This window comes from Mesorhizobium sp. WSM4842, from assembly GCF_055901575.1.
The window spans coordinates 1,302,048-1,359,497 of record NZ_CM148372.1 but is presented as its reverse complement, the minus strand read 5'-3'; the positions used below and the strand labels follow the sequence as shown (position 1 = coordinate 1,359,497).

Annotated in this window: 48 protein-coding genes and 1 pseudogene (2 of these 49 running past the window's edge); 22 read left to right on the top strand and 27 right to left on the bottom strand. The window is 63.6% G+C overall.

Translation table 11 applies throughout. The features are described 5' to 3' along the window. The 5 genes from atpA to AC0NIE_RS06350 form a co-directional block, all read right to left on the bottom strand. Nucleotides 1-781, bottom strand: the 5' portion of a protein-coding gene (atpA, locus tag AC0NIE_RS06370) for a F0F1 ATP synthase subunit alpha (protein ID WP_292548611.1). It extends 749 nt beyond the left edge of the window; only the first 781 of its 1,530 coding nucleotides appear in the window; the start codon lies at nt 779-781; the stop codon falls past the left edge of the window. Beyond that, entirely contained in the window at nt 781-1,341 is a 561-nt protein-coding gene (locus AC0NIE_RS06365; RefSeq protein WP_473486251.1) for a F0F1 ATP synthase subunit delta, read from the bottom strand. Before AC0NIE_RS06365 ends, atpA begins: the two co-directional genes overlap by 1 nt. Nucleotides 1,342-1,587: 246 nt before the next feature. Beyond that, on the bottom strand, nt 1,588-1,983 hold the full coding sequence (locus AC0NIE_RS06360) for an AGROH133_08824 family phage infection protein (protein WP_473486250.1): 396 nt from the start codon (nt 1,981-1,983) through the stop codon (nt 1,588-1,590). 93 nt (nt 1,984-2,076) lie between these two features. Further along, nucleotides 2,077-2,772 carry an aspartate/glutamate racemase family protein gene (locus AC0NIE_RS06355; RefSeq protein WP_473486249.1) on the bottom strand — a complete coding sequence of 232 codons (696 nt, stop codon included), beginning with the start codon at nt 2,770-2,772 and terminating at the stop codon, nt 2,077-2,079. A 36-nt stretch (nt 2,773-2,808) separates the two neighbouring features. Next, nucleotides 2,809-4,992: a primosomal protein N' gene (locus AC0NIE_RS06350; protein WP_473486248.1), complete on the bottom strand. Its 2,184-nt coding sequence runs from the start codon at nt 4,990-4,992 to the stop codon at nt 2,809-2,811. A gap of 187 nt (nt 4,993-5,179) precedes the next feature. On the opposite strand from AC0NIE_RS06350, the gene fsa reads away from it, so the two are divergent. Beyond that, nucleotides 5,180-5,833 (top strand): fructose-6-phosphate aldolase, encoded by a 654-nt coding sequence (fsa, locus tag AC0NIE_RS06345; RefSeq protein ID WP_473486247.1) that lies wholly within the window; start codon nt 5,180-5,182, stop codon nt 5,831-5,833. Nucleotides 5,834-5,926: 93 nt separating this feature from the next. On the opposite strand, the gene lptE is transcribed toward fsa, so the two are convergent. Further along, nucleotides 5,927-6,514: an LPS assembly lipoprotein LptE gene (gene lptE / locus AC0NIE_RS06340; RefSeq protein WP_473486246.1), complete on the bottom strand. Its 588-nt coding sequence runs from the start codon at nt 6,512-6,514 to the stop codon at nt 5,927-5,929. Next, a complete protein-coding gene (leuS, locus tag AC0NIE_RS06335; RefSeq protein WP_473486245.1) occupies nt 6,501-9,125 on the bottom strand; it encodes a leucine--tRNA ligase in 2,625 nt (874 codons plus the stop codon). The genes lptE and leuS overlap by 14 nt, the downstream gene beginning before the upstream one ends. A gap of 146 nt (nt 9,126-9,271) precedes the next feature. Here leuS and AC0NIE_RS06330 point away from each other — a divergent pair, with 146 nt between their 5' ends. The 4 genes from AC0NIE_RS06330 (at nt 9,272) to AC0NIE_RS06315 (ending at nt 11,807) form a co-directional block, all read left to right on the top strand. Then, nucleotides 9,272-9,934 (top strand): YggS family pyridoxal phosphate-dependent enzyme, encoded by a 663-nt coding sequence (locus AC0NIE_RS06330; RefSeq protein ID WP_473486244.1) that lies wholly within the window; start codon nt 9,272-9,274, stop codon nt 9,932-9,934. A gap of 91 nt (nt 9,935-10,025) precedes the next feature. Beyond that, nucleotides 10,026-10,280: a type II toxin-antitoxin system Phd/YefM family antitoxin gene (locus AC0NIE_RS06325; RefSeq protein ID WP_123151235.1), complete on the top strand. Its 255-nt coding sequence runs from the start codon at nt 10,026-10,028 to the stop codon at nt 10,278-10,280. Then, nucleotides 10,280-10,681, top strand: a complete 402-nt coding sequence (locus tag AC0NIE_RS06320; RefSeq protein ID WP_473486243.1) for a PIN domain-containing protein — start codon at nt 10,280-10,282, stop codon at nt 10,679-10,681. The genes AC0NIE_RS06325 and AC0NIE_RS06320 overlap by 1 nt, the downstream gene beginning before the upstream one ends. A gap of 73 nt (nt 10,682-10,754) precedes the next feature. After that, entirely contained in the window at nt 10,755-11,807 is a 1,053-nt protein-coding gene (locus AC0NIE_RS06315) for an aldo/keto reductase (RefSeq protein WP_473486242.1), read from the top strand. A gap of 74 nt (nt 11,808-11,881) precedes the next feature. On the opposite strand, the gene AC0NIE_RS06310 is transcribed toward AC0NIE_RS06315, so the two are convergent. Further along, the gene (locus tag AC0NIE_RS06310) at nt 11,882-12,790 is read right to left on the bottom strand and encodes a LysR family transcriptional regulator (RefSeq protein ID WP_473486241.1); all 909 of its coding nucleotides are present in this window, start codon (nt 12,788-12,790) and stop codon (nt 11,882-11,884) included. 138 nt (nt 12,791-12,928) lie between these two features. Here AC0NIE_RS06310 and AC0NIE_RS06305 point away from each other — a divergent pair, with 138 nt between their 5' ends. After that, complete coding sequence (locus AC0NIE_RS06305; RefSeq protein ID WP_473486240.1) at nt 12,929-14,110, top strand: MFS transporter; 1,182 nt, start codon at nt 12,929-12,931, stop codon at nt 14,108-14,110. Nucleotides 14,111-14,156: 46 nt separating this feature from the next. Continuing rightward, nucleotides 14,157-15,191, top strand: a complete 1,035-nt coding sequence (locus AC0NIE_RS06300; protein WP_473486239.1) for an aldo/keto reductase — start codon at nt 14,157-14,159, stop codon at nt 15,189-15,191. A 272-nt stretch (nt 15,192-15,463) separates the two neighbouring features. Here the strand turns inward: AC0NIE_RS06300 and AC0NIE_RS06295 are convergent, their stop codons facing one another. Beyond that, nucleotides 15,464-15,736, bottom strand: a complete 273-nt coding sequence (locus AC0NIE_RS06295) for an usg protein (RefSeq protein ID WP_065011174.1) — start codon at nt 15,734-15,736, stop codon at nt 15,464-15,466. A 306-nt stretch (nt 15,737-16,042) separates the two neighbouring features. Between AC0NIE_RS06295 and acs the strand changes: the two genes are divergently transcribed. Both acs and AC0NIE_RS06285 read left to right on the top strand, forming a co-directional pair. Next, nucleotides 16,043-17,998 (top strand): acetate--CoA ligase, encoded by a 1,956-nt coding sequence (acs, locus tag AC0NIE_RS06290; protein WP_473486238.1) that lies wholly within the window; start codon nt 16,043-16,045, stop codon nt 17,996-17,998. A 4-nt stretch (nt 17,999-18,002) separates the two neighbouring features. Then, nucleotides 18,003-18,734: an MOSC domain-containing protein gene (locus tag AC0NIE_RS06285; RefSeq protein WP_473486237.1), complete on the top strand. Its 732-nt coding sequence runs from the start codon at nt 18,003-18,005 to the stop codon at nt 18,732-18,734. A gap of 459 nt (nt 18,735-19,193) precedes the next feature. Here AC0NIE_RS06285 and AC0NIE_RS06280 read toward each other — a convergent pair whose 3' ends face one another. The 4 genes from AC0NIE_RS06280 to AC0NIE_RS06265 form a co-directional block, all read right to left on the bottom strand. Further along, entirely contained in the window at nt 19,194-20,585 is a 1,392-nt protein-coding gene (locus AC0NIE_RS06280) for an FAD-binding oxidoreductase (protein WP_473486236.1), read from the bottom strand. A 518-nt stretch (nt 20,586-21,103) separates the two neighbouring features. Continuing rightward, the gene (locus AC0NIE_RS06275; protein ID WP_473486235.1) at nt 21,104-22,372 is read right to left on the bottom strand and encodes a class I SAM-dependent methyltransferase; all 1,269 of its coding nucleotides are present in this window, start codon (nt 22,370-22,372) and stop codon (nt 21,104-21,106) included. Between the two features lie 433 nt (nt 22,373-22,805). Then, the gene (locus tag AC0NIE_RS06270; RefSeq protein WP_473486234.1) at nt 22,806-24,167 is read right to left on the bottom strand and encodes a TadE/TadG family type IV pilus assembly protein; all 1,362 of its coding nucleotides are present in this window, start codon (nt 24,165-24,167) and stop codon (nt 22,806-22,808) included. A 335-nt stretch (nt 24,168-24,502) separates the two neighbouring features. After that, on the bottom strand, nt 24,503-25,372 hold the full coding sequence (locus AC0NIE_RS06265; RefSeq protein ID WP_473486233.1) for a transglutaminase-like domain-containing protein: 870 nt from the start codon (nt 25,370-25,372) through the stop codon (nt 24,503-24,505). 176 nt (nt 25,373-25,548) lie between these two features. Between AC0NIE_RS06265 and AC0NIE_RS06260 the strand changes: the two genes are divergently transcribed. After that, on the top strand, nt 25,549-26,214 hold the full coding sequence (locus tag AC0NIE_RS06260) for an HAD-IA family hydrolase (RefSeq protein WP_473486232.1): 666 nt from the start codon (nt 25,549-25,551) through the stop codon (nt 26,212-26,214). Nucleotides 26,215-26,221: 7 nt separating this feature from the next. On the opposite strand, the gene AC0NIE_RS06255 is transcribed toward AC0NIE_RS06260, so the two are convergent. After that, nucleotides 26,222-26,461 (bottom strand): DUF1674 domain-containing protein, encoded by a 240-nt coding sequence (locus AC0NIE_RS06255; protein ID WP_473486231.1) that lies wholly within the window; start codon nt 26,459-26,461, stop codon nt 26,222-26,224. Between the two features lie 108 nt (nt 26,462-26,569). Between AC0NIE_RS06255 and htpX the strand changes: the two genes are divergently transcribed. The 4 genes from htpX to purH all read left to right on the top strand — a co-directional run bounded on the left by htpX (nt 26,570) and on the right by purH (nt 32,542). Further along, entirely contained in the window at nt 26,570-27,586 is a 1,017-nt protein-coding gene (gene htpX, locus AC0NIE_RS06250; protein ID WP_123151225.1) for a zinc metalloprotease HtpX, read from the top strand. A 50-nt stretch (nt 27,587-27,636) separates the two neighbouring features. Continuing rightward, on the top strand, nt 27,637-28,971 hold the full coding sequence (locus tag AC0NIE_RS06245) for an RsmB/NOP family class I SAM-dependent RNA methyltransferase (protein WP_473486230.1): 1,335 nt from the start codon (nt 27,637-27,639) through the stop codon (nt 28,969-28,971). Between the two features lie 138 nt (nt 28,972-29,109). Continuing rightward, nucleotides 29,110-30,834: a heparinase II/III family protein gene (locus tag AC0NIE_RS06240; RefSeq protein ID WP_473486229.1), complete on the top strand. Its 1,725-nt coding sequence runs from the start codon at nt 29,110-29,112 to the stop codon at nt 30,832-30,834. Between the two features lie 91 nt (nt 30,835-30,925). Further along, entirely contained in the window at nt 30,926-32,542 is a 1,617-nt protein-coding gene (purH, locus tag AC0NIE_RS06235) for a bifunctional phosphoribosylaminoimidazolecarboxamide formyltransferase/IMP cyclohydrolase (protein ID WP_473486228.1), read from the top strand. A gap of 208 nt (nt 32,543-32,750) precedes the next feature. Here the strand turns inward: purH and AC0NIE_RS06230 are convergent, their stop codons facing one another. Continuing rightward, nucleotides 32,751-34,127 carry an MFS transporter gene (locus tag AC0NIE_RS06230; RefSeq protein ID WP_473486227.1) on the bottom strand — a complete coding sequence of 459 codons (1,377 nt, stop codon included), beginning with the start codon at nt 34,125-34,127 and terminating at the stop codon, nt 32,751-32,753. Nucleotides 34,128-34,220: 93 nt separating this feature from the next. Next, nucleotides 34,221-39,005, bottom strand: a complete 4,785-nt coding sequence (locus tag AC0NIE_RS06225) for an NAD-glutamate dehydrogenase (protein WP_473486226.1) — start codon at nt 39,003-39,005, stop codon at nt 34,221-34,223. A gap of 135 nt (nt 39,006-39,140) precedes the next feature. Here AC0NIE_RS06225 and AC0NIE_RS06220 point away from each other — a divergent pair, with 135 nt between their 5' ends. Together AC0NIE_RS06220 and AC0NIE_RS06215 are read left to right on the top strand one after the other, a co-directional pair. Further along, nucleotides 39,141-39,704 (top strand): peroxidase-related enzyme, encoded by a 564-nt coding sequence (locus AC0NIE_RS06220; RefSeq protein ID WP_473486225.1) that lies wholly within the window; start codon nt 39,141-39,143, stop codon nt 39,702-39,704. Between the two features lie 128 nt (nt 39,705-39,832). Beyond that, complete coding sequence (locus tag AC0NIE_RS06215; RefSeq protein ID WP_473486224.1) at nt 39,833-40,156, top strand: YciI family protein; 324 nt, start codon at nt 39,833-39,835, stop codon at nt 40,154-40,156. 3 nt (nt 40,157-40,159) lie between these two features. Here the strand turns inward: AC0NIE_RS06215 and AC0NIE_RS06210 are convergent, their stop codons facing one another. Beyond that, entirely contained in the window at nt 40,160-40,774 is a 615-nt protein-coding gene (locus tag AC0NIE_RS06210) for a LysE family translocator (RefSeq protein WP_123148915.1), read from the bottom strand. A 393-nt stretch (nt 40,775-41,167) separates the two neighbouring features. Between AC0NIE_RS06210 and AC0NIE_RS06205 the strand changes: the two genes are divergently transcribed. Next, on the top strand, nt 41,168-41,794 hold the full coding sequence (locus AC0NIE_RS06205) for a DUF1062 domain-containing protein (protein ID WP_473486223.1): 627 nt from the start codon (nt 41,168-41,170) through the stop codon (nt 41,792-41,794). Nucleotides 41,795-41,853: 59 nt separating this feature from the next. On the opposite strand, the gene typA is transcribed toward AC0NIE_RS06205, so the two are convergent. The 3 genes from typA to AC0NIE_RS06190 all read right to left on the bottom strand — a co-directional run bounded on the left by typA (nt 41,854) and on the right by AC0NIE_RS06190 (nt 47,612). Beyond that, nucleotides 41,854-43,683 carry a translational GTPase TypA gene (gene typA / locus AC0NIE_RS06200; protein ID WP_473486222.1) on the bottom strand — a complete coding sequence of 610 codons (1,830 nt, stop codon included), beginning with the start codon at nt 43,681-43,683 and terminating at the stop codon, nt 41,854-41,856. A 707-nt stretch (nt 43,684-44,390) separates the two neighbouring features. After that, the gene (locus tag AC0NIE_RS06195; protein ID WP_473486221.1) at nt 44,391-45,965 is read right to left on the bottom strand and encodes an alkaline phosphatase D family protein; all 1,575 of its coding nucleotides are present in this window, start codon (nt 45,963-45,965) and stop codon (nt 44,391-44,393) included. A 363-nt stretch (nt 45,966-46,328) separates the two neighbouring features. Continuing rightward, the gene (locus AC0NIE_RS06190) at nt 46,329-47,612 is read right to left on the bottom strand and encodes an MFS transporter (RefSeq protein ID WP_473486220.1); all 1,284 of its coding nucleotides are present in this window, start codon (nt 47,610-47,612) and stop codon (nt 46,329-46,331) included. Between the two features lie 82 nt (nt 47,613-47,694). Here AC0NIE_RS06190 and AC0NIE_RS06185 point away from each other — a divergent pair, with 82 nt between their 5' ends. Together AC0NIE_RS06185 and AC0NIE_RS06180 are read left to right on the top strand one after the other, a co-directional pair. After that, complete coding sequence (locus tag AC0NIE_RS06185) at nt 47,695-48,300, top strand: TetR/AcrR family transcriptional regulator (RefSeq protein ID WP_473486378.1); 606 nt, start codon at nt 47,695-47,697, stop codon at nt 48,298-48,300. Nucleotides 48,301-48,345: 45 nt separating this feature from the next. Further along, nucleotides 48,346-48,939: a hypothetical protein gene (locus AC0NIE_RS06180; protein WP_473486219.1), complete on the top strand. Its 594-nt coding sequence runs from the start codon at nt 48,346-48,348 to the stop codon at nt 48,937-48,939. Between the two features lie 197 nt (nt 48,940-49,136). Here AC0NIE_RS06180 and ltrA read toward each other — a convergent pair. From ltrA to AC0NIE_RS06145, 7 genes and pseudogenes are all read right to left on the bottom strand, one after another. Further along, nucleotides 49,137-50,365 (bottom strand): annotated as a pseudogene (gene ltrA, locus AC0NIE_RS06175) (group II intron reverse transcriptase/maturase). A 760-nt stretch (nt 50,366-51,125) separates the two neighbouring features. Next, on the bottom strand, nt 51,126-51,659 hold the full coding sequence (ppa, locus tag AC0NIE_RS06170; RefSeq protein ID WP_473486218.1) for an inorganic diphosphatase: 534 nt from the start codon (nt 51,657-51,659) through the stop codon (nt 51,126-51,128). Nucleotides 51,660-51,972: 313 nt separating this feature from the next. Further along, the gene (locus AC0NIE_RS06165) at nt 51,973-52,479 is read right to left on the bottom strand and encodes a GNAT family N-acetyltransferase (protein WP_192360455.1); all 507 of its coding nucleotides are present in this window, start codon (nt 52,477-52,479) and stop codon (nt 51,973-51,975) included. Between the two features lie 188 nt (nt 52,480-52,667). Beyond that, entirely contained in the window at nt 52,668-53,306 is a 639-nt protein-coding gene (locus AC0NIE_RS06160; protein WP_473486217.1) for a TPM domain-containing protein, read from the bottom strand. 8 nt (nt 53,307-53,314) lie between these two features. After that, the gene (locus AC0NIE_RS06155; protein WP_473486216.1) at nt 53,315-54,199 is read right to left on the bottom strand and encodes a TPM domain-containing protein; all 885 of its coding nucleotides are present in this window, start codon (nt 54,197-54,199) and stop codon (nt 53,315-53,317) included. A gap of 4 nt (nt 54,200-54,203) precedes the next feature. Next, the gene (locus AC0NIE_RS06150) at nt 54,204-55,010 is read right to left on the bottom strand and encodes a TPM domain-containing protein (protein ID WP_473486215.1); all 807 of its coding nucleotides are present in this window, start codon (nt 55,008-55,010) and stop codon (nt 54,204-54,206) included. 200 nt (nt 55,011-55,210) lie between these two features. Then, on the bottom strand, nt 55,211-55,843 hold the full coding sequence (locus AC0NIE_RS06145) for a LemA family protein (RefSeq protein ID WP_473486214.1): 633 nt from the start codon (nt 55,841-55,843) through the stop codon (nt 55,211-55,213). A 160-nt stretch (nt 55,844-56,003) separates the two neighbouring features. Here AC0NIE_RS06145 and AC0NIE_RS06140 point away from each other — a divergent pair, with 160 nt between their 5' ends. The 3 genes in view from AC0NIE_RS06140 to AC0NIE_RS06130 are tightly spaced (at most 7 nt apart) and all read left to right on the top strand, a layout consistent with a single transcriptional unit that may run on beyond the window. Continuing rightward, complete coding sequence (locus AC0NIE_RS06140) at nt 56,004-56,246, top strand: hypothetical protein (RefSeq protein WP_473486213.1); 243 nt, start codon at nt 56,004-56,006, stop codon at nt 56,244-56,246. 7 nt (nt 56,247-56,253) lie between these two features. Then, a complete protein-coding gene (gene pdxY, locus AC0NIE_RS06135; protein ID WP_473486212.1) occupies nt 56,254-57,138 on the top strand; it encodes a pyridoxal kinase PdxY in 885 nt (294 codons plus the stop codon). After that, nucleotides 57,135-57,450: the start of a DUF429 domain-containing protein gene (locus AC0NIE_RS06130; RefSeq protein ID WP_473486211.1), read on the top strand. It continues 440 nt past the right edge of the window; only the first 316 of its 756 coding nucleotides appear in the window; its start codon is at nt 57,135-57,137; the stop codon falls past the right edge of the window. The genes pdxY and AC0NIE_RS06130 overlap by 4 nt, the downstream gene beginning before the upstream one ends.

Sequence of the window (57,450 nt, the reverse complement as noted above, 5' to 3'; positions counted from 1 at the left end):
CGTTGTCGCGGAAATATTCGCCCATGGTGCAGGCGGTGAACGGCGCCAGGAACTGCATCGGCGCCGGATCGGAAGCGGTGGCGGCGATGATGATCGAATAGTCGAGCGCGCCACGCTCTTCGAGAACTTTCGCGAACTGCGCGACGGTCGAGCGCTTCTGGCCGACGGCGACGTAGACGCAGTAGAGCTTTTCCTTCTCCGGCCCGTGCTCGTGCACCGATTTCTGGTTGAGCATCGTGTCGAGGATGATCGCGGTCTTGCCGGTCTGGCGGTCACCGATGACCAGCTCGCGCTGTCCGCGGCCGACCGGGATCAGCGCGTCGATGGCCTTGAGGCCGGTCGACATCGGCTCGTTCACCGATTTGCGCGGAATGATGCCGGGCGCCTTGACGTCGACGCGCTTGCGCTCGGTCGCCTGGATCGGGCCCTTGCCGTCGATCGGGTTGCCGAGCGCGTCGACGACGCGGCCGAGCAGGCCCATGCCGACAGGCGTGTCGACGATGGCGCCGGTGCGCTTGACGATGTCGCCTTCCTTGATGTCGCGGTCGGCGCCGAAGATGACGACGCCGACATTGTCGGCTTCGAGGTTGAGCGCCATGCCGCGGATGCCGCCGGGGAACTCAACCATCTCGCCGGCCTGGACGTTGTCGAGGCCATAGACGCGGGCGATGCCGTCACCGACGGACAGAACCTGGCCGACTTCGGAGACCTCGGCCTCCTTGCCGAAATTCTTGATCTGGTCTTTCAGAATTGCGGAAATTTCCGCGGCGCGGATGTCCATCAGCCGACCTCTTTCAGTGCAAGCTTGAGCGAATTGAGTTTGGTTTTGAGCGACGTATCGATCTGGCGCGAGCCTATCTTGACCACCAGCCCGCCGAGCAGCGACGGATCGACGGTCACGGTGATCGCGACATCCTTGCCGGCAACGCTTTTCAGCGCCGCCTTCAGCTCGGTTTGCTGGGCGTCGGTCAGCGCATGCGCCGAGGTAACTTCAGCGCCGGTCTCGCCACGATGCTCGGCGGCGATCTGGCGGAATGCCTTGATCATGCCAGGAATGGCGAACAGCCGGCGGTTCTGGGCGACGACGCGCAGGAAATTGCCGGTGAGGCCGGCGATCCCTGCCTTGTCGGCGATCGCCGCAATGGCCTTGGCCTGGTCCTCGCTGGAGAAGACCGGGCTATTGATCAGACGGGTAAGATCCGCGCTGCCTTCGAGCATCGCCGCGAAACTGTTGAGGTCGGCCTCGACCTTTGCGACCGAATTCGCCTGGAGCGCGAGCTCGAACAGCGAACCCGCATAGCGCTCTGCGACACCTGAGATTGGTGATGACGATTGGGCCACGGACCGTCTTTTCTCTTGTCTGACAGGCCGCAGATTATTGGCTCGAGCGAAAACTCTGGCTAAATCTTTGACCTTACTGCATTTTTCCAAGCACGGAGACGCGGCTTCCGCTATCCCCGGCCGAAAGTCGATTGCCGTCTAGCACAGGCATTTTAAGACCGCAATGCGTCGTCCCGCATGGTTTTCAGGCACTATTGTCGCATCCGGCGGTGCGGTTCGACCGCCGGTTCCGAATTCGCCTTTGATTCAAGGCACAAAGCCGAAGGCGAAGGCAAGCGGCAGCGCCGCCAGCACCAGTTCCACCACGATGGACGCCCAGTTGAAAGGTGTGTTGGCGCCGTCCGACATCATCGACAGCAGGCGGCCGAAGGCGGTGAGCAGCCAGGAAAAGCCAAGCGCCATGTAGAGCAGCGGTTGCGCAAGCAGAATGCAGCACAGGCTGACGCCGAGATAGAAGCCCGACATCCTGCCGCGCCCTTCGGCGATCGCCGCCGCCTTCTCAGGCTTGACCTGCAGCCGCAGAATCCGGAAGCCCAGCCCCGGCGCCAGGAACAGCAGCAGCCCGAACAGCAAGGTCACGACGGCGCTCGACCATGCGAGCCACTCGCCCTGGCTCATAGGCCATGGAAACGCAAATTCCATACTGTCCCCTCGTAAATGGCTGTTCGAAATTTCGGGCATTCTAGCGAAGGAAGAGACATGCGCCAGATGGCGCCGGCACTTTAGGAAAGCGCATCAGCCCAGCACGAATTCGACCGCCGCCTCGGCATGGATGCGCGTCGTGTCGAACACAGGAATGTCGAAATCCTGCTGGCCGATCAGCATGGTGATCTCGGTGCACCCCATGATGACGCTGTCGATGTTTTCGTCGCGCCGCATACGGGCGATTTCATCAATGTAGGCCGCCTTCGATTCCGCGGTGACAATACCCTGACAGAGTTCGTCGTAGATCACGCGATGAACCATGTCCCGCCCGGCTTCATCTGGCACCACGGGATGAAGGCCGTACCTGTCGGCGAGCCGGCCCTTGTAGAAATCCCGGTCCATGGTGAACCGCGTTGCCAAGAGAGCCGGACGGCTGACGCCGGCCTGGGCAACCGCGGTAGCCGTGGCATCGGCAATGTGGATGAGCGGTATCGACACCGCTACCTCCACCTGATCGGCTAGCTTGTGCATGGTGTTGGTGCAGATCAGCAGCCCCTCCGCACCGGCTGCTTCGAGCTTACGCACCGCCTCGACCAGCAGAACGCCCGCCCCCTGCCAGTCGCCGACGTGCTGCCGTTCGGCGATATCGGCGAAGTCGAACGACCACAGCAGCAGTTTCGCCGAATGCAGCCCACCCAGCCGCTCGCGCACGATCTCATTCAGCAGCCGATAGTAGATCGCCGTTGATTCCCAGCTCATGCCGCCGATCAGGCCAAGGGTTTTCATCTCTTCACAGCTCCGGTCCAAATTGCATGGTCGGCCTCACAAAAAGCTCTGCGGGTCGATGTCGACCTGCACACGCACCGAGCCCCGTATCTTCGGTCCCTCGGCCAGCATGGCGCGAATGAACCCTTGCATGTCGGCGCGCCGCTCGCCCTGGATCAGCAGGCGAAAGCGATGGCGGCCGCCGATCAGCGACAGCGGCGCCTCGGCCGGACCGAGCACGAACAGGTCGCTGGCCTGAGGTGCGGCGCGCCGCAAACCCCGCGCATGTCCCTCCGCTTCCGCTCGTGTCGCAGCACTGACGATGACGCCGGCAAGCCGGCCGAAAGGCGGCAGGGCCGCCCGTTCGCGTTCGGCGATTTCGCGCTCATAGAAAGCCTCGGCGTCGCCGGAGACGATCGCCCGCATTACCGGGTGGTCGGGCTGGAAGGTCTGCAGCAGGCCAAGGCTCTTCTTGCCGGTGCGGCCGGCGCGGCCGGTCACCTGGCTGAGCAGTTGGAAAGTGCGCTCGGCGGCGCGCGGATCGCCATTAGCCAGGCCGAGATCGGCATCGACCACGCCGACCAGCGTCATGTTTGGGAAATTGTGGCCCTTGGCGACGAGCTGAGTGCCGATGACGATGTCGGCCTCGCCATTGGCGATGGCTTCAAGCTCTAACCTCAGCCGCCGCACGCCGCCCATCAGGTCGGACGACAGGACGATGGTTCGGGCGTCTGGGAAATGCGCGACGACCTCTTCAGCGATGCGCTCGACGCCCGGCCCGCAGGCGACCAGATGATCGAGCGTGCCGCATTCCGGGCAGGCCTCGGGCCGCCGCTCATTGTGTCCGCAATGGTGGCAGATCAACTGGCCACGAAAGCGGTGCTCGACCAGCCAGGCCGAGCAGACCGGGCAGCCAAAGCGATGGCCGCAGACCCGGCACAGTGTCAGCGGCGCATAGCCGCGCCGGTTGAGGAACAGCAGCGATTGTTCCTCCTTCTCCAGCGTCTGCCGCATATGGGCAAGCAGCACCGGCGACAGGAAGCCGCCGCGTGCCGGCGGGGCGCGGCGCATGTCGATCGTCTTCAGGTCGGGAAGCGCCGCCTCGGCAAAGCGCGCCGAAAGCACCGCCCTGTTGTAGCGGCCTTGGCTCGCGTTGACCCGGCTTTCGACCGACGGCGTCGCCGAGGCGAGCACCACCGGAAAGCCGCCGATATGGCCACGCACCACCGCCATATCGCGGGCATTGTAGAAGACGCGGTCTTCCTGCTTGTAGGCGGGGTCATGCTCCTCGTCGATGACGATCAGCCCGAGCTCCCTGAACGGCAGGAACAGCGCCGAACGCGCGCCGGCAACCACGCGCACGCCACCTTCCGCCACCTGCCGCCAGACACGCTCGCGCATCCTTGGCGGCAGGTCCGAGTGCCATTCCGCCGGCTTGGCGCCGAACCGTTCCTGGAAGCGCTCGAGGAAGGCGTGGGTCAGCGCAATCTCCGGCAGCAGGATCAGCACCTGTTTGCAACGGTCGAGCGCCGCCGCCACCGCCTCGAAATAGACCTCCGTCTTGCCCGATCCGGTCACCCCGTCGAGCAGCGTGACGCCGAATGCGCCGGCCGCGACATTGGTGCGCAGCATCCCGGCCGCATCGCTCTGGTCCGGCATCAGCGAAGGCTGGGCGTAATTCGGATCGGGTGCTGCGACCACCGGTCGCGGCGGGATCATGACCGTCTCGAACACGCCTTGCGCTTTCAACCCGTCGATGACCGTCGACGACACGCCGGCCGCATGCGCCAACCCGGACCGCGTCCAGGCGAGCCCGCCTTCGGCTGTTTCCAGCACGCGCATCCTCGCACCCGTCATCCGGTCGGGTTTGGCGAAGGTGCGTTGCAGCCCTTCGATCCAGGGTTCCGGGTCGAAGGCCTCCGGCGCCCGCAGCAGCATGCGCGCCACCATGCCAGGCGGCGACAGCGTGTATTGCGCGATCCAGTCGACGAAGCGGCGCATAGCGCGGTCAAACGGCGGGCAGTCGAAGACCTGCTCGATCGGGCGCAGTTTTTTTTCGTCGACCTTTTCGACAACGCCGTCCCAGACGATGCCGGCAACCTGGCGCGGACCGAGCGGAACGCGCACGATCGAGCCCGGCACCACGCGCATGCCGGCGGGCACGGCATAGGTGTAGGGCCGATCGGCGGGCATCGGCACCAGCACTGGCGCGGCTGCGACAAAGGGCGAATCTTCGATCATGAGGCGTGACCTTGCCCCGACTTTCGTCTAGAGCAAAGTCCAACGCCGAATGTGCCTTGCCGGCCTAGAGCGACGTGCGTCCATCCGGACGCACAAAGTACGCTTTAGAACTTTAACCCACGCATCGTGCTTCCCGAAAATCGGTTACGATTTTCGGGCCGATGCGAAATCTTCAGGAGACCCCGCCATGAAATTTTTTGTCGACACCGCCGATGTCAAGGAAATCCGTGAGCTGAACGATTTGGGGCTGCTCGACGGCGTCACCACCAATCCCTCGCTGATCCTCAAATCCGGCGGTAAGATCGCCGACGTCACACGAGAGATCTGCGAGATCGTCAAGGGCCCGGTCTCGGCCGAGGTCGTCGCCACCGAATACAAGGACATGATGGCGGAGGCCAAGACCCTGGCCAGGATCGCCGACAATGTCTGCATCAAGGTGCCGCTGACGCTCGACGGCCTGAGGGCCTGCAAGGACATCCGGTCGGACGGCCGCATGGTCAATGTCACGCTGTGCTTCTCGGCCACGCAGGCGCTGCTCGCGGCCAAGGCCGGCGCCTCCTTCATCTCGCCCTTCGTCGGCCGCATCGACGACAGCGGCTGGGACGGCATGGAACTGATCTCGGACATCCGCACCATCTACGACAACTATGATTTCCAGACCGAGATCCTGACCGCTTCGGTGCGCACGGTGAACCATGTCAAGCAGGCCGCACTGATCGGCGCCGACGTTATCACCGCCCCGCCGGCGACGCTGAAGGCGCTGGTCAAGCACCCGCTGACCGACAAGGGCCTGGAGCAGTTCCTCGCCGACTGGGCCAAGACCGGCCAGAAGATCGGCTGAAATCAAGACGTCGCCTTCCCGCAAAAAAGGCCGAGCAATCGGCCTTTTTCTGCGCCAGGATAACCGGAACGGCTCGATCCAGGGCCGAAAAATTTAACCCGCCACCGTCTTGCCGTGCTTGACCAGATTCTGGGCGATCGACAGGCGCAGCAGGTCCGCCAGTTCGCGCGCCGCGCGGTTTTCGGCGTCGATTTGCGCCCGGTAGGAGGCAAACTCCTGACGAGGCCTGTCGAAGGACGACGCTATCGAGCGCCTGCCGGTCGCGATTGTCGCGCCTGTCTTGGCGTCGGTCAGCACATAGTTCGCGGTCAGTGTCACCGTGCCCGCGGTTGGCTCGTCGTCATCGGTCGAGACCTGCACGGTTGCAGCGGATTCAACAAGTTCGGTAACGCCGAGATCGAGCGAATAGGCGGGCGTAGCCGGCTCGCCCGCACCCTGGCCGAGCGCGAAGATCAGATTGTTGCGGACCTGCTGGGCGTAGCGGGTGTTGACCGGCTTGACCGCAATGGACCCGAGTTCGGCGGCAGCCCCGACTTGCGAGCCGCCCGACAGCGGCGCGCTCGAATAGAGCGGGCGCACCGTGCAGGCCGAAACCAGCGCAGCCGAAGCGACCAGGCCATACAGCGCGATACGGCGCAGCAAATGCGTCACTTCTGTCTTCCTCGGATCAGGCAACGACATTGACGATCCTCTGTGGGACGATGATCACCTTGCGCGGTGCCTTACCTTCGAGCGCTTTCTGCACGAAGTCGAGAGCCAGAACCGCTTTTTCGACGGCACCTTGGTCCGCGTCGCGGGCAATTGTCAAATCGCCGCGCTTCTTGCCGTTGACTTGGACCGGCAGCACGATCTCGCTGTCGACGACAAGCGACGGATCATAGACTGGCCAGGGCCGTTCGGCGACCAGATCGGTGCCGCCGAGCGTCAGCCAGCATTCCTCGGCCAGATGCGGCATCACCGGCGCAATCAGATGCACGAGGATGTCGACGGCTTGCCGGCACGCAGCCTTGAGCGCCGGATCGGCCTTGCCTTCAGCCGCCTCGTTGAGTGGCGTGGTAAGCGCATTGGCGAGTTCGTAGATGCGGGCGATGGCGCGGTTGAAGGCGAGCTTTTCGATATCCTCGCCGACTGATTTCAGGATCTTGTGCGCGGCCTTGGACACAGTCCCTGCCTCGCCCTCCTTCGCCGCTGCCGGTTGGCTGCCGGCGAGCGATTCGGCAGCCGTCGACACCAGCCGCCAGATGCGCTGAATGAAGCGATGCGCGCCGGCAGCACCCTCGTCGGTCCATTCGACATCACGCTCGGGTGGTGAGTCCGACAGCATGAACCAGCGCGCGGTGTCGGCGCCGTAGCCGTCAGTGATCTCTTCCGGGCTCACCGTGTTCTTCTTCGACTTCGACATTTTTTCGAGCGGGCCGATTACCGCCTCTTCGCCGGTCGCGATTTCGACGGCGCGGCGCTTGCCGTCGACGTCCTCCAGCCGCACCTCGCTGGGTGCAAGCCAGCGGCTGTTCGAGCCACCGCCGACCCGATAGGTCTCGTGCACCACCATGCCTTGCGTGAACAGGCCCCTGAACGGCTCGGCGAGATCGACATGGCCGGTCTCGCGCATGGCGCGGGTGAAGAAGCGCGAATAGAGCAGGTGCAAAATGGCGTGCTCGATGCCGCCTATATACTGGTCGACCGGCAGCCATTCGGTAGCTGCCTTGGGATCGGTCGGGTCGTTCGCCCAGGGCGCGGTAAAGCGCGCGAAATACCAGGACGAATCGACGAACGTGTCCATCGTGTCGGTTTCGCGGCGTGCATCCTTGCCGCATTGCGGACATTTGACATGCCGCCATGTCGGATGGCGATCGAGCGGATTGCCCGGCCGGTCGAACTCGATGTCGTCCGGCAGCTTGACCGGCAGATCCGCTTTCGGCACCGGCACCACGCCGCAATCCTCGCAGTGGATCATCGGGATCGGACAGCCCCAGTAGCGCTGGCGCGAAATGCCCCAGTCGCGCAGGCGGAAGTTGACCTTGCGCTCAGCCACCGGCCGATTGCCGATAGTCTTTTGTTCCAGCAGCTTCGCCACCTCGTCGAACGCCTGATCAGGCTTCATGCCGTCGAGGAAGCGCGAATTGATCATCACGCCGTCGCCGACATAGGCCTCGTCGATGATCTGGAAGTTTCCCTGTTTCTCGCCTTCCGGCATCACCACCGGAATGACCGGCAGGCCGTATCTGTTAGCGAAATCGAGGTCGCGCTGGTCACCGGACGGGCAGCCGAAGATGGCGCCGGTGCCGTACTCCATCAGCACGAAATTGGCGACATAGACAGGCAGCGTCCAGTTCGCGTCGAACGGATGGACGACGCGGATGCCGGTATCGAAACCCCTCTTCTCGGCTGTCTCCAGTGCCGCCACTGAAGTGCCCATATGGCGAACCTCGTCGATGAACTTGGCCAGCGCCGGATTGCTTTCGGCCGCCTTCTTCGCCAGCGGATGATCAGCTGCGACCGCCATGAAGGAGGCGCCGAAGATGGTGTCGGGCCGCGTCGTGTAGACCTCCAGCTCATCTTCGCCATCGACTGGAGTGGCCAGCGGCCAGCGGATCAGCAGGCCTTCCGAACGGCCGATCCAGTTCGCCTGCATCAGCTTCACTTTTTCCGGCCATTCGTCGAGGCCTTCCAGCGAGTCCAGCAGATCCTGCGCATAGTCGGTGATCTTGAAGAACCACTGCGTCAGCTCGCGCTGTTCGACCAGCGCGCCCGAGCGCCAGCCGCGTCCGTCGATGACCTGCTCGTTGGCAAGCACCGTCATGTCCTCCGGATCCCAGTTGACCTTGGAGGATTTGCGCGTCACCAGCCCCTTCTCGACGAAATCGAGGAACAACATCTGCTGGCGGTGGTAGTAGTCGACATCGCAGGTGGCGAATTCGCGTGCCCAGTCGAGCGACAGGCCCATGACCTTGAGCTGTTCGCGCATGGCGGCGATGTTCTGATAGGTCCAGTCCTTGGGATGGACCTTGTTCTGCATCGCCGCGTTCTCGGCCGGCATGCCGAAGGCGTCCCAGCCCATCGGGTGCAGCACGTTGAAACCCTTGGCACGCTTGTAGCGCGCAACCACGTCGCCCATCGTGTAGTTGCGTGTATGGCCGATATGGATGCGCCCCGACGGATAGGGGAACATTTCGAGTACGTAGTATTTCGGACGCGGGTCGTCGTTGTCAGCTTCGAACAGCTTCTTGGCGTCCCAGGCCTTCTGCCATTTGGGCTCTGATGCGCGCGGATTGTATCGTTCGGTTGCCATCGGGTGTTTTTCACTTAAAAAGCATGCGCGAACAGCCGGACATGCCCGGCGGCTCAGGAAATGTCGTCGCGGTGTTCACCATGGATTGCCGGACCCGTCAACTGCGACGCTCCGGCCAGGACAAAAACCAGAGTCAGGATATAGGCATGGCGAGCGCCGTCGAACAGTTTTTCACGGTCAAGGCGAGGATCGCCGCCGCCGAGCGCGAGGCAGGACGGCAAGCCGGCGCGGTGAGGCTGGTCGCGGTCTCGAAGACCTTCAGCGCCAACGATATCCGCCCGGTCATCGACGCCGGCCAGCGCGTCTTCGGCGAGAACCGCGTCCAGGAAGCACAAGCCAAATGGCCGGCGCTGAAGGAGGACTTCCCCGACATCGAGCTGCATCTGATCGGTCCGCTGCAATCGAACAAGGCGAAGGAAGCGGTCGCGCTGTTCGACGTCATCGAGTCGGTCGATCGGGAGAAGATCGCGGCCGAACTCGCCAAGGAAATCGCCAGACAAGGCCGGTCACCAAAATTCTACGTTCAGGTCAACACCGGCTCGGAACCACAAAAGGCAGGGATCGAGCCGCGCGAGGCTGTCGCCTTCGTCACCCGCTGCCGCGACGTCCATGGCCTCGCCATCGAAGGTCTGATGTGCATCCCGCCGGCCGACGAGAATCCCGGTCCGCATTTCGCGCTGCTGGAAAAGCTCAGCACGGAGGCAGGTGTGGAGGAGCTTTCGATGGGTATGTCCGGCGACTACGAAACCGCGATCGCCTTCGGCGCGACAAGTGTCAGGATCGGCTCGGCGATCTTCGGCAGCCGTTAGCGGACATTTCGTTTAGCGGCAGTTTAGCGATCAACCTTGATAGTCGGGCGCGTCAGGCACATACCTAGCCAAGCTAGCTAGGAGAGGATCCATGAACTGGCATCTTCAGGATGCGAAAAACAACTTTTCCAAAGTGGTTCAGCGCGCGCGCAGCGAGGGACCGCAGACGGTGACCCTGCGTGGCGAGCGCGCGGCGGTGGTGCTTTCTGCCGAAGACTATGACCGCTTGTCGGGAAAAAAGAAGTCACTGGCAGAATATCTTCTGACCGGTCCCGTCTGGGATGATGATTTCGCCGAGGAGGTCAACCGTCGCTCGGATACGATGATCCGCGACATCGACCTCTGATGTACCTGCTCGACACGAACATCGTTTCGGACGTGGAACGACGCTTGCCCAAGCCTACCGCGTGGCTAGCTTCAGTGGATCCGGATTCGGTCAATCTCAGTGTCATCACGCTCGGGGAGATCGAACGCGGGATCGTCAAGCTGCGCAAGGTCGATCCCGAACGGGCAACGCGCCTCGATCTGTGGCTGCGAGAGCTTCGGCGGGACAATGCCGACCGCATCCTTGCGGTTACTGAAGATGTCGCGTTGTCGTGGGGTCGCATCTCGGCTGGCCGCACGCGAGGCAGCGCCGACACGCTCATCGCCGCGACCGCGCTCGTCCACGACCTCATTCTGGTTACGCGAAACGTCGCCTATTTCGACGATACCGGGGTGACGGTCCTCAATCCTTGGACAATCTGACCTGTTTCCCCCACCCCGCCGGATCGTCGGTCGCGGAGCTTGGTCCAGAACCACTAGGCCGTTATGCCAACGAATGGAAACGGAACGTATCGTTCCTATATTGGCCGGGTTCGTCTCCGAACTTTGCCTGGGCACCATGACCTTCGGCGCCGCCGGCGAAAACGACCAATGGGGCCTGATCGCCAGCCTCGACCAGGACGGCGTCGACAGGATCGTCCAGAGCTCGCTCGCCGCCGGCGTCAATTTCTCCGACACCGCTGACGTCTATTCCTTCGGCGCATCGGAACGGCTTCTCGGCCAGTCGCTGCGGAATCTCGGCATCAACCGGCAGGATGTGATCATCGCCACCAAGGTCCATGGCGCCATGGGCGACGGCCCCAACCAGCGCGGTTCCTCGCGCGGCCACATCATGGGTTCGGTCGAGGGCAGTCTCGAGCGGCTGCAGCTCGACCATATCGGTCTCTATCAGCTTCACGGCACCGACACGGTGACGCCGATCGATGAGACGCTGCGGGCGCTCGACGATCTGGTTGCCAGCGGCAAGGTCCGCTATGTCGGCGTTTCGAACTGGGCGGCCTGGCGCATCGCCAAGGCATTGGGCATCGCCGAACGCAAGGGCTTCGCCCGTTTTGAGACCGTCCAGTCCTACTATTCGATCGCCGGCCGCGACCTGGAGCGCGAGATCGTTCCGCTGCTCAACGAGGAGAAGCTTGGACTGATGGTCTGGTCGCCGATGGCGGGCGGGCTGCTTTCCGGCAAATACGGACCCGGCGCGCCCGGCAATGGCGAAGGCCGCCGCGCCAGCTTCAATTTCCCGCCTGTAAATGAGGACCGCGCCTGGGCGGCGGTCGCCGTCATGCGCGAGATCGCCGGCAAGCATGGCGTCAGCGTCGCCACGGTCGCGCTGAGCTATGTGCTCGCCAAACCCTTCGTGATGAGCGTGATCATCGGCGCCAGCCGCATGGAGCAGCTCGAACGGAACCTCGCCGCCACCGAGTTGAAGCTCGACACCGACGATCTTGCTCGTCTCGACGAGGTCAGCGCGCTGCCGGCCGAATATCCGGGCTGGATGCTCGAGCGTCAGGCGGCCGGCCGGCGGCCGGCGCCCTTTGCGCCGAAAAGGTAGTTCAATCTCACCTCGATTGATGTTTCGGGAGCCGACCGGTTCCCGATCTTCTTTGGCTCCGATCTTCTTTAGGCTCAGGTCAGGCGGACCGTCTCGACCAGAAAGTCGAGAAAGGCCCGCACCCGCGCCGGCAAATGCTTGCCCTGTCCGACATAGACGGCGTGGGTACGCTCCTCGTCGCCTGGGTTGAAGGCCTCCAGAAGCGGTACCAGCCGCCCGGCGGCGATGTCGGGTTCCACATGCCAGCGCGCCAGCCGGGCGATGCCCGCCCCCGAAAGCGCCATCTGCCGCATCGCCTCGCCATCGCTGACCAGCGCATTTCCGGCTATCGGAACGAGAACGGCCTCGCCGGCCGCGTCGACGAATGGCCAATCATCGACATGGCGCACGAAACAGAAACCCATCCGATTGTGGCGATCGAGATCGGCCGGCGTCCGGGGGATGCCGTGCGTCCTGAGGTAGGACGGCGCAGCGACGACCACCACCGGACTTTGCCCGAGCTTGCGCGCCACCAACCGTGATTCGCCGAGCGGCCCGGCGCGGATCGCGACATCGGCGCGCTCCTCCATCAGGTCGATGACATGATCGGTCAAAACCAGATCGATGGTGATTTCCGGATAGCGTTCGAGGAAACGCGGCAAAAGCGGGATCAGCCGGTGCTGCCCGAAGGGCACGTAGCTGTTGACCCGCAGCCGGCCGCGCGGGGCGGCGCCGGCCGCCGCCTCGCGCTCGGCTGCCGCCATGTCGGCCAGGATGCGCACGCCGCTGTCGAAGAAGGCCGCGCCCTCCGGTGTCAGTTGCAGCTTGCGTGTCGAACGGCTGATCAGCCGCGCGCCAAGACGCGCCTCAAGCCGCGCAATCAGTTTGCTCACTGCCGACGGCGTCATCCGCAACGCGCGAGCGGCGGCCGAAAAACTCCCCGCCTCAACGACGCGGACAAACACTTCGATCTCGCCGGAGCGGTTGATGTCGGGTCTCGCCATTCGTGAATCTATTTCACAGACAATGTGCCCTGCGCAAGGCTGGTTCACAGCACGCCGCGACACGATCTTCCGGGACGGGGCGTGGGAGGACACGGCGTCCCGTCTTCAACACTGGCTGTCATCGAAATGGGAACCGCCATGCCTCTTGCTCTTTACGCCCTCGCCGCCGGTGCCTTCGGCATCGGTGTCACCGAATTCGTCATCATGGGCCTGCTGCTCGACGTCAGCACCGATCTCGGAGTCTCGATCTCGGCCGCCGGCCAGTTGATTTCCGGCTATGCGCTCGGTGTCGTCATCGGCGCGCCGCTGCTGACGATCGCCACCGGCCGCTGGCCGCGCAAGACCGTGCTTCTGGCGCTGATGGCGATCTTCACGCTGGGCAATCTCGCCTGCGCGCTCGCCCCCGACTACTGGACACTGATGGCTGCCCGCGTGCTCACCGCCTTTGCCCACGGCACGTTCTTCGGCGTTGGTTCGGTCGTTGCGACCGGGCTGGTGGCGCCAAACAAGAAGGCCTCGGCGATCGCCCTGATGTTCACCGGCCTGACCATCGCAAACATCCTCGGCGTGCCCTTCGGCACCTGGCTCGGCCAGGCCTTCGGCTGGCGGGCGACCTTCTGGGCGGTAACCCTGGTCGGCATCGTCGCCTTCGCCATCATTCTCCTGCTGGTGCCGCGCAGCCAGGCAGCGCCTGAGAAGAGCAACCTGAGCGGCGATCTCGCCGTGCTCGGCCGCGCGCCGGTCCTGCTTGGCTTCGCCACCACCGTGCTTGGCTATGCCGGCGTCTTCGCCGTCTTCACCTATATCGCTCCCCTGCTGACCGAGATCACCGGTTTTGGGGAAGCAGCCGTGTCGCCGATCCTGCTGGTCTTTGGCGGCGGCCTCATCGCCGGCAATCTGCTTGGCGGTAAGTTCGCCGACCGCTGGCTGGTGCCTTCCGTCCTCGGCAGTCTCGTTGTGCTGGCGCTGGTGCTCGGCACGATGACCTTCGCCCTGCACAGCCAGGTGATGGCCGTCATCTATGTCGGCCTGCTCGGCGCCGCCGCCTTCGCCACCGTGGCGCCGCTGCAGATGTGGGTGCTGGAAAAGGCTGAAGGCGCCGGCCAGAGCCTGGCCTCATCCTTCAATATCGCCGCCTTCAACCTCGGCAACGCCGCCGGCGCCTGGCTCGGCGGCGTGGTGATCGCCCATGGCCCCGGCCTCGGCGCCGTCAGCTGGGTCGCCGCCCTGCTGCCGCTCTCCGCACTGGCCGTGGCGGGATTAGCGCTGCGCCTCGACCGCAGCTCGGAGCTCGGCGCACCGGCATCCGCCCGGTCGTGACGATCCCAAACAAATCCAACCACCCTTCGATACAAGGAGCAAAACCATGGATTATCGACGTCTTGGCGCCTCGGGTCTGAAGGTCCCGGCGCTCTCGTTCGGCGCTGGAACCTTCGGCGGTTCGGGGCCGCTGTTCGGCGCCTGGGGCAACAGCGATGCGACGGAAGCGCGGCGGCTGGTCGACATCTGCCTTGAGGCCGGCGTCAACCTGTTCGACACCGCCGACGTCTATTCGAATGGCGCCTCCGAGGAGGTGCTCGGCGCGGCCATCAAGGGCCGCCGCGATGCCGTGCTGATCTCGACCAAGACCTCGCTGCCGACGGGCGACGGTCCCAACGATGCCGGCTCTTCCCGCTCGCGTCTCATCAAGGCCGTCGAGGATGCGCTGAGGAGTCTCGGCACCGAATACATCGACCTGCTGCAACTGCACGCTTTCGACGCCGCAACGCCGATCGAGGAGGTGCTGTCGACGCTGGACAGTCTCGTGCGCGCCGGCAAGCTGCGCTATGTCGGCGTTTCCAACTTTTCCGGGTGGCAAGTAATGAAATCGCTCGGCCTGGCGGACAAGCACGGCTACCCACGCTACGTTGCCCATCAGGTCTATTATTCGCTGGTCGGGCGCGACTATGAATGGGAGCTGATGCCGCTCGGCCTCGACCAGGGCGTTGGCGCGCTGGTGTGGAGCCCGCTCGGCTGGGGCCGCCTGACCGGCAAGATCCGCCGCGGCGAGCCACTGCCGGAAACAAGCCGGTTGCACGACACCGCAGGCTTCGGGCCACCGGTCGAGGACGAGCAACTCTACCGGGTCGTCGATGCGCTCGACACTGTCGCCAAGGAAACCGGCAAGACGGTGCCGCAGATCGCCATCAACTGGTTACTGCAGCGGCCGACCGTCGCCTCTGTCATCATCGGCGCGCGCAACGAGGAGCAGCTGCGCCAGAACCTCGGCGCCGTCGGTTGGTCATTGACATCAGACCAGATGAAGAAGCTCGACGCGGCAAGCGCGGTCACCGCGCCCTATCCGTATTTCCCCTATCGCCGGCAGGAGGGTTTTGCCCGGCTGAGCCCGCCTGCGGTCTGACCCCGCTCGATACCTCAAACGCCCGGCGACAGGGCATGTTGAGATTCAGGTCAGGCCGCGCCGAGAATGGTGGCTTCCGAGAACCGGAGCGGAGCGTACTTAAAGTACGTGAGCCCGCGCATGACCCCGAAATCGAGATCGATTTCGGAAAGGTCATGCGCAAAATCAAAGTTCTACAGCGTCCTTTGCCCGCCCAATAGGGCGCGCGGCGCTGTAGGTAAGCGCAGGAAACCGCCATTCGCAGGCCGGCCTCACCTGAATATCGACACGCCCTAATGCAGCACGAACTCGCCGTCCACCTTGTGCCATTCGTTAGGCGCGATCAGCTTCTGGTGCGTATAGCTCACCGAATGCAGCGGGCCGTCGAGCTTGGTCTGCCAGAACTCGATGAACCGGATCAGCACCGGAAATTTCGGAGCGATGTCGTAGTCCTGCCAGATGAAGCTCTGCAGCAGATGCGGATGATCGGGAAAATGATAAAGGATCTTGGCCGTGGTCAAGCCGTAGCCCTTGAGCATCAGGTCCATTTCGGAATGGTCGCGCATCGCGGTCCCCTGGTTGATTCTCCTTTCCTCCCAATTTGAAATTGTGCGCGCAATTTGCTTAATCGTCTATTGATATTTCGTAGCTGAGGCCGGGTTTACGACGCAAAAACATGTAGTTAGCAGCGATCCAACCCGAGTGCTGATAACAGTGAAGAAAGCGTCTGCGGCATCCCGCCGCGCAAATCCAACGTCTAATATTGCCGTCACCGCGGAACTGTTAATAATGCGCGCGAATTCGCGGCCGCTTCGCCGTGATGCCGACGGCGGTCAAGCCGGGCGGCTTGGTCTTGGGAGGAAAGTGAAAAAATGTCCGAGGTTCATGTCCATCGCGTCCAGCCGGCGTGGAAGAAGAACGCACTGATCGACAATGACACCTATTTGAAATGGTATGCCGAGAGCGTGAAGAACCCGGACAAGTTCTGGGGCAAGCACGGCAAGCGCATCGACTGGTTCAAGCCCTACAGCAAGGTCAAGAACACCTCCTTCAACGGCAAGGTCTCGATCAAATGGTTCGAGGACGGCGAGACCAACGTTTCCTGGAACTGCATCGACCGGCATCTGAAGAAGCGCGGCGACCAGACCGCCATCGTCTGGGAAGGCGACAATCCCTACGACGACAGGAAGATCACCTATAGCGAGCTTTACGAGCATGTCTGCCGGCTCGCCAATGTGATGAAGAAGCACGGCGTCAAGAAGGGCGACCGCGTTACCATCTACATGCCGATGATCCCTGAAACGGCCTACGCGATGCTTGCCTGCACGCGCATCGGCGCCATCCATTCGGTGGTCTTTGGCGGCTTCTCGCCGGATGCATTGGCCGGCCGCATCGTCGACTGCGAATCGACTTTCGTCATCACCACCGATGAAGGCCTGCGCGGCGGCAAGCCGATTCCGTTGAAAGACAACACCGACAAGGCGATCGACATCGCCGCGAAGAATTTCGTGATGGTCAACAAGGTCGTCGTCGTGCGCCGCACCGGCGGCAAGGTTGGCTGGGCTCCGGGGCGCGACGTCTGGTACCACGACGAGATCGCTTCGGTGAAGGCGGAGTGCAAGCCGGAGAAGATGAAGGCCGAGGACCCTTTGTTCATCCTCTACACATCAGGCTCGACCGGCAAGCCGAAGGGCGTGCTGCACACCACGGCCGGCTATCTCGTCTATGTCTCGATGACCCACCAATATGTCTTCGACTACCATGATGGCGACATCTACTGGTGCACCGCCGATGTCGGCTGGGTCACCGGCCACAGCTATATCGTCTACGGGCCGCTCGCCAACGGCGCCACCACGCTGATGTTCGAAGGCGTGCCTAACTATCCGTCGCAGTCCCGCTTCTGGGAGGTCATCGACAAGCACAAGGTCAACATCTTCTACACCGCCCCGACGGCGTTGCGCGCCTTGATGGGCGCGGGCGACGCCCATGTCACCAGGACGTCGCGCAAATCGCTGCGCGTGCTGGGCACCGTCGGCGAGCCGATCAACCCGGAAGCCTGGGAGTGGTATTTCAACCTCGTCGGCAACGGCAAGGTGCCGATCGTCGACACCTGGTGGCAGACCGAGACTGGCGGCATCCTGATCACGCCGCTGCCCGGTGCCACTGACCTGAAGGCAGGGTCCGCGACGCGGCCCTTCTTCGGCGTCAAGCCGCAACTGGTCGACGGTGACGGCAAGGTGCTGGAAGGCGTTGCAAGCGGCAACCTCTGCATCACCGATTCGTGGCCGGGCCAGATGCGCACTGTCTATGGCGACCACGAGCGCTTCGTGCAGACCTATTTTTCCACCTACAAGGGCAAGTATTTTACCGGTGACGGCTGCCGCCGCGACGCCGATGGCTACTACTGGATTACCGGTCGCGTCGACGACGTCATCAACGTCTCCGGCCACCGCATGGGCACGGCCGAGGTCGAATCAGCACTGGTTTCACACGAGAAAGTCTCGGAAGCCGCCGTCGTCGGCTATCCGCACGACATCAAGGGCCAGGGCATCTACTGCTACGTCACATTGATGGCCGGTGAGAAGCCGGGCGAAGAGTTGCGCAAGGAACTCGTCGCCCATGTCCGCAAGGACATCGGCGCCATCGCCACGCCCGACAAGATCCAGTTCGCTCCCGGCCTGCCGAAAACCCGTTCCGGCAAGATCATGCGGCGCATCCTGCGCAAGATCGCCGAGGACGATTTTGCCGCGCTCGGCGATACCTCGACGCTGGCCGACCCGGCGGTCGTCGACGACCTCGTCGCCAACCGGCAGAACAAGAGGGCCTGATGCATTGGGTGCCGTCACCGGGCTTTGGCGCTATCCGGCGAGTTCGCTCGCCGGCGAATGCCTGGAGGTGATCTCGGTCGGTCTGGAAACCATCGATGGCGACCGCCTGTTCGGCCTTGTCGATGCCTCGAATAATGAAATCGCACGGCCCGACCGCGAGGCGAAATGGCACAAGGTGCCACGCATCCGGACCCGGTTGTCGCAAGCCCGCGAACTGGAGATCGCGACGCCACAGAGCGATTGGCTGCCAGCGCCTGGAGCCGAAAGCGACCGCGCTGTTTCCGCCTTTCTCGGCTTCGAAGCCTCGATCCGGCCGTTTCGCCGGGAAGATGCTGCGCCGGATTACGCCGGTCCCCTGACCGTGGAGCGTTACCGCAAGGCCCCCATCCACCTCCTGACCACCGCTTCGCTGGCGCGCCTGAAAGCGCTGCATCCCGACGGCACCGCCGACCCGCGCCGGTTCCGCCCCAACATCGTCGTCGACATGCCGGCGGTCGAGGGATCATTCCCGGAGACGGAATGGATCGGTCGCAAGTTGGCGATCGGCGACCTGCTGTTGACGATCTCGGAGCCGTGCCGCCGATGCGGCTTCACCATCATCGCACAGGATGGTTTCGACCACGATCCGGCAATCCTGCGCAATCTGGTCCGTCACAACGCGCATAATCTCGGCGTCTACTGCACGGTCGACCGGCCAGCCCGCGTCGAAATCGGCGAGACGATGCGGTTGGTCTAATGCATGTTGCCCAAAAGTGCGCAGCGGTTTTGGGATAACGACATGTATAAAAACAAGGACTTAAAGCGCGTCGCGCGTCGCGTGAATCCTTTCAGACGCGACGCGCTTATTAGTCCGGTTGGGCCATGCCGAACGCGCCGCGACGAGCCGGACGATTGCCTTCTCGCGCGACCTCACCTTCGCGCCCGTACAGCCGGGCAACTGTCAGCGGCACGCCCTGCCCTCACGTTCGTATCCAGAAGCTTGCGCCAATACCAACCGAACGGCACCATAATGAGCGCAGCAAGGATCAAGATCGTTGGCAACCATTGGCCTATGTCGGCGACCTCGCAGCCGCTAATCACCGCGCCGACCTATCCACCGTGGACGAGGCAATTCGTCGGCGTATCCATATGCTGCATTCACACTGACCATCCCGAAGGAACGCGTCGATAACCCCCGGATCTTAATGAGGGGCAGCTAGTGTGCCGCGGCCGAGATGTTTTGGTTGAGGCTGAAAAAATTCATGGGATCATATTTCCGCTTCACCTCGGCAAGCCGACTGTAATTATCACCGAAGGAGGCACGGATCACCTGGTCCGCGGGTTCGCTCTGAAAGTTGAGAAGGTGCATGCCACTCGAATGCGGCTCGAACGCATCGTACATGGCCTGCACCCAGGCTATATGCCTTTCGCTTTCGGCCGGATCCGTCCACTGCGCGGTCATCCCAATGTTGTATTCCGCGTTCCGCTGGGCGAAGGCAGAGTCCGTGCGACTGACCCGGCCCGGCGCGCCGCCGTAGAACTCCACGAGACAGGCCGAGAGAGGCGACTCCATGCGGTTTCCATGCTCAACAAGCAGGTCGATGACCGTATCGGTAAGTTGCGGAACGAAGCTCGCCTTCCAGTAATTGTGGGTGCCGTCCGGGAACGCCCCGTCCAGCAGCTTCTGCATCGACGGGTAGGGCATTGGCTGTATGGCGTCGAGCAGCGGCGGACCGAAAGCTCGCAGCGGCGCCAGCACGCGTGCGCCTTCTTCCATGTCACCGCACCAGCATGCGACTATGCCGACCGCCGGCATGCCGTCCGGCGTCGTCAACATGGCCGCGTAGGCAGTCAGTTCCTCCGGTGCCGTGGCCATGAAGTCGCGATAGAAGCGCAGCACCTCGCGGGCCTTGTCGCGGCCGTGAACAATCAGGCCGCCGAACACCGACGATATTTGCTGCGCGCGGAAGGTGAAGCAGGTGACGATGCCGAAATTGCCGCCTCCGCCGCGTAGGGCCCAGAAAAGGTCGGGGTGTTCTTCTGCGCTGGCCGTCAGCAGGCGTCCCTCAGCCGTCACCAGCTCAAACGAGATCACGTTGTCGCAACTCAGCCCGTGCTTGCGGACCAGCCAGCCCACGCCGCCGCCGAGTGTCAGCCCGGCAACGCCGGTCTTCGACACGACGCCGACCGGCACCGCCAGCCCATGCAGATGTGTCTCGCGGTCGAGGTCGCCAAGCGTCGCACCGCCTTGCACCCGCACGGTGCGCGTCTTGGGTTCAACCAGCACGCCACGCATGGCGGAGAGATCAACAACAATGCCGTTGTCGCATAGTGCCCGCCCGGCGACATTGTGACCGCCCCCACGGACCGCGACGAGAAGGTCGTTTCTGGCGGCGAATTTCACCGTGTGGATTACATCGGCGACGCCGAGGCAACGTGAAACCAATCCCGGATGCCGGTCGATTGCGGCGTTCCAAATCCGGCGCGCCTCGTCGTAGTCGGCATCAGCGGGCCGGATTAAGCGTCCAGCCAACCCGACGGCGAACTCATCGATAAGATCAGTGCCAATCCGCACGCCACTGCGGTTTTGAAGCTCCGTCACTGCCATGTCCCCCTCCTCAGCCTCGTCGCACGTCAGCATTGACCAAGCCTCGGAGGCGAAAGGCAGCATAACACCAGCGGGCGGGGTTGTGATGTGCCAAAACACCCTCGATCAGATCAGCAGACGCGCCACCGCGTCTGGTGCGCGGCCTTGCGCAGTCTGCGCTTTGGTGCGGCACACTTTTGGCCTATGGCTGCACTGTTGCGTTTGGTGATGCTAGGCCTGTTTGCCGCCGGGATAGGGCGGGCGGAGGCACCGCAAATAGCATCGTCTCCGCCGATGAAGTGCGAAACTGGTCCAGCGAACAGAACGTTCGGCGGAGCGAGTTGGATCGTCTGCAGCTGTGATGACCAGCCTTCGACGGCAGTCGTCTCTGCGCAGGGCAATCCGGTTTCACCCGACGCCGCTGGCGACGCTCTCTTCAAAATGACCCCAGCAGACTTTCGCAGCGCTTCTTGCAGCAACCAAGGCGTCAAAGACTAACCGCTGAGCCGTTACGTTTATGAGTTCACAACCTAAACCAACTACCGGTACAAATCCGCCCGCGTCGGCGGCAGGCCGCTCGGGCCCCGCGCGCGCTTAGTGACGACGGTCTGGAAAATCTGCGCCGAGGCGCGTTCGAAAGTGATCGAACAGCCGGTGAGATAAAGCAGCCAGAGGCGCGCCTTGGCTTCGCCGACCTCGGCGATCGCCTCGTCGAAGCGCGCGTGGAGGCGCTCGGCCCACAGCCGGCAGGTGCGGGCATAATGCTCGCGCAAATTCTCGACATCGTAGACGAGGAAGCCGTGCGCTTCGAGATTGCCGAGCGTCATGCCGATCGTGTCGAGCTCACCGCCGGGAAAGATGTATTTGATCAGCGCCTTGAATTCCGGGCCTTTGCGCAAGGTCTTCTTGATGCTGCCCTTGTCGCGCCGGGTGATAGCGTGATGCAGATAGATGCCGCCCGGTTTGAGCAGGCGATGGATGGTCGAGAAATAGGCGGCGTGGTTGGCTAGCCCCAGATGCTCGAACATGCCGATCGACGAGATCTTGTTGAAGGAGCCGGACAGCTCGGCGTAGGATTTTATCTCGATGGTGATGCGGTCCTCCAGCCCCTCAGCGCGGATGCGCTCGCGGGCAAGCTGGGTCTGGGCTTCCGACAGCGAGACGCCGTGGCCGACGACGCCGTAATTTTTCGCGGCATGGATGAGCATGGCTCCCCAGCCGCAGCCGATGTCGAGCAGCCTTTCGCCCGGCTTCAGCCGGAGCTTGCGGCAGATATGGTCGAGCTTGTCTTTCTGCGCCTGGTCGATGCCGTTGGCGAAATCGGTGAAATAGCCGCAGCTATAGACCATGCGTTCGTCGAGGAAGAGCCGGTAGAAGGCGTTCGAAATGTCGTAGTGGTGCTGGATCGCTTGCCTGTTCGACCCGCTGACGAAGGGGTTGCGCCCGGAAAGGTCGGTCCGCGCCGTCATCTGTTTTCTCGAAAACAGCACGGCCGGCAGGTCGCGCAGGACCGCGAGCTTGGGCAACGCCTTGAGCTTCGTCCTGAGCTTGCCGTGCGCAGGCAGAGCGTAGAAATCGAACAGCGACCCGTCTTCCACGTCGATGGTCTTGGAAATCCACATTTCGATCAGCGTCGAGAGGTTGGGCCGACGCATCACCTGCCAGACGATGTCCTGGTCGTTGATGGTGACCACCGGGCCGGTGGCGGGCCCGATCCGCTCGCCGGTCCACAACCTGACCGCGAAACCCGGCTTCAATGTCTCGATAACCGTTCGAACGATCCGTGCCGCTCTGTCGGCTGCCTCCATGCCCTTCCTCCCCTGCTCTGCCGCTTAGCGTCGACGCCGACTTTGCCTGTCCGATCGGATAGCCGCAAGCCGCCAGCGACAAGCCCGCACCGCATTTTCACCATGGCGCCTTGCCATTTGCGGATCGACACCCCATGATGAGGGCGTCTTCAACAAATCGAAAGGAGGTGATCCGATGTCGAGTGATTTCGTTTTCCAGAACGTGGCCTCAGCGGATTGCACTTTCGGGAAGCAGTCTTCCCGTTAAGGCGCGAGATGCGCGGCTGGCGACGCCTGGAGCGCCGCGCGTCCTTTGGACGCGCAAAGGACGCTCCAGCACTTTTAAGTCACGTCGCCGCCATGAGCCGCGCCATGGACGGAAACACGGAAGGCCGCCGGCTTCGAAAGAAGCGGCGGCCTTTTCCTTGTCCGGATCCTGTCTGGTCAATGCCCTCTATTTGGTCAATGCCAAGCTTTCGATGTTGTGCGCTATGTCCTGGAAAGCCTGGTTGAGTTCCGTCCCGTTGGCGGCCTGATAGAAGTGCTTGATCTTGGCGGTATCCGGGCTCGCGCAATTGTGCAGTGTCGCCTGGGCAATCTCTTCGTTGAGATCGAAACCGATGGTGAAGATTTCGATGCCCTTGGCGCGCATGGCGGTACACAGCGTCTTGGCTGCCGTGCGGGTCGGTTCCTTGCCGGCATCATTGTAGACCTCACCGACAGTGGCGGCATCGAAATAGGACAGGTTGAACTCGCCGTCGGTCATCAGGATCGCGATTTTGGCGACCTTGTTCGGATCCGCCTTGGCCGGCCGCTGCGAAGCATTCATCACGCTGCCCCAGCTTTCCGAAAGCATGTACCAGCTCCACTGCACGCCGATATGGCCCGAGGTGCCGCCCGATGCGACAAAGGTCTTGATGACGTTCTTGAGCGCCGCGGCGTCCGCCGTCAGCGGCTTCAACGCGGCGGCCGGGCAGGCAGCCGTGCCGGTCTGCCAGGCAAAGGACGACAACAGGTAATCGCGATTGACCATGCTGACCTCGGGGCCTGCATCCGAATATTGATAGGTGCCTTTGCGCTCGGTGGCGCAATTATCCGGACGCGTTAAGCCGGAGACGTACTGTATGGCGCCATTGCCTGGCGCTTGCTTGCGCTGGCTGGTCGAGGTTTCGACATAGACGCTGCTGGCGGCAAGCGCGCCGGCATTCACCGAATTGGCGTATGGTACGATGGAGACACGCACCCGGGGGTTGGAGGAGTCCTGGCCGTCCAGGAAGCTGTCGACCGCGTTCGCTGCAGCTGTCCTCAGATCGATGATTTTCTGGCCGGCCATCGACCCTGTGACGTCGAGCATCATCGCCACTTCGATCGTCTTGTCCGAATAGAGCGCTGTCGTCGATGCGGCAACGCGCTTCATGTCACCCATGCTGAAAAGCGGAAAATAAAGGCCGAGATCGACATGGACGTCCGCCTGAACCGTCTTGGCGGTCCTGTCGATGGTCAATTTGTCGAGGACGATCCGATCAGCCTGCAGGATGCCCGCTCGGCTGTTGGCATCGAGAAACGCCTGCACCGACTTGTTGGCATCGGCCTCCTTGATGACGCCGGTCGTCAGGTCGCGTGCAGTAGACGTCACCGCCGCATCGATCACGCCCTGCAAACTCGACTTGGCGTTGTAGAGTTGGGAAATATTGACGGCAAAGCCGACGCCCAGCGCCAGCACCGACGCAACCATGCCGAACAGAACCGCTAAATTTCCGCTGCGATCCCCGGCAACGCTGCCGATTGCGTGAAAAAGACCCCCAAAATGCCGCATGCTTCCGACTCCATTAGCCACGACCTCAAGGCCGTGTGAAGGCCGCATTGCAGGATTCCGGCCGTATGGCGCCGCGAAGGGACCAACAGCTACCGGCTCATTGTCAAACCGTTGTTTCTGCTTGGTTTCGAAATGCGGCAAGGTGAAAACGACAAGCCGCTGCGGCAGTTTCGTTTACGAAGCGCTTACCATGATCCCGATGTCTGCCGTGGAGCACAAGGACTCGATCCCGCTCCGGCACAGGCGGGCTGTGCCGAAGCGGATCAGGCGCATCGGACCTGTACGACGGCCCGGATGATCGTAACAACGGTCGCAGGCCGTTCGCGCTTGCGCTTTTATGCCAGCATCTGCGCGGTGACGGTTCTGTCGACGCCGCGATGGGGCGGGCTGAACAGATTGCTTTCCTGCTCGTAGGTCCAGACCTTGAACAGGCTGAGCCGGTGCGGGCCGAAACTGTGCAGCAGCGGCACGTCGGTCGCGTCGCGACCGCGCGCGATGACGACCCGGCCGATCCTCGGCATGTTATGGCGGGGATCGAACGTGTACCATTTGCCGTCGAGGAACACTTCCAGCCACGCCGAAAAATCCATCGGAGCCGGGTCGACCGGCACGCCGATGTCGCCGAGATAGCCGTTTGCGTAGCGGGCGGGAATGTTCATGCAGCGGCAGAGCGTGATCGCCAGATGAGCGAAGTCGCGACAGACGCCGACGCGCTCCTCATGCGCTTGCGCCGCCGTGCGGGTTGGGCGCGCATAGCCGTAACCGAACGACAGACGGTTGTGGACATAGTCGACGATCGCCTGCACCCGCGCCCAGCCGGATGGAACAGGGCCGAAAACCTGCCAGGCCAGATCACTGAGATGATCGGTCTCGCAATAGCGGCTGCCGAGCAGATAGCAGAGCATATCGTCGGGCAACTCCGTCACCGGCACTTCCCTGGCCAGCGGGTTGACCTCGTCGGCCTCGCCGCTGTCCTCGACAACGGCATCGTAAAGAATGCGAAAGCTGCCGCCGGGCGCCGTGAAGCGGCGGCAGGCGTTGCCGTAAAGATCGTGATAGAGCCTGGTTGGGACGGTAGGCGAGGTCAGCACGCGGGTCTGCCGCTTGATGTCGGCCTGGCGGTCCTTATGGATCTCGAGCAGCGAAATCACCGGGGTGGCTTCAGCGCAGTCAATGGCGATTTCGTAGCCGAGCCGAATCAGCATCGCGGTTCCCCTCTTTTTTGAGTGTCGTGGAAGACAGTTAAGTTAACGCGAGATGGCCGGCCGTGGTTCCCTGGTCTTGTCGAAAAAGGCGATCTCGCGCCTTCCCATGCCGCCGATGCGACGTTACGGTCGATCGACAGGCTTTTGGTCCCTTCCGAAACAACCCGGGATAGCAGATGTTCGCAGGCAGAAAATTCGCAGCCTTCCTGTTCGACATGGACGGAACGGTGGTCAATTCGATTGCCGCGGCAGAAAGGGTCTGGGCAGATTGGGCACGACGGCAAGGTCTCGACGTTGCCGCATTCCTGCCGACGATCCACGGCGTGCGGGCAATCGAGACCATCGCGCGGCTGGCGCTTCCAGGCGTCGACCCGATGCGCGAAGCCGATGCGCTTCTGCAGGCCGAGGCGGCCGATATCGACGGCATCCTTCCGATCGCCGGCGCAGCGGCATTTCTGGCGTCGCTGCCGCCCGAGCGCTGGGCCATCGTCACTTCGGCGCCGCGCGAGCTGGCTCTCCTGCGCATCGCCGCCGCCGGCATCCCGCGTCCCGCCATCCTTGTCGCGGCCGAGGACGTTTCCCGCGGCAAGCCAGCGCCGGATTGCTTCCGGCTGGCGGCCGAGCGGCTGGGCGTCGATGCGCGCGACTGCCTCGTTTTCGAAGATGCGCCTGCCGGCATATCGGCGGCCGAGGCCGCAGGAGCCGCGGTCGTTGTGATCAGCGCCACCCACCAGCATCCATTGCATACGCCGCATGCTGCGATCGCCTCTTATGCCGGGCTGGGCATCACGGTCGACGACCGCGGCTGGATTATGCTCGCGGCGGAGCGCGCTGCGGCTTAGGGTGCCCTTAGAAATCGCTGGTCAGGCCCTTCACCTCCCAGTCGCCATAGCGGCCGGGCTCCTTGCCGCCACGGCCGCCGATCTCCTGGGGCATCGCGGCTTCCTGCTGCCGATAGTGTTCGCGCCGTGCTCCCGCTTCAGCCAGAGCGCGGCGCGCTGCCGGCGTCAGCGTCTTTTGCGGCGCGTCGTGGCCGGGGCCGGCAGTTGTTTCACTGGTTTCGCCCGTTTTACTGGTTTCTTCGATCATGCGATATTCCCGGCCGATTGAAACAGGGCCACACGTTTCCCATCATATAGCGATGAGCCGACAGGGATCGACCCCTTTTACGCAGCGCCGGCAGAAACGGAGCAGACAATGAACACACTTCGCACCGCCATGCTTTTGGCCGCGATGACCGCGCTGTTCATGGGCGTCGGCTATCTGATCGGCGGATCGGGCGGCATGGTGATTGCCTTGCTGATTGCCGCCGCCATGAACCTGTTCAGCTATTGGAACGCCGACAAGATGGTGCTGGCGATGAACCGCGCCGTCGAGGTCGACGAAAGGAACGCCCCGGAATATTACGCCATCGTACAGAGCCTTGCCAGACAGGCCGGCCTGCCGATGCCGAAAACCTATCTGATCGACAACCCGCAGCCCAATGCCTTCGCCACCGGCCGCAATCCGCAGAATGCCGCGGTTGCCGCCACCACCGGGCTGCTGCAGCAACTATCGCACGAAGAGGTCGCGGCGGTGATGGCGCACGAGCTCGCCCATGTGCAGCACCGCGACACGCTGACCATGACGATCGTCGCCACGCTTGCCGGCGCGATCTCGATGCTCGGCAATTTCGCCTTCTTTTTTGGCGGCAACCGCGACAACAACAATTCCTTCGGCATTATCGGTGTGCTGGTGGCGATGATCGTGGCGCCGTTCGCCGCTATGATCGTGCAGATGGCGATCAGCCGTACCCGCGAATACGAGGCCGACCGGCGCGGCGCCGAGATCTGTGGACAGCCGCTCTGGCTTGCCTCGGCCCTTGACAAGATCGCCCGCGGCGCCGAACGCATCCGCAACCCGGATGCCGAGCGCAATCCGGCGACCGCCCACCTCTTCATCATCAATCCTCTTTCCGGCGAGCGCATGGACAGCCTGTTTTCCACCCACCCGAATACCGATAACCGCATCGCCGCCTTGCAGGCGATGGCGCGGGATATGGCATCCGCCCCCGCTCAGCGGCAGGCCCCGATGCCGCGGCAGGCGGACGTGCAGCGCCCGTCGGGCCCGTGGGAGAAGGCAGCCGAGCAGCCTGAGCAGCCGACCGAACCGGCCAGGCCGAAATCCAACCCCTGGGGCCGCAATCCGACCGGATCCAAAGGCCCGTGGTCGTGAGTGGCGCGACGCGCCGACACGGAACGTCAGGCGATCATGAAGACAATGCAATGAGTCCCGGCGAGCCCGTTGCCGGTCTCGCCGCGCGCAAGGCGGCTGCCCGGCTGCTCGCCGCCGTCATCGATGCCAAAACGCCGCTTGACGGGCTGACCGACCACGACAACGGCCATCCGCAATACAGGGCGCTCGACCTGCGCGACCGGGCGCTGGTGCGCGCCATACTGGTCACTGCGCTGCGCTTCCGCGTGACCATATCTGGGTTGCTGGCCCGCCGCCTGGAAAAGCCGTTGCCGCCCAATGCCACCGTGCTTTCGCACATTCTGCATGTGGCGGCGGCGCAGATCCTGTTCCTCGACATTCCCGACAGCGCCGCCGTCGACCTTGCCGTGACCCACGCCAAGTCCGATCCGCGCACTGTGCGCTTCTCCGGTCTCGTCAACGGCGTGCTGCGCACGCTGGCGCGGTCCAAGCAGGCCGAGCTGGCTGCAGCGCTCGCCGCCACCGACGAAGCGCCGAAATGGTTTTCCGACCGTCTGAAGGCTGCCTATGGCGTCGAGAAGGCCAGGCAAATCCTCGCCGCTCACCGGTACGAGGCGCCGGTCGACTTCACCGTCAAGTCAGATCCCGCGCTGTGGGCCGAGCGGCTCGGCGGCATCGTGCTGCCGACCGGCACCGTGCGCGTCGAAAAGCTCGGCGCCACCGTCACCGAACTGCCCGGTTTCGAAGACGGCGCCTGGTGGGTTCAGGACGCCGCCGCCAGCCTTCCGGCCCGGCTCTTCGGCGACATCAGGGGTTTGCGCGTCGCCGACCTCTGCGCCGCCCCTGGCGGCAAGACCGCTCAGCTCATTCTCGGCGGCGCCAAGGTCACCGCCGTCGATACCTCGAAGAGCCGGTTGGCGCGGCTCTCGCAGAATCTCGAACGGCTCGGTCTGTCCGCAGAGATCGTCCAGGCCGATCTGCTCAAATACGAGCCGGAACAACTGTTCGACGCCGTCCTCCTCGACGCGCCCTGCTCTTCGACCGGCACGGTGCGGCGGCATCCCGACGTGCCCTGGACGAAGACGGCGGCTGACGTCGAAAAACTCGCCGATTTGCAGCGAAGGCTGCTCGCTCGCGCCGTCACCCTGGTCAGGCGCGGCGGGCTCATCGTCTTTTCCAACTGTTCGCTCGACCCACTCGAAGGCGAGGCGCTTCACCGCGCCTTCCTCGCCGGAACGACGGATATCGTCGACGATCCGCTCCGCCCAGGCGAGATCGCCAGCATCGATCCCTTCCTGACGCCGCAAGGCACGCTGCGCACCACGCCCGCCGATCTCGAACTCGGCTCACCGGAACGGTCCGGCCTGGACGGCTTCTTCGCCGCCCGCATGCGCAGAGCCGGATAACGCTGAAAATTGTCCGTTATTTTAGGAAGAATCCTGCGGAAAACAGGCCGAACTCCCAAGGCCTCCATGGAATTCGCCTTCGCATAAGTTCTTGAATCATATAAACTTGTCTCGGGTTGAGGGATATCAGGAGGGCTTTTGGCGATCGCTGCCGGCAGCACGACGCGTCTATGGACGCTTGTCGCGAAGGAGTTCTGGCGCAAGACGCGCCGGCGCCTGCGTGCCGGGCCACTCTATCGCTGGCGCTACTCCGGCCGGACGCCGGAACGCGTGTTGATCGCTCCGCCAGACCTGCGCCTGGCCGACCCGCAGATTGCGCTCGAGATCTACTATGGCCGCTATCCGCTGTCGGGACATATGGTCGAGACCGGCGGCAAGTCGCCTTTCCAGATCGCCGTGCCCAATCCCGGCTGGCAAAAGACGCTGCACGGCTTTCGCTGGTTGCGCCACATGCGCGCCGCCGGCACCGAGCTTGCCGCCGCCAATGCCCGGGCGCTGGTCTCCGACTGGATCGCCATGCATGGCAGCAATATTGCCGGTGTCGCCTGGGAGCCTGGCACGACGGCCAAGCGCGTCATTGCCTGGCTGCAGCATTCCTCGGTGGTGCTGCAGGGCGCAGAATTTCCCTTCTACCGGGCCTTCCTGAAATCGCTGGCCATGCAGATCCGCTATCTCAGGGCGATGGCACGCGAGATGCCGGACGGCAAGGACAGGCTGCGCGCCCGCATCGCGCTCGCTTTTGCCGCTCTGTCGCTGCCGGCGCCGGCATCGGCGCTGCGCGGTGCGACCCGCAGCCTCGCCGATGAGCTCGATCGCCAGATTCTGCCGGATGGCGGACATATTTCCCGCAATCCGATAACCGTTCTTGAAATCCTCGCCGACCTTCTGCCGCTGCGCCAAACCTATGCCAATCAAGCCGAAACGCCGCCGGCGGCGCTGATGGGTGCAATCGACCGTATGCTGCCGGCGCTGCGTTTCTTTCGCCACCAGGACGGCAGCCTCGCCCGCTTCAATGGCATGGGCGCGACCATCCACGACCGCATTGCCACCATACTGCGCCACGACGACACCGCCGGCGCGCCTTTGCTGCACGCGCCGCATTCAGGCTACGAGCGCCTCTCCATGGGCGGCGTCACCGTGATCGCCGATACCGGCCCGCCGCCCCCAATCGACGTTTCCAACGCGGCGCACGCCGGATGCCTGGCTTTCGAATTGTCCTCCGGCCGCCAGCATTACGTCGTCAATGCCGGCGTCGACACCTATGGCGCCGCCGAATTCCGGCCGCTTGCCCGCGCCACGGCCGCCCACTCGACCGCCACCCTCAACGACACCTCGTCGGCGCGTTTCAGCCATTCGCTGCGCGTCAACGATCTGCTCGGCACGCCGTTGATCGGCGGCCCGCAGCATGTATCTTGCAAGCGCACCGACCAGTCAGGCAGCCAGGGTTTCCTGGCTCGCCACGACGGCTATGTCGCGCGCTTCGGCCTGCTGCATGAGCGCGAGCTGAAATTGTCGACGAACGGCAATGTGCTTGCCGGCAGGGATCGCTTTCTGCGGCCGGGCAATGCTGCGATCCGCAACAACGGCCGCGATTTCGTCACGGTGCGCTTCCACATCCATCCCGCCATAGGCCTGCTCCAGGACCAGCATGGCCGCCTGGTGCTGACCGCCGAACAGGCCGACACGTGGGTGTTCACCTGCACCGAGGTAGCGCCCGAGGTCGAGGAATCCATCTACTTCGCCGGTTTGGGCGGCCCGCGCCGCAGCCGGCAGATCGTGCTGGCCTTCAAGGCATCGGAGGTTTCCGAAGTCCATTGGCAGCTGACGCGAACAGTGATCGCCGGTCAGGTCGCAAAAAGCTGAGACTGCGGTTAGCCTCGCAGTTTGATTTCCAGGCCTCATGTGCTACGGCGCGCGGACACTTTCCCAACCAGCCGTGAAAGGCCGCCAGCCCATGGCCGTCGCCGCCAAGAACATTCCCGCGCCCGACCTCGTTCCCGTTCGTCGCGCGCTGCTTTCCGTTTTCGACAAGACCGGGCTCATCGATTTCGCGCAGGCCCTCGTCTCGGCCGGTGTCGAGCTGGTCTCCACCGGCGGCACGGCAAAGGCGATCGCTGAGGCAGGCATGGTCGTGCGCGACGTCTCCGACCTCACCGGCTTTCCCGAGATCATGGACGGCCGCGTCAAGACGCTGCATCCGTCCGTGCATGGCGCGCTGCTCGGCGTGCGCGACGATCCCGAACACGCCGCGGCAATGCGCGATCATGGCATCGAGCCGATCGATCTCGTCGTCTCCAATCTCTACCCTTTCGAGGATGTCCGCCGCTCCGGCGCCGCTTACGCCTCGATCGTCGAGAACATCGACATAGGCGGCCCGGCGATGATCCGCGCCTCGGCCAAGAACCACGCCTATGTCGCCATCGTCACTGATCCCGAGGACTATGCCTCAGTACTCAACGCACTGGAGATGAATTTCGGCTCGCTCTCGCTGGATTTCCGCAAGAAGCTGGCGGCCAAGGCCTTCGCCCGCACCGCCACCTATGATGCGGCGATTTCCGGCTGGTTCGCCGAAGCGCTGGAGATCGAGCATCCCACCTGGCGCGCCTTCGGCGGCAGGCTGGACCAGGTGATGCGCTACGGCGAGAACCCGCACCAAGGCGCCGGCTTCTACGTCGACGGCGACAAGCGGCCGGGCGTCGCGACGGCGCGCCAGCTTCAAGGCAAGCAGCTTTCCTACAACAACATCAACGACACCGACGCCGCCTTCGAACTGGTCGGCGAGTTCGATCCGGCCCGCTCCGCCGCCGTGGCCATCATCAAGCATGCCAACCCGTGCGGCGTCGCCGAGGGCGCCTCGCTGAAGGCGGCCTACGCCAAGGCGCTTGCCTGCGATCCGGTGTCGGCATTTGGCGGCATTGTCGCGATGAACCGGACCCTCGATGCCGAGGCCGCCGAAGAGATCGTCAAAACCTTCACCGAGGTCATCATCGCGCCGGGCGCCTCGGAAGAAGCGATACGCATCGTCGCCGGCAAGAAGAATCTGCGCTTGCTTGTCACCGGCGGCCTGCCCGATCCGCGCACGGCCAGTGTCACCGTCAAGTCCGTTTCCGGCGGATTGCTTGTCCAGGGCCGCGACAATGCGGTGGTCGATGACCTTGACCTGAAAGTGGTGACCAGACGCGCGCCGACGCCGGCCGAAATGGCCGATCTCAAATTCGCCTTCCGCATTGCAAAGCACGTCAAGTCGAACGCCATCGTCTACGTCAGAGATGGCGCTGCCGTCGGCATCGGCGCCGGCCAGATGAGCCGGGTTGACTCCTCACGCATCGCCGCGCGCAAGGCGCTCGACGCGGCCGAGGCTGCCGGCCTGGCCGAGCCGCTGACCAAGGGTTCTGTCGTCGCATCAGACGCGTTCTTTCCCTTCGCCGACGGGCTTTTGTCTGCGATCGAAGCCGGCGCCACCGCCGTCATCCAGCCCGGCGGCTCGATGCGCGACGACGATGTCATCGCCGCCGCCGACGCCCACGGCATCGCCATGGTGTTTACCGGCGTGAGGCATTTCCGGCATTGAGCGCTTCTTCCCTTCTCCCCCTGTGGGCGAAGGTGGTCGAGCGAAGCTCGGTCGGATGAAGGGTGTTGGCAGGATCGCTTCGATGAAGACGTAAGCGCTTCAAATCCCTTGATGTTTTCACGTATCGTTTCTTCCAACACCCCTCATCCGTCTCGGCGCTATCGCGCCAATCCACCTTCTCCCCCAAAGGGGAGAAGGGAAGTGCAGTTCACTCTGCCGACTGGTCCGCCGGATACGGCGTGCGGATCAGGATCGCCAGGCCGACGCCGAGGAACAGCACGATTACAGCCATGCCGAGCCGATCCGAGCCGCTGACCAAACCGATCGTTGCCACCATGAACGGCGCCAGAAAACTGGTCGCCCGCCCGGCCAGCGCGTAGATGCCGAAATAGCGGCCCGACTCTGCCGCGGTAACACTACGCGCCATGTAGGACCGCGACGACGCCTGCACCGGCCCGAAGGCCAGCCCAATCAGAAGCCCGTAAAGGATGTAGGCTTTCTCCGCTGCCGTGCCGAACAGGCCGCCCGAATCGGCGGTAGAGAGCTGCATGAGGCCGAGCAGCGTGAAGCCCGGCCCAGTCGACACAATGCCAATCGTGGCGACGCTGAGCAATACAATCGAAATCATCACAATGGCTTTGGATCCGAGCCGTGTATCCAAATGGGCTGCGCCCCAGCAACCGAAGATGGCGACGACGTTGAGGATGATGCCGAACAGGCCGACCTCAGTGATCGACCAGTGGAACATCTTCGCGGCAAAGGGTGCGCCCAGCGCGAGCAGCGCGTTGACGCCGTCCTGATAGATCATGCGCGCGACGAGGAAGCGGAAGATACCGCTGCGCTGACGTACCTCGGCCAGCGTCGATTTCAATTCCGACAGGCCTTCGCGCACAGCAGGCCTGATTGGAAGGCCTTTGACGGCGTCGGGCGTGAAGAAAAACATCGGCAGGATGAATAGAAAATACCAAGCCGCCGACAGTGGTCCGGTGGCGCGCGCGTCCTCGCCGAGCTTCGGATCGAGGCCGAAGAGCGGGTCGAGGCCGATGATCGTCTTGCCGGTCTCCGGCGAACCCGCCATGAAGGCGACGACGAAGATCAGCGCGATCATGCCGCCGAGATAACCAAGACCCCAGGCCATGTTTGAGATGCGGCCGATTTCGCTCTTCGGAACCAGGCGCGGCATCATCGAATCGTTGAACACGGTCGAGAATTCCGCCGCCACCGACGCCAGCGAAAACAAAGCCGCGATTAGGAACAGATTTGAGCCCGGCGCGGCGAACCATAGCAGGCAAAGACTGGTGATCTTGACCGCAGCGAAGAACGCGATCCACGGTTTTCGCGGGCCGGTCTGGTCGGCGATCGAGCCCAGGATCGGCGACAGCACGGCAATGGCCAGCCCCGCCGCGGCGATTCCATAGCCCCACACAGCCAAGCCCGTTTCCGGATCGCTCGCCATGCGCGAGACGAAATAGGGTCCGAAGATAAAGGTGGTGATGACCGTGAAGAACGGCTGTGCCGCCCAGTCGAACAGCATCCATCCCCAGATGCCGCGTTCCGGCGCTCGCTGCACTGCTACCTCGGCCATATGTCCTCCCACGAACGGTACCCCCGAAGCGGGGAACCGTTTCGCTCTATAGCGCAGTTCTTGCCGGCAATCGCGCGCGATTCGGAAGACTTCTCACAGCGCCGTCAGGTCGCTGATCAGCCCCGACGCCACCGACAGCCGCGACACGGTGATGTCGCCGCCCTCGGTCAGCGCCTGCAGCCGCTCGCGGATGCGCCCGACCCTCTCGCCGCCGGCCTCCAGCCACGCCGCCACCGGCTCCGCCGCCTCGGCATGGCCGGTGAGCGCCGCCACCGCGATGCCGCGCCTGGCCGCGCCGATCGTATCGGTGGCGCGGGAAAGAGCCAATTGATCGTAGTAGTCGGACGGCGCGATCGAGCGCGCCGCGTCCTCGACGCGCGGAATGCGGAAGGCATCGCTGACCGCGAAAAACGCCTTCGCGGCGACGACGATGTTGGCATTCGCCGTTCGGGCCGTCAGCGCGATGTCAGGGACGACGCCCACCACATCGGTCAGCGCCAGCTGTTCGGCCAGTCTTTCGGGCGCGCCGCCCTTGGCCAGATCATGCCTCCGCTCCTCGATCCGCTCGCGCGAGAAGGCCGGCAGCAGCGAAACGAGCTTCGGCTCCAGAGCCTTGCGCGCGTCCTGCAACTCGGCGATCCGTTGGCCGAGCGGTGCGGTGCTGGTATCGTTTTTGAGATACCAGCCGCTGGTCACATAGATAAGCCGGCTAACGGCCTGATAAAGGTCGAGCTGCACCTGTCCGTCGATCTGGTTGTCGAGCGCGTCGATCTCGCGATAGAGCGCCGGCAACCCAAAGCCGTCACGCACCACGGCGAAGGTACGGACCACGTCTGCAGCACTTTGGCCGCTCGCTTCCAGCAGCCTGTTGACGAAGGACGGGCCGCCGCGATTCACCAGATCATTAGCGACGACACGGGCGATGATTTCGCGGCGCAGGCGATGGCCATGGATCTCGGCCGCGTATTTCTTCGCCATACGGTCCGGAAAATAGCCCATCAGGTCACGGTCGAAATGCGGATCGTCCGGCACGTCGCTGGCGACGATGTCGGAAAACAGCACGATCTTGGCATAGGCTAACAGCACGCCGAGCTCGGCCCTGGTCAACGGCTCGCCGCGCGCCTCGCGGTCGGCAAGGGCTGCCGGCGACGGCAGAGCTTCGACATTGCGGTCGAGCAGGCCGCGCGCCTCGAGCGCAGCCATGAAACGGCTCTGATGGGCGATGTCGGCAAGGCCGCGCTTGCGGGCAAGGGACAGCGCCAGCGTCTGCTCGTAATTGTTGGACAGCACCAGCGCGCTCACCTCGTCGGTCATCTCGGCGAGAAGCTTGTTGCGCGCTGGGCGGGTCAGCGCCCCCTTGCGCATGGCTGAAGCCAGCGCGATCTTGATGTTGACCTCGACATCGGAGCAGTTGACGCCGCCCGAATTGTCGATGGCGTCGGAATTGCAGCGCCCGCCATTCAGCCCAAACTCAATGCGGGCCCGCTGCGTCACGCCGAGATTGGCGCCCTCGCCGATGACCTTGGCGCGCACTTCGAGCGCGGTCACCCGAATAGCATCGTTGGCGCGATCGCCGACGTCCTGGTTGGTTTCCGTCGATGCCCGCAGATACGTGCCGATGCCGCCGAACCATAAAAGGTCGACCGGCGCCTTGAGGATGGCGCTCATGATCTCGACCGGCGAGGCGGTCGTCTTGCCGAGGCCGATCGCCGCGGCCGCGGCCGGCGGCAGCGCGATCGACTTCTGGCTGCGCGAGACGATGACGCCGCCTTCCGACAGTTTTGTCTTGTCGTAGTCCTGCCAGCTCGAACGGGCGAGGGCGAACATGCGCCGGCGCTCGGCCATCGAAGCCGCCATGTCGGGATCCGGATCGATGAAGATGTCGCGATGGTCGAAGGCGGCGATCAGCCGGGTCTGCTCGGACAGGAGCATGCCGTTGCCGAACACGTCGCCCGACATGTCGCCAACGCCGACAACGGTGAAAGGTGTGGTCTGGATGTCGCGGTTCATCTCGCGGAAATGCCGCTTGACTGCTTCCCAGGCGCCCTTGGCAGTGATGCCCATCTTCTTATGGTCGTAGCCGGCCGAGCCGCCGCTGGCGAAGGCGTCGTCGAGCCAGAAGCCATGCTTCTCGCTGATGGCGTTGGCGGTGTCGGAGAAGGTCGCCGTGCCTTTGTCGGCGGCAACGACGAAATAGGGATCCTCCTGGTCGCGCCGTACCACGCTGGCTGGCGGCATGACGCCGTCCAGGCCGATATTATCGGTGATCGACAACAGGCTGGAGACGTAATTCTTGTAGGCGGACGCGCCGGCTTCGAAGATGGCATCGCGACCGGCGCCCATCGGCAACTTCTTCGGATAGAAGCCGCCCTTGGCGCCGACCGGCACGATTACCGCATTCTTGACCTGCTGCGCCTTGACCAGGCCGAGCACCTCGGTGCGGTAGTCCTGGGCGCGGTCCGACCAGCGCAGGCCGCCGCGGGCGACCGGGCCGAAGCGCAGATGCACGCCCTCGACCTCGGAACCGTAGACGAAGATCTCCCGCCACGGCCGCGGCGCCGGCAGGCCGTCGACCGCCTGCGAGTCGAGCTTGATCGCCAGCGACTGGCCCTTCTCTTTCGTATCGGTAACGAAATGATTGGTGCGCAGCGTGGCTTCGATCAGGTTGAGGTAGCGACGGATGATGGTATCGTCGTCGATGTTGGGAACCTCTTCCAGCGCATCCCTGATCTTGGCCTTGAGGTGCTTGGCCGCGACCACGCCCTCTGTCTCCGCCGTCGGTCCGAGGCGGGCGACGAACAGCTCATGCAGGCCACGCGCGATCTCCGGATAGCGGTTGAGCGCGGCGGCAATGAAGTCCTGGCTTTGCGGGATGCCGGCCTGCTGCAGATAGCGGCCATAGGCGCGCAGGATGGTGACCTCGCTCGACCACAGGCCGGCGGTCTGGGCAAGGCCGTTATAGCCGTCATTGTCGATGTCGCCGCGCCAGACGGAAAGGAACGCGTCCTCGAACAGCGCGCCGCGGTCGCCGAGGTCGATCGGCTTGCCGTAGCTGTTTTCGAGCTCCATGTCGTGGATGAAGACCATGCCGGAAGCCTCGTCGCCGACCTCGAAGGTGCGCTCGCTGATCACGCGGAACCCGATGTTCTCCAGCACCGGCACCCGCCGCGACAGCGCCACCGGGCTGCCATGGTGATAGATCTTCAGCGCCGCCTGATGCGGCTCCTGGTTGGCATGACGGTAGTAGTCGATGGCGATCGGATTGGCTGCGCTGATACCGGCGATGCGCCCGGCATCGGCCAACGCCTCCGCCGGCGAGAAGCTGTCGCGATAGCTTCCCGAGAAGCGCGAGGCGATCGCCGTGAGCGCCGCATCGGCGCCGGTCTCGGCCGCGGTCTCGCGCAGAATGTCGTCCCAGGTCCGCACGATGGCGCGGATCGCTGCCTCGATCGTCGCCTGGTCGACCTTCGGCGTCCTGCCGCCGGAACGGCCGATGATGAAATGGACACGAGCCAGCCCGCCTTCCGGAAAGGCGGGGTAGTAGGCCGACAGCCGGCCTTGGAACACCGTCTTCAGATAGGTGCCGATCTTCTCGCGTACGACGCTGTCGTAGCGGTCCCGCGGCACGAAGACGAGGATCGAGACGAAGCGGTCAAACTGATCGGCGCGCACCAGCGCTCTGACGCGCGGCCGCTCGATCAGCCCCAGAATGGCTTCGGCGTGCTTGCGCAGGATCGGCACCGGCACCTGGAACAGCTCGTCGCGCGGATAGCTCTCCAGCACGTTGATCAGTGCCTTGCCGGAGTGATCTTCAGGGTTGAAACCGGATTTGGCGATGATGGTTTCGGCTTTCGACCTGAGATAAGGGATTTTCATCACCGAGCGCGTGTAGGCGGTCGAGGTGAACAGGCCGACGATACGCAACTCGCCTGCAAGCACGCCCTTGGCGGTGTAGGTCTTGACGCCGATGTAATCGAGATAGATGCGGCGATGCACGGTCGATTTGGCGTTGGCCTTGGTGACGATCAGCGGTTCCGGCCCATGCAGGAAGGCGCGGATTTCCGGCGTCGTCGACACCGCTTCGGTGCCGCGCCGCAGCACCAGCACGTCGGGATCGGAGAGGATGCCGAGGCCGGGTTTTTCGGTGCGCTCCAGCGTGCCGCTCTTCTCGCCGCCGGTATATTTGAACTCGCGCATGCCGAGAAAGGTGAAATTGTCGTCGCGCAGCCATTCGAGGAAGGCGATCGCTTCGGCAACGTGGGTCTTGTCGAGCGGCACCGGGGCGTAGCGGAACTCCGAGATCGCCTGGTCGAGGCGGGCCAGCATAGGCTTCCAGTCGGTGACCGCGGCGCGCACCTGGCCCAATATTTTTTTCAGCCGCTCGGCCAATGCCTCGGCCTGCTCGGCCGAAAGACGGCCGATATGGACGTGGATGACACTCAACCGTTCATGGCTGTGATCGCCCTTGGCAAAGCCGCCATCGCCGAGGATTTCGTCGACGCCGCTCTTGCCGTGCCTGACGACGATGACCGGATGGGTGACCAGCAGCGGTTCGCCGGCGCTCTCGGTGATCTCGCCGAGGACGGAATCGAACAGGAACGGCATGTTGTCGTTGACGACAGTGATCACGGTCATCGGCCTGCCCTGGCGGACAACACCGGAATCGACCTCTATGGCGACGACGCAATCGCCCTTCCTGTGCCTGGCGACGGCGCGTCCGGCGAGATCGGCTGCGCGTTCGAGGGCGGTGACCTCATAGGCGGCGACATCTTCGGCCGGCGCTCGGGCCAGCAGGTAGTCGGCAAGCCTGCCGGGTTTCTCGCTGCCTTTGGCCGTGCTTATCTTTTTCAACTGGCTTGCAGATTTCAGGCCGGCCATGTCGCTAATCCCTCCCGTCATATGTTTTGCGACTATGGTAGCAGATGACCGATATTTGGCGACAAAGGTTTGACCGCTTGCGACGAAATGTCGGGATTCGCCGCTGGGTCACCAAAAATGAGGAGAAAATCCGCCATGAAAGACAAAATCATCGCACTTGACCTCGCGCCTGCGGAACTGAGCGAAGCGACGAAAGCCTATTTCGCCAAATGCGAGGAGAAGCTCGGCCTCGTTCCCAATGTGCTTTTGGCCTACGCTTTCGACGAGACGAAGCTGCGCGCCTTCACCGACATGTACAACGATCTGATGCTGGGCCAATCCGGCCTGTTGAAGCTGGAGCGCGAGATGATCGCGGTCGCCGTCTCCTCCATCAATCATTGCTACTATTGCCTCGCCGCCCATGGCGCGGCGGTGCGCCAGCTTTCCGGCGACTCGGCCTTTGGCGAGATCATGGTGATGAACTTCCGCGCCGCCGACCTGTCCGCGAGACAGAAGGCGATGCTTGAATTCGCGGTGAAGCTGACCGAGCAGCCGGCGAAGATCGTCGAGGCCGACCGGGCAGCGCTGCGTGAGGCCGGCTTTTCCGATCGCGACATCTGGGACATCGCCTCGACCGCCGCCTTCTTCAACATGTCGAACCGGGTGGCGGCGGCGGTCGACATGCGGCCGAACGATGAATACCACGCTATGGCGCGGTGAGGTGCGGCCCAACCGAACCGTATATTAGCCATTGCGCATTCTCGTTGCGTCTTTGCCGGTTTGGTCCGATGATCGCCCTGCGGCGTGACCGCATGCAGGTTCGACGCCGCTGATCAACGGAGGAGAACATGGCGAAATTTCTCTATGTGTATCATGGCTCGGGCAAGATGCCGACCGACGAGGCCGAACGGAAAGCAGCGATGGATGCCTGGAACGGCTGGTACGGCAAGCTTGGCTCGGCCGTAGTCGACGGCGGCAATCCGGTCGGCATGTCGAAGACCGTCCTGCCGGGCGGCAAGGTCGAGAACAATGGCGGCAGCAATCCGACCGCCGGTTACACAATCATCGAAGCGAAAGACATCGACGATGCCGTCGCCAAGGCCAAGGATTGTCCTATCCTGACGGACCCGGGTTTCAGCGTCGAGATCGCGCCGATCATCGAGATGATGTGACGCTCAGGACCGCGCCGCGATCGCCGCAGCGGCGCCGGCCATGGTGCCGGCGCTGACACGGTTGGCGATCTTCATCGCCCGCTTGCTCTTCAGCAGTTTTCGCGCCTGCGCTGCCGCGAGCACCCAGGCGAGAGTGATGGTGACCAGAACCACGGCCATGGTCAGCGTCAGTTCGATCCAGCCGACGACCGTCACCGAGGCGAGATCGATGATGGTCGGCAGCAGCGCCAGGTAGAACATCATGATCTTGGGATTGCCGAGCGTCACCGCCATGCCGGCAAAGAACAGTTTGACGGCCGACTCCTCGCGCGGCATCTCGCCCTCGCGCGCCTCGACCGGAGCGGTCCACATCTTCCAGGCGAGGTAGGCGAGATAGGCGACGCCGACCCATTTCAGCACGACGAAGGCGAGATGGAAGGTCTGCGCCACCACCGCCAGGCCGAATACCGCCAGCGACAGCCAGATGCCCTCGCCGATCCACATGGCGAGCAGGAACGGAAACACGTCGCGAAAGCCCTTTGCGATGACCCGCGCCACCAGAGCGGCAATCGATGGGCCGGGCGAGCCGGCGGCGACGAAAAGGGCGGCGGCGAAGATGAGGAGAGAAGTGAGGTGCATGACCAGAATCTTTGCTTGGGACGTAGACCGCTCGATGTTAGCCGAACTGCCGCCGCAGCGGTAGCACCGATGATAGAGGGGCTTGTCGGCCCGCCGCGTCGCGGCTAGAAGGTTGGCCCGCCACAATTTCGAGCTTCACTTTGCCTACGTAACCGCCGGTCTCGTCAACTCCCCCGACACAATGCATGGCGCCGCATTCGCAGCGTCTGTTTCATATCATGTTGATCCTCAAGGTGGCGGTTCGAGACCGGTTTGGCACTGCTGAACCGCTGTCGCGCGCAGTCACCCGCGACACCTGATTTCCGACCACCGCAGCCTCTCGCCACGCCGTGCCCGCATGGGCATCTCGACATCGCCGATCTGACGAACTTCCCGACGGGAAGGCCTTTTCGCATGTCTTCGATACTGCGTATGCGCTGGACGATCGCACCCAAAACCGCACCTCGACCTCTGATTAACTGCAATCGCTGCGGCGGCCTGAAGGCGTACCACAGCAGCGGGAAATTCCGCGTCAACGCCAACGGCAAACGCATCGACGCGTGGCTGATCTACCGATGCATCGATTGCGACAATTCCTGGAATTTCGGCATTCTGGAGCGATGCAACCGCCGCGAGATCGAGCCGGCGCAGTTGCAGGCGCTCGAAAGCAACGATCCGGCCCTGGCGCGTCGCCATGCCTTCGATGTTGTCGCGCTGCGAAGCAGGGTCGGACGCGTCGAGGTATTTCCCGAAGCCGCCGTCCACAAGGAGATGCTCAGCGACAGGCCGGAAAACATCGCCGCTATCGAGCTCCAGCTCGGGCTCGATGTGCCGACAGCGCTGCGGCTCGACCGGTTGCTTGCCAGCCAACTCGGCATCTCGCGATCGCGGCTTCAGGCCTGGGAAGAGAAGCGATTGCTGGTCGTTGGTCCGGACTGGGCCAAGGCGTTGCGCAAGCCGGCTCGAGCGGGAACGGCGATCCGCATCGATCTGGCCGGCGAATCCGATCGCGAGGCCGTTATCTCGGCTGCCGGCGGGTAAACTAAAAGGGAGGGAACACGCGCGTGCTCCCTCCCTCATAGTCGCTGAGAAAAAGTGGCTTACGCCGCGCCGACCACTTTCGCCGACTTCTCAAAACGCTTGCGCTCGTTCGGGTCGAGGTAGAGCTTGCGCAGGCGAATGGTCTTCGGCGTCACCTCGACCAGCTCGTCGTCCTGGATCCAGGCCAGCGCGCGTTCCAGCGTCATGCGGATCGGCGGCGTCAGCTTCACCGCCTCATCCTTGCCGGCGGCGCGGATGTTGGTCAGCTTCTTGCCCTTCAGCACGTTCACTTCGAGGTCGTTGTCGCGTGAATGGATGCCGATGATCATGCCCTGATAGACCTTGACGCCCGGATCGATGACCATCGGGCCGCGGTCTTCCAGGTTCCACATCGCATAAGCCACCGATTCACCCTGTTCGTTGGAGATCAGCACGCCGTTGGTGCGGCCCGGCAGCTCACCCTTGTAAGGTTCGTAGGCATGGAACAGCCGGTTCATGACAGCGGTGCCGCGCGTGTCGGTCAGCAGTTCCGACTGATAGCCGATCAGGCCGCGCGTCGGCGCGTGGAAGACGATGCGCTGGCGGTTGCCGCCTGACGGGCGCAACTCGACCATCTCGGCCTTGCGCTCCGACATCTTCTGCACGACGACGCCTGCATGCTCCTCGTCGACGTCGATAACGACTTCCTCGACCGGCTCCAGCAACTCGCCATTGTCGCCCTGCTGCATGACGACGCGCGGACGCGACACGGCGATCTCGAACCCTTCGCGGCGCATCGTCTCGATCAGCACGGCAAGCTGCAATTCGCCGCGGCCGGAGACGAAGAACGAGTCCTTATCAGGCGATTCCTCGATCTTCAGCGCGACATTGCCTTCGGCCTCGCGCAGCAGGCGGTCGCGAATGACGCGGCTGGTCACCTTGTCGCCCTCAGTGCCGGCCAGCGGGCTATCGTTGACGAGGAACGACATCGTCACGGTCGGCGGATCGATCGGCTGCGCATGCAGCGGCTCGGTCACCGACGGGTCGCAGAACGTGTCGGCGACGGTGCCCTTTGACAGGCCGGCAATGGCGACGATGTCGCCCGCCTGCGCTTCGTCGATCGGCTGGCGCTCGAGCCCGCGGAAAGCCAGGATCTTTGAGATGCGGCCGGTTTCGACCTGGGTGCCGTCATGATGCAGCACCTTGACCGCCTGGTTGGATTTCAGCGTACCGGATTCGATGCGGCCGGTGATGATGCGGCCGAGGAACGGATTGGCTTCCAGGATGGTGCCGATCATCCGGAACGGGCCGGGATGGACGGTCGGCGCCGGCACATGTTTGATGACGAGGTCGAACAGCGGCGACAGGCCCTGGTCCTTCGGACCTTCGGGGTTTTCCGAGACCCAGCCGTCGCGGCCCGAGCCGTAAAGGATCGGGAAGTCGAGCTGGTCGTCGGTTGCGTCGAGCGCTGCAAACAGGTCGAACACTTCGTTGACCACCTCGACGTGGCGGGCGTCCGGCCGGTCGATCTTGTTGATGACGACGATCGGCTTCAATCCGACCTTGAGCGCCTTGCCGACGACGAATTTGGTCTGCGGCATTGGCCCCTCGGCGGCGTCGACCAGCACGATGGCCGAATCCACCATCGACAGGATGCGCTCGACCTCACCGCCGAAATCGGCGTGGCCGGGGGTGTCGACGATGTTGATGCGGGTGTCCTTCCAGTCGACCGAGGTCGCCTTGGCCAGGATGGTGATGCCGCGTTCCTTTTCGAGGTCGTTCGAATCCATGGCGCGTTCGGCAACGCGCTGGTTATCGCGGAACGAGCCGGACTGTTTCAGGAGCTGGTCGACGAGGGTGGTTTTTCCATGGTCGACGTGCGCGATGATCGCGATGTTACGAATTTTCATGTTGTGGTCTCGGAAGCGTTGCAGGCAGCAGGCCAAAAGGCGCTGCCTCTTTCGGTTGGGCGGCTCATACAGGGTTTTTCGCAATTGCGAAAGAGGAGGCGTGCCACCAAATATATGGTCACCAAATCTTAAGCGTCTTGGTGTGAAATGGAATTATTAACCAAAGCGGAACCTTTCACGGTCGGGACAGTTCAAATTTCATGAGCAATACGGGCATCAGATACCGGCCAATCGCATGGGCTGCCCTCGCCGTCCTCCTTGCGGTAGGCGCAGCACAATCCGCCGCGACGTTGAAGGAAACACGGCCCGCCCTCCCGTCCGACACCCGAACGGCGGAGCAGTGGTTTGCCGATGCTCCCGATGGCGTCGACCCGGTGGTGACCGGGCCGGTTAGCGCTGCCTTCAAGCAGAGGCAGGAGGCTGCCAACTGCGACAGTGCTGTTTGGCCGCAAATTCCGACCGTTTGCTATCCAGATTAGAGGTCTTGCCAACGCCGGCGCGGCCCCTCATCCGCCTGCCGGCACCTTCTCCCCGTAAACGGGGAGAAGCCCGCTGCGCGAAATGTCGGCTCTCCTTCTGCAACGTTCGCGATTAGCGAAATCTTCGATGCGGGCCACTTTCTCCCCGTTTACGGGGAGAAATGCCCGGCAGGGCAATGAGGGGCAGCGCGACGTCTTCAGGCTTGATACAAGGTGACCCAGTCCCCCTCACGCCGACTGCACCGGGTCGAGCGTGACCTTGTAGAGTTCATTGTCGTCGCGATCCATCAGCCGCACCGTCATCTGTTCAGTGGCGCCGTCGATGTCGACGAGGCCGAAGAACTGCAGGCCGGCCGACGGTGGCAGGTTCTGCCCCTGCTCGGCGGATGGCGCGTTGATGAATTTCAGCTCCGGGCCGAAGGTCATGTCGAAATCATTGGGTCCATAGGTGCCGGCGTGGAGCGGACCGGAAACAAATTCCCAGAACGGATTGAAGTCCTGGAACTGCGCCTTGTCAGGATTGTAGTAGTGCGCCGCCGTGTAGTGCACGTCGGCAGTAAGCCAGACGGTGTTGGTGATGCCGGCATTCTTTATATAGCGAAGGAGGTCGGCAATTTCCAACTCGCGGCCCTTGGCCGGGCCATTGTCGCCATTGCTGATGGCCTCGGCGCCGGCCTTCTTGGTGGCGTCGTTCCAGACGACGAGACCGAGCGGCATATCGGCGGCGATGATTTTCCAGGTCGCATTGGAGGTTGCCAGTTCGCGCTTCAGCCACTTCGTCTGCTGTTCGCCGAGAATGCGCGATTGCGGCGTCACCGTATCCTGCATGCCAGGGCCGTTGGCGCCGCGATAGGAACGCATGTCGAGGAAGAACACTTCGAGCAGCGGCCCGTAGGCGATCTTGCGATAGACGCGGCCCGGTTCCGACGGCTCGTAGCGGATCGTCGTCATCTCGTGGAAGGCGCGTGCCGCGCGTGCCGCCAGCACATGGATGTTTTTTTCCGAGTAGCGGTCGTCGGCGCTCAGGTCCTTCGAATCCGACCAGTTGTTCACCACCTCGTGGTCGTCCCACTGGTAGAAGGTCGGGCAGATGGCGTTGAGCCCCAGCACATGTCCGTCCATCAAATTGTACTTCCACTGGCCGCGGTACTCGTCCAGCGTCTCGGCAACCTTGCGCTTTTCGTCGATGAGGACGTTGTTCTTCCACTTGCCGCCACCAGGGAGGTCGACCTCGTCCTTCATCGCGCCGTCGGCATAGATGGTGTCGCCGGAATGCAGGAAGAAGTCGGGCGTATGCTTGCCGATCGTGGCGTAGGTCTTCATGCCGGTGTCGTCGATGCCCCAGCCCTGGCCGGCGGTATCGCCCGACCAGGCGAACCGGATATCGCGCTTCGAGGCCGGCGCCGTGCGGAAGCGGCCGACGATCGGCTCGGAGACAGCGTTGATGTCGGCGAGATCGGCCGCGATCATGCGGTAGAAGATGTCCTGGTCGGAGGCGAGGTCTGTGAGCAGCCGCTTTACCGTGTAATCGCTGGCCGGCGACGTATCGAGCGGCGCAAGGCGCAAGGCATTGGCAAAATTTTCTGTCGACGACACTTCGAACATCACACGCGAAGGGCGGTCGGTGCGGGTCCACACCACGCCGCTGGTTGCGTCGACATCGCCCGACTGGATGCCATGGGTGAAGGCGGGCCGCTGATTGGCGCGGGAGTAGTAGGGAAGCGCGAGGCCCGATACGCCGACGAGGCTGGCGGCGCTCGCGGACGTGACGAAGGCGCGCCGGGTCATCGAAATCTTGTTCATGGCTGTCTCCTGGATGGCGTTGAACGGCGCCGCCAAGGTCCAGCCTCAATGTTTCAGGCACATCTCGAAACCATGAAGGTTTCGTTACAATCGACAGGAGGGAAGGCTGGGTCGCGCAGACGGCGAAGCTGCCGATCTCCCCCCTCGTGGGGGAGATGGCCGGCAGGCCAGAGGGGGGCGCTGTCCCGCCGACGTACAACAATCAGATAGAAATCAGATAGAGTCGCAAACGCTTTACAGAGTACGACGCAGAATCCAGAGGGTAGCGATCCTTCGCGCCCCCCTCTGCCCTGCCGGGCATCTCCCCCACAAGGGGGGAGATTGGCAGTTTGGCCGACGGCGCCTCTCCTGTGACGAGGGCGCCTACGCCGGTTGACCTTCCGGCGCGAAGGCCGGACGGCTGGTGTTGATCAACAGCGAGATGCAGGCTGCGGCTATTGCGGTCATGCCGGCGATGAGGAAGGCAAGCTCGTAATTGCCCTGCAATTCACGCATGGTGCCGCCGAAGAAAGCGGCCGCCGCCGCACCCACCTGATGGCCGGCGACGATCCAGCCGAAGACGATCGGCCCGCTGCGATCGCCGAACGCCTCGTTCGAGAGCCTGAGCGTCGGCGGCACGGTGGCGATCCAGTCCAATCCGTAGAGCACGGCGAAGATGATCAGGCTGGTCGACGAGAAGCCGGAATAAGGCAGGTAGATCAGCGACAGGCCGCGGATGCCATAATAGACGCCGAGCAGCTTGCGCGGATCGAAACGGTCGGTGAGCCAGCCTGACAGCGTGGTGCCGATCAGGTCGAAGATGCCCATCAGCGACAGCAGGCCGGCGGCTTGCACTTGGCCGATGCCCATGTCGCCGCAAAATGCGATCAGGTGCGTGCCGACCAGTCCGTTGGTGGTGAAGCCGCAGATGAAGAAGGTGGCGAACAGGTACCAGAACACGCGCGTGCCGGCGGCACGGCGCAGCGTGCTGAGCGTGTGCGTGAGGAAATTGCCCTGCGAGGCCGGCGGAACCGGCGGCACGTCATCGGCGTCCGCACCGTAGCGTACCATGCCGATCGAAGCCGGACGTTCCGGCACCAGCAGCCAGACCAGCGGCACCAGGCAGGCGGTGGCGACCGCAATGGCGATGGCGACAGGCTTCCAGCCGCCCAACTGGGCGAACGCGGCGAGCAGCGGCAGGAACACCAGCAGGCCGGTGGCGGCGGAGGCCGACATCAGTCCCATCACCAGGCCGCGATTGGTCTTGAACCAGCGGTTGACGATGGTGGCGCCGAGCACGGTGGCGACCGCGCCCGAACCGACGCCGGAAAATACGCCCCAGGTGAGAAGCAGGTGCCACGGCTCGGTCATCAACAGGCTGAGCGCCGTCGAACCCGACATCACCACCAGCGATGCCAGCAGCGTGCGGCGCAGCCCGATCCGCTCCATCAGTGCCGCGGCAAACGGTCCGGTCAGGCCGTAGAGGAAGATGCCGATTGCCGCGGCGAGCGAGACGACATCGCGCCGCCAGCCAAAACTCTCCTCCAGCGGCAGCATCATGACGGCCGGCGCGGACCGCAGGCCCGCCGCGATCAGCAGGCAGAGGAAAATGACGGCGACCACGACAAAAGCGTAGCGCTGGCCAAACGGGCGGGATTGGACTATCATGTTACTGACCAGTACGTTGCTATTGCACCGAGGTATACGTACCGATCGGTAACATTGTCAAGCAGGCAACACCGTGTCGAGAATCAAAAGCATTGAACCAGCGATCAAAGCGGATGAAGTAGCCCCGCCCCGCGCCGGCGAAAAAATCCTTCGCGTTGCCCGCGACCTGTTCTACCGGCAAGGCATCAGGGCGATCGGCGTCGATGAGATCGTGCGGCGCGCCGGCGTCACCAAGCCCAGCCTCTATCGCAGCTTTCCCTCCAAGGACGAATTGGCCGCCTCCTATCTGCGGCAGTACGACCTGGAGTTCTGGGATCGCTTCGACGCGGCGGTGGCTGCCCATCCCGGCGATCCGCGCGCGCAGATCGCCGCCTTCCTGACCCGCATCGGCAAGCGCACGCAAAAGCCAGACTATCGCGGCTGCGGCATGACCAATGCGGCCGTCGAATATCCCGAGCACGGCCATCCGGCCCGCCTGGTGAGCGAGGCCAACAAGCAGGAATTGCGACGGCGCCTGCGCGCCATGGCGGCGGCAATGGGTGCCGGCGACGCCGATACGCTGGGCGACGGGCTGCTGCTTCTGATCGAGGGCGCCTATATCAGCGGCCAGCTGTTCGGTGCCGGCGGACCGGCGAAGTCTGTAGCCCGCAACGCCGACCTGCTGATCGAAGCGAGCTTGAAGAAATAGCGTTTGACGATACCGTGCGGCAGCCCCGAAACGGGGTTGCTCGCGATGCGTCGCTTTTTGATGATCCCGCTTGCCCTTGCCGGCCTCTGCCAGGCTGCCCAGGCCGGCGATATTTCCAGCGCCTACACCGATCTCGACTGGAAGAAGGACTGCGTGACCTACGCGCAGGCGGAGGAAGGCGAAGGCGACTGGACCAGTCTCGCCTGTTCGGGCTATCGCGGCTACTCGGTGCTGATCGCCTACGACGATGCCCGGGAATCGCTGTTCTATGGTTTTCCGCCCAGCGACATGACCGCGGTCTGGGAAAGTTTTGTCGGGCTCAATTCGGCTGGATCAAAACTCGAATGGCGCATCGAGACGAACGGCGACGCAGCCATTCCTTTCGCGGTCATCCACCGTCGCTCGATCAGCAATCCTGAGGGAGAGAACAAACCCACCGACGTGCTGGTCGTCGCCAAGGTCGCCCAGCCGGAGACCTATGAGGGCTGCACCGTCGGCCTGGTGCTGGCCACCGGCAACCCCAGCGCCAACGACCAGGCCCGCAAGCTCGCCGACGAGAAGGCGCGGACCTTTGCCTGCGGCAAGGACAAGCGCGTCGTTATCGGCGACGCACCCGATTTCGGCCGCGTCGATAACTGACTTCGTCATCCTGGGGCGGAGCAAGGAGCGCAGCGACGCAGCGCAGACCCCTGGATCCATGCCGTGACGTCAAAGCGCCGCAACGGTGCAGAATTCTGGTCCCTGCATTCTTCGGCTGATGTCACGATCGGGTAGGAGGGAGCCTTGCGGCATCCCCCCTCCCACACCACCGTGCGTACGGTTCCGTACACGGCGGTTCATGAAGCGTGGTTTAGGCGTCGAAGCTCGTTTTGAAGCGAGATCAGCCCTAGCTTGCTGAAGAAGGCATTGCGGAAGGCATCGCTCATATGACTGGCCCCGGCATTCCACCACGGGCCGCGGCCGTTTGAGGCCCCGTCACGCGCACGCTGCTCCGTCAATCCTCGCTGCATCAGCCGCATGAACCGGGTGCGTGGCCGTTTCCATTGCCGCCATAGGATGCAGCGCAACCTGCGCCGTACCCAGCGATCCAGTTCCTCGAGAACCCCTTGCCGTCGGTCAGCCGAAAGTAGGCGATCCAGCCGCGCAGTATCGGGGCGAGGTCCTTGATGGTGGCAGCAAGGGCGCGACCGCGCCCGGCACGGAAGAAAGCCCTCAGCTTGTGCCGCAGCCGCGCCACGCTTTTGTGCTCGATCCAGAGACGCGGCACTTTGTGGGCGGACATGGTATAGCCAAGGAACGTTCGGTTCCACGGTCGGTCCACAGCGCTTTTGTCGCCGTTGACCTTGAGCTTCAGCCGCGCGGCCAGGAACCGGGTGAGCGAGGCCATGATGCGCTCGCCGGCACGCTGCGACCGTACATAGACGTTGCAGTCGTCGGCGTAACGGCAGAAGGCATGACCACGCCGTTCCAGTTCCTTGTCGAGATCGTCGAGCAGGATGTTCGACAGCAGCGGCGAGAGCGGCCCGCCTTGCGGCGTCCCTTCGCTACGCGCCGTCTCGACCCCGCCCGTCATCAACCCTGCCTGCAGGTAGCGGCGGATCAACCGCAGCACCCGCTTGTCTTCGACCTTGCGCGCCACGCGTGCCATCAGCACGTCGTGGTTCACCCGGTCGAAGAACTTCTCCAGATCAAGATCGACCACGAAGCGGCGACCTCCGGCCACGTGCGACCGGGCGGCCAGAACCGCATCATGAGCGCTCCGCCCCGGCCGGAAGCCGTAGGAGGAGTCGGAGAAGTCCGGATCGAAGATCGGCATCAGCACCTGATGCATCGCCTGCTGGATGAGCCGGTCCAGGACGGTCGGGATGCCCAGTTGGCGCATTCCCTTGCCGCCGGGCTTGGGGATTTTCACCCCGCGCACCGGCGCCGGTCTGTAACGACCCGCCAGCAGCTCTTCTCTGATGCGCGGCCAGTGCTCCGTGAGGTGGGGCTTCAGCTGTTCCACCGTCATCTCGTCGATGCCCGGTGCGCCCTTTTTCCTCACCACCCGGTGGTACGCCGCCATCATGTTCTCGCGGCTGAGGATCATCTCCATCAGTCGCTCGTCTGCCTCCGGTCGAGAGGGTGACGGTCCTGCCGTGGGGCTCGATGCAACCGATGCCTGCTTTCGCGGCTTCCGGCCGCTGCTCCAGGTTTCGGCATGGGGATTTTCGGCCCCGTTTTCTGCATCTTGTCCAACCATCGAAAGACCGTTCTCCGTCCGGCACTTCATGTTCAGCCCTTCGCCGTTTGGTCCGGCAACTACGGCCTCTGCTGACTCCTGCCGACCCATCCCGGCGCCTCTCGGCGGCGGTAGCACACCTGTTTCCAGGGGCAGGCCGGCAGGCCTCCCAGGGTAAGACGCGTGACCTTCGTGCCATGTGCCTGTCGCATCTACGGCCGCACCCTCCGGGGTGATATCGGGCTTCGGGTCCATTCGCCCCCTCGCCCGGATGCAGACGCCTCATATGCGCTTGCTGTTCGTCAGGCCGGCACTTTGCTTGCAGCTTCCTTCAGACCCCGCCTCGCGACGACGCCCTTGCTGTTCGGCTAGCGGTTCCCATCACCCGGGCCCGCAGAGGACTTGCACCTCCAAGTCACCTCGACCGCCACCACAGCGGCCGAAACAGCGCCATTCACGGCGCTACGCGCCATGCCTGGCGCACGAATGGATCCCAGGGTCTGCGCTCCGCTTCGCGTCGCTCCGCCCAGGGATGACGAAGCTGAGGGGCTTCGGCCAACCTCAATCGTTGCGACAACCCATTCGGTCAACTTCAGGCGTTCGGCTACTTGCTTTTCTTCGCCCGTTCGATCGCCTCGACGATCATCTTCTTGGCGTAGGCGGCATCGTGCCAGCCTTCGATCTTGACCCATTTGCCGGGTTCGAGATCCTTGTAGTGCTCGAAGAAGTGCTGCACCTGCTGGCGGGTGATGTCGGGCAGGTGCGTGTATTCGGTGACGTTCTCGTAGCGCAGCGTCAGCTTGGGCGAAGGCACCGCGATGATCTTTTCGTCCAGACCGGAATTGTCTTCCATCACCAGCACGCCGATCGGCCGCACATTGATGACGCAGCCCGGCACCAGCGCGCGCGTGTTGCAGACCAGCACGTCGATCGGGTCGCCGTCACCCGACAGCGTGTGCGGCACGAAGCCGTAATTGCCGGGATAGCGCATCGAGGTGTGCAGGAAGCGGTCGACGAACAGCGTGCCGGCCTCCTTGTCCATCTCGTACTTGATCGGCTCGCCGCCGATCGGCACTTCGATTATGACGTTGACGTCCTCCGGCGGGTTTTTTCCGATGGCGATGGCTTCGATACGCATGGCTTTTGTCCCTCTTTCGATTGGAGACCGATAGCGGGCAGCGGCGCATGGTGCAATGCGGCGAATGGTACTGAGGACATCATGACTTCGTCATCCCAGGGCGGAGCGAACGCGAAGCGGAGCGCAGACCCTGGGATCCATTCCGTGAAATCAGCCGAAGAATGCAGCGGCGCAGAATGAAAGCCACGATCCTCTCCGCCCTGTTCGGCATCAGAGGATCTGCACCGTCGCTACGCTCTAAAGTTACGGCATGATCCCAGGGTCTCCGCGACGTCGCTTCGCTCCTGCTCCGCCCCGGGATGACGAGGCTCGGTCATTCCCAGACGAAGGCGACCTTCTTCAGAGCCTTCTGCTCGAAGATCTCGACGCCCTCGGCGACGTCGCGGCCGCCGGCGCCGGCATAGAAGGTGAGCGCGCTCTGGTTGTCCTCCAACGCCCACACCACCATGCCTTTCAGGCCGTGGTCTGCCAGTCGCGCCCGTGCGGCCGAGAATAGCCGGCTGCCGAGCCCGATGCCCTGATATTCCGGGCGCACGTAAAGTTCGTAGATCTCGCCCTGCTGCTTGAGCTCGCGGGCGCGGTTCTTGCCGATCGTGGCGTAGCCGGCGACCTTGCCGCCGATCTCGACGACCAGAACGGTGGCGGCACGACGGATGGCGTTCGCCCACCAGTCGGCGCCGCGGCGGTTGATCATCGATGTCAGCGTGCGATGCGGGATGATGCCGGAGTAGGCGCCGCGCCAGGCCAGCAGATGCACGTCGGCGATGGCGCTTGCGTCGCGCGGCTCGGCTTTCCTGATGTCGATGCTCAGCGTCTTCATGATTGGTTAACCATAAACCCGCATCGGCCGATTGCAAGAGTCCCGTCAGCGCCTCGCAAGCTTTCGCACAGACGATAGACGTGCCTGCGACACGAAAAGAGCCTGTCTGAAAACGCGTTCTGCCGAGGCGAATGGCGCGCAGAAAATCGCGTCAGGCGTCCGGCAGAGTAGCGTTTGCAGGCAGGCTCTTAGATCTCGACCAGATGGTCGTCTAGCTCGTTGCTGTCGCCGGTAGAAACCGGGAAATGCTCGGCCAGCACCGCACCCGTCGCTTCGATCGCCTTGATGAAGCCATCGGCGAGACGATCGTCGCCGGCATGCGCGGTAAGGTCGCGGACGACGCCGTCCCAGACATGCTGGCCGACACGGCTATCGATGCCGCTGTCGGCGATCACTTCGGCGTAGTGCTCGGCAATGGAGACGAAGACCAGCACGCCGGTGCGTGCTGCGGTGCGATGGACGTTGCGGGCGAGGAACTGCTTTATCGCATTGGCGTGCGCAGCCTGGTAGCGCAGCCGTCTCGGCACCAGGTGGATGCGCAAGCCGGGCAGCGCCCACAACATGACAAGCACCGAGGCCATCGCCAGAAGTTGCGCAATAACGAAATGCGGCACGCGGATCGACAGCCACCACGCTTCCAGCCCGTAACTGACGGCGAGGCTGACAACGAGCATGGCCAGCGTCGCCATGAAGGCGGCCGGAAAGAAATAGCCGTCGCTGGCATAGGCGACCACGCAGTAGATTTCGCCATCGGTCGTTGATTCGGCGGCGCGGATCGCCTTGGCGATGCGGTCATGGTCCTCGGAGCTGATCGGTCGTGTCGCCATGTTGTGTCTCACCAGCTTCCTGAAGAACCGCCACCACCGGACGAGCCGCCGCCGCCCGAAAAGCCGCCGCCACTACCGCCCGACGACCAGCCGCCGCCGGAACGGCCCGATGACCAACCGCTGCCGGTGCCGGTTGTCCAGACGCCGCCCGAGGACGCGGAACCCGACCTTTGGCCATAGCGGAATGTCATGCCGAGCCATTTATACACGCCAGGCGACAGCTTAATGCCGAAGATCGGCGGCAGGAACGCCATCGCCAGGCCGCCTAAAAACAGCGTCGCCCACACGATGATGAACAGCGCGACGATGGGATCGACGGCATTGCTTTCGGCCGGATTGCGGGTCCCGCGCGCTTCCAGTTCTTCAGGATTGCCCTCCAGCACCATGACCATGTCGTCGACGGCCTTGGCTATGCCGCCGGAGAAGTCGCCGGCGCGGAAGGCTGGCACCATGTCGTTTTCGATGATCAGCTTGGTGTGCAGGTCGGTCAGCGTGCCTTCCAGTCCGTAGCCGACCTCGATACGCATCTTGCGGTCGTTGTTGGCGACCAGCAAAAGCACGCCATTGTCCTCGCCGGCCTGGCCGAGATTCCAGGCGCGGAACAGACGATTGGCGTAGGGCTCGATCTCCTCGCCGTCGAGGCTATTGATTGTCGCGACGACGATCTGGTCCGAGCTCTTGGCTTCGAAATCGGCGAGCTTCCGGATCAGCGCCGCCTCGGTCGCGGCATCGATGATACCGGCATTGTCGACGACCCGCCCGGTCAGAACAGGCAATTCGGCGGCAAGTGCGGTGAAGCCGACCAGCAGCAGCACCGCCGTGGCCGCCAAGGCAGCGCCGATCGTCGCGGCGAAACGGCCGGAAGCTGGTGAGCGGATGGCGCCTCTTGTCATGCCGTCACCAGCTTCCCGATGAGCCGCCGCCGCCGGACGAGCCACCGCCGCCGGAAAAGCCGCCACCGCCTGAGGACCAGCCTCCCCCGCCGGAACTTCCCGACCAGCCGCTGGAAGATCGCCGGCCTGGCTCGAAAGTCATGCCCAGCCAGCGATAGCGGCCGGGACCGAGTTTCCGGCCGAAGATCGGCGGCAGGATGGAGGCGGCGATGCTGCCGAAGAAGATGATCGCCCAGATGCTTATGAAGATCGCAAAGAACAGATCGTCGGTGTTGAATGGCGCCTGCTGGTTGCGGGTCCCGCGCGCTTCCAGCTCTTCCGGATTGCCTTCCAGCACCATGACCATGTCGTCGACGGCCTTGGCTATGCCGCCGGAGAAATCGCCGGCGCGGAAGGCTGGCACCATGTCGTTTTCAATGATCAGCTTGGTGTGCAGGTCGGTCAGCGTGCCTTCCAGTCCGTAGCCGACCTCGATGCGCATCTTGCGGTCGTCCTTGGCGACCAGCAAAAGCACGCCATTGTCCTCGCCGGCCTGGCCGAGATTCCAGGCGCGGAACAGACGATTGGCGTAGGGCTCGATCTCCTCGCCGTCGAGGCTATTGATTGTCGCGACGACGATCTGGTCCGAGCTCTTGGCTTCGAAATCGGCGAGCTTCCGGATCAGCGCCGCCTCGGTCGCGGCATCGATGATACCGGCATTGTCGACGACCCGCCCGGTCAGAACAGGCAATTCGGCGGCAACGGCGGTGATGGGGAGGAAGAGAAGGCTTAAAAGGAAGCCAAAAAATATCAGGCTGGTGTTTCTTCCCACCCCCCTCTGTCCTGCCGGACATCTCCCCCACGAGGGGGGAGATCGGCTGTCGCGTTGGCTTTCGCCAATTTTGAATGCTGCAGGAGCGGACGGAACGCAGAAGCTGCAAATCTCCCCCCTTGCGGGGGAGATGTCCGGCAGGACAGAGGGGGGTGGGACGGAGTACAAGGCCAATGGAAACTGCGCTCGCTAAGCGCCGATCACCCGCCCTGCTGCGTGCCGAAATCGACCTTCGGCGTCTGCATCTTGTCTTCCTCGATGGTGAAATTGGCGAACGGCTGATTGTCGCGGAACCACAGGGTCGCCCAAATCACCGACGGGAAGGTCCTCAGCGTCAGATTGTACTCCTGCACCGCCTGGATATAGTCGCGGCGGGCGACCGCGATGCGGTTTTCGGTGCCTTCGAGCTGCGCCTGCAGTGCCAGGAAATTCTGGTTGGCCTTGAGGTCGGGATAATTCTCCACCACCGCCAGCAACCGCGACAGCGCGCTGGTCAGGCCGGCTTGACTGTCCTGGAATCTCTTGACGGCTTCCGGATCGCTCAGCGTTTCCGGCGTCACCGTCACCTGCGTCGCCTTGGCGCGCGCCTCGACCACGGCATCGAGCGTCTCCTTCTCGTGCGCGGCATAGCCCTTGACCGTCTCGACCAGGTTGGGAATGAGGTCGGCGCGGCGCTGGTACTGGTTCAGCACCTGGCTCCATGCGGCCTTGGCGTTTTCCTCCGCCGTCGGGATGGTGTTGTAGCCGCAGCCGGCCAGCAGCGGCAGCACGATCGCCATCATCAGCAAGGCAGGCAGATTGCGGAAGACGAAAGGGGAGGAAAGGGCAAGCATGGAAAGATCCCTCGATAAGACTGACAGGCGAAGCATTACCACAATCCGTGCGCGAGGACATGACCTCCGGGGGACCTTACTGGTGCTTTATCATTCACTGTCAGGCCCTGTAATTGGCCGGGCGAACAGGTTAAAGTCGCCGCGAAAACAGGGCATCGCCATGGCGGAACGCCAGGACAGCGACGACGAATCGCGCCGCATCATCGAGCGCGTGGCACGCGAAACCGACCCGGCCTCGTTCATTGCGCGGACCGCGAAGGGCGCGCGCGATCACGTCACAGCTGCAGACGCCGACCAGTCGGACCCGATCGAATATTGGGGCACGCGCATTGGCCGGGCGCTGGGGTTCGTTATCGCCATTGGCCTGTTGATCTGGCTCGTGGTTTTCATCAGCCAAAGTTAGGAACCTCGTGAGCACCGAAGAACACGACGCGCCGCGCGCGGTCATCGTCATTTCCAGCCATGTCGCGCGCGGCTCGGTCGGCAACCGCGCCGCGGTCTTTGCGCTGGAGACGCTGGGCTTTCCGGTGTGGGCGGTGCCGACCGTCATCCTGCCCTGGCATCCGGGCCATGGACGGGCGACGCGCATCGTGCCGCCGCTCGATCAATTCAAGGCGCTGATGGCTGATCTCGAGCGCGCGCCATGGCTGGGCGAGGTCGGCGCGGTGCTGTCCGGCTATCTCGGCGAAGGCGGCCAGGCCGACGCCGTCGCCTCGCTGGTCGGCGCGGTCAAGGCGAAGACGCCGGACGCCGTCTATATCTGCGACCCGGTGATGGGCGATTCGGGCGGGCTCTTTGTGCCGGAGACGACCGCCATTGCCATGCGCGACCGGCTGATGCCGATCGCCGACATCGCCACGCCCAACCGCTACGAGCTGGAATGGATGGCGGAAGCGCCGCTGCCCGACCTGAAAGCGGTGATGGCGGCCGCCCTTCATGCCGGGCCGTCGACCATGCTGGTCACTTCCGCGCCGGCGATGATGGCCGGCGGCACCGGCAATCTGCTGCTCAACGGCAATCAGGCGCTGCTCGCCGAACATCGCCTCATCGACAATCCGCCTAATGGCCTCGGCGACCTGACGGCGGCCGTCTATCTGGCGCGCATCCTGTCCGGCCAGCCGCCGATCAAGGCACTGCAGTCGACCACGGCGGCGGTCTACGAGATACTGGCGCGCACTGCCAAGCGCGGCGGCGACGAATTGCAGCTCGAAACCGACGCGCAGAGCCTGTCGCACCCGATGGCGATGGTGCAGCTTCGCCATCTCCTGCATCCGGGGCGGGACAAAAGAGCGTGACTTTCGTCGGTGTCGACGGCTGCAAGGCCGGCTGGATCGCCGTTCGCCGCGATCCGGGCGCAGCCCCCTCGGTAGCCGTTTTTCCCAGCTTCGCGGCACTGCTCGACGGATTGCCGGCCGATGCGACGGTCGCCGTCGACATGCCGATCGGCCTGCCCGACCTTTCGCAAAAGGGCGGCCGCGGGCCCGAAACGCTGGTGCGGCGGCTGCTTGGCAACAGGCAATCCAGTGTCTTCGCCATCCCCTCGCGTGCGGCGCTTTACGCGCATACGGATGGCTTCACCACGATCGAGGCCTGGTATGCCGCGCATC

What these genes read in the sequence shown, in the direction of transcription:
- AC0NIE_RS06360 (WP_473486250.1), bottom strand. Translation starts at nt 1,983, where the DNA reads ATGGAATTTGCGTTTCCATGGCCTATGAGCCAGGGCGAGTGGCTCGCA.
- AC0NIE_RS06355 (WP_473486249.1), bottom strand. Translation starts at nt 2,772, where the DNA reads ATGAAAACCCTTGGCCTGATCGGCGGCATGAGCTGGGAATCAACGGCG.
- AC0NIE_RS06350 (WP_473486248.1), bottom strand. Translation starts at nt 4,992, where the DNA reads ATGATCGAAGATTCGCCCTTTGTCGCAGCCGCGCCAGTGCTGGTGCCG.
- fsa (WP_473486247.1), top strand. Translation starts at nt 5,180, where the DNA reads ATGAAATTTTTTGTCGACACCGCCGATGTCAAGGAAATCCGTGAGCTG.
- lptE (WP_473486246.1), bottom strand. Translation starts at nt 6,514, where the DNA reads ATGTCGTTGCCTGATCCGAGGAAGACAGAAGTGACGCATTTGCTGCGC.
- leuS (WP_473486245.1), bottom strand. Translation starts at nt 9,125, where the DNA reads ATGGCAACCGAACGATACAATCCGCGCGCATCAGAGCCCAAATGGCAG.
- AC0NIE_RS06330 (WP_473486244.1), top strand. Translation starts at nt 9,272, where the DNA reads ATGGCGAGCGCCGTCGAACAGTTTTTCACGGTCAAGGCGAGGATCGCC.
- AC0NIE_RS06325 (WP_123151235.1), top strand. Translation starts at nt 10,026, where the DNA reads ATGAACTGGCATCTTCAGGATGCGAAAAACAACTTTTCCAAAGTGGTT.
- AC0NIE_RS06320 (WP_473486243.1), top strand. Translation starts at nt 10,280, where the DNA reads ATGTACCTGCTCGACACGAACATCGTTTCGGACGTGGAACGACGCTTG.
- AC0NIE_RS06315 (WP_473486242.1), top strand. Translation starts at nt 10,755, where the DNA reads ATGGAAACGGAACGTATCGTTCCTATATTGGCCGGGTTCGTCTCCGAA.
- AC0NIE_RS06310 (WP_473486241.1), bottom strand. Translation starts at nt 12,790, where the DNA reads ATGGCGAGACCCGACATCAACCGCTCCGGCGAGATCGAAGTGTTTGTC.
- AC0NIE_RS06305 (WP_473486240.1), top strand. Translation starts at nt 12,929, where the DNA reads ATGCCTCTTGCTCTTTACGCCCTCGCCGCCGGTGCCTTCGGCATCGGT.
- AC0NIE_RS06300 (WP_473486239.1), top strand. Translation starts at nt 14,157, where the DNA reads ATGGATTATCGACGTCTTGGCGCCTCGGGTCTGAAGGTCCCGGCGCTC.
- AC0NIE_RS06295 (WP_065011174.1), bottom strand. Translation starts at nt 15,736, where the DNA reads ATGCGCGACCATTCCGAAATGGACCTGATGCTCAAGGGCTACGGCTTG.
- acs (WP_473486238.1), top strand. Translation starts at nt 16,043, where the DNA reads ATGTCCGAGGTTCATGTCCATCGCGTCCAGCCGGCGTGGAAGAAGAAC.
- AC0NIE_RS06280 (WP_473486236.1), bottom strand. Translation starts at nt 20,585, where the DNA reads ATGGCAGTGACGGAGCTTCAAAACCGCAGTGGCGTGCGGATTGGCACT.
- AC0NIE_RS06275 (WP_473486235.1), bottom strand. Translation starts at nt 22,372, where the DNA reads ATGGAGGCAGCCGACAGAGCGGCACGGATCGTTCGAACGGTTATCGAG.
- AC0NIE_RS06270 (WP_473486234.1), bottom strand. Translation starts at nt 24,167, where the DNA reads ATGCGGCATTTTGGGGGTCTTTTTCACGCAATCGGCAGCGTTGCCGGG.
- AC0NIE_RS06265 (WP_473486233.1), bottom strand. Translation starts at nt 25,372, where the DNA reads ATGCTGATTCGGCTCGGCTACGAAATCGCCATTGACTGCGCTGAAGCC.
- AC0NIE_RS06260 (WP_473486232.1), top strand. Translation starts at nt 25,549, where the DNA reads ATGTTCGCAGGCAGAAAATTCGCAGCCTTCCTGTTCGACATGGACGGA.
- AC0NIE_RS06255 (WP_473486231.1), bottom strand. Translation starts at nt 26,461, where the DNA reads ATGATCGAAGAAACCAGTAAAACGGGCGAAACCAGTGAAACAACTGCC.
- htpX (WP_123151225.1), top strand. Translation starts at nt 26,570, where the DNA reads ATGAACACACTTCGCACCGCCATGCTTTTGGCCGCGATGACCGCGCTG.
- AC0NIE_RS06245 (WP_473486230.1), top strand. Translation starts at nt 27,637, where the DNA reads ATGAGTCCCGGCGAGCCCGTTGCCGGTCTCGCCGCGCGCAAGGCGGCT.
- purH (WP_473486228.1), top strand. Translation starts at nt 30,926, where the DNA reads ATGGCCGTCGCCGCCAAGAACATTCCCGCGCCCGACCTCGTTCCCGTT.
- AC0NIE_RS06230 (WP_473486227.1), bottom strand. Translation starts at nt 34,127, where the DNA reads ATGGCCGAGGTAGCAGTGCAGCGAGCGCCGGAACGCGGCATCTGGGGA.
- AC0NIE_RS06225 (WP_473486226.1), bottom strand. Translation starts at nt 39,005, where the DNA reads ATGGCCGGCCTGAAATCTGCAAGCCAGTTGAAAAAGATAAGCACGGCC.
- AC0NIE_RS06220 (WP_473486225.1), top strand. Translation starts at nt 39,141, where the DNA reads ATGAAAGACAAAATCATCGCACTTGACCTCGCGCCTGCGGAACTGAGC.
- AC0NIE_RS06215 (WP_473486224.1), top strand. Translation starts at nt 39,833, where the DNA reads ATGGCGAAATTTCTCTATGTGTATCATGGCTCGGGCAAGATGCCGACC.
- AC0NIE_RS06210 (WP_123148915.1), bottom strand. Translation starts at nt 40,774, where the DNA reads ATGCACCTCACTTCTCTCCTCATCTTCGCCGCCGCCCTTTTCGTCGCC.
- AC0NIE_RS06205 (WP_473486223.1), top strand. Translation starts at nt 41,168, where the DNA reads ATGTCTTCGATACTGCGTATGCGCTGGACGATCGCACCCAAAACCGCA.
- typA (WP_473486222.1), bottom strand. Translation starts at nt 43,683, where the DNA reads ATGAAAATTCGTAACATCGCGATCATCGCGCACGTCGACCATGGAAAA.
- AC0NIE_RS06195 (WP_473486221.1), bottom strand. Translation starts at nt 45,965, where the DNA reads ATGAACAAGATTTCGATGACCCGGCGCGCCTTCGTCACGTCCGCGAGC.
- AC0NIE_RS06190 (WP_473486220.1), bottom strand. Translation starts at nt 47,612, where the DNA reads ATGATAGTCCAATCCCGCCCGTTTGGCCAGCGCTACGCTTTTGTCGTG.
- AC0NIE_RS06180 (WP_473486219.1), top strand. Translation starts at nt 48,346, where the DNA reads ATGCGTCGCTTTTTGATGATCCCGCTTGCCCTTGCCGGCCTCTGCCAG.
- ppa (WP_473486218.1), bottom strand. Translation starts at nt 51,659, where the DNA reads ATGCGTATCGAAGCCATCGCCATCGGAAAAAACCCGCCGGAGGACGTC.
- AC0NIE_RS06165 (WP_192360455.1), bottom strand. Translation starts at nt 52,479, where the DNA reads ATGAAGACGCTGAGCATCGACATCAGGAAAGCCGAGCCGCGCGACGCA.
- AC0NIE_RS06160 (WP_473486217.1), bottom strand. Translation starts at nt 53,306, where the DNA reads ATGGCGACACGACCGATCAGCTCCGAGGACCATGACCGCATCGCCAAG.
- AC0NIE_RS06155 (WP_473486216.1), bottom strand. Translation starts at nt 54,199, where the DNA reads ATGACAAGAGGCGCCATCCGCTCACCAGCTTCCGGCCGTTTCGCCGCG.
- AC0NIE_RS06145 (WP_473486214.1), bottom strand. Translation starts at nt 55,843, where the DNA reads ATGCTTGCCCTTTCCTCCCCTTTCGTCTTCCGCAATCTGCCTGCCTTG.
- AC0NIE_RS06140 (WP_473486213.1), top strand. Translation starts at nt 56,004, where the DNA reads ATGGCGGAACGCCAGGACAGCGACGACGAATCGCGCCGCATCATCGAG.